Genomic DNA, 50,964 nt, shown 5'->3' with positions numbered 1-50,964 from the left:
CCCGCGGCCGGCGGCAGCGCGCCTGCCGCGCCGGATGCAGGCAGCGATAGCCGGTCGCGCGAGTTGTTGCGCAACCGTGACCGCGATTCGCGCTGAGGAGCCCCGACATGAACCGAATGATTTCCATGGTAATCGGCCTCTTCATCGTGCTGGCGATCGGCTCGTCGATGGTGTTCGTGGTGGACCAGCGGCAGTACGCCGTGGTGTTCGCCTTTGGCCAGATCAAGCAGGTGGTGAACGAGCCCGGGCTGCACTTCAAGTTGCCGCCGCCGCTGCAGAACGTGATCTTCATGGACCGCCGCCTGCTGACCATCGATGTGGCCGCTTCGGAGCGTTTCCTGACCGCCGAGAAGAAGAGCATGGTGGTGGACTGGTTTGTCAAATGGCGCATCACCGATCCGCGCAAGTTCTTCGTTGCGTTCAACGGCAATATCCGTGGCGCGCAAGACCGCATGACCCAGCGTATCGACTCTGTCGCCCGCGAGGAATTCGGCAAGCGCACGGTAGCCGATGTCGTGGCGGGTGAGCGGGAGAAGGTCATGCAGAACATCCGCGCCGCCATGGCCGACTACGCCCATTCCGTGGGCGTGGAGATCATCGACGTGCGCCTGAAGCGCGTCGACCTGCTGCCCGCGATCAGCGAATCGGTGTACCGCCGCATGGAGGCCGAGCGCAAGCGCGTGGCCAACGAACTGCGCTCCACCGGCGCGGCCGAAGGCGAGAAGATCCGCGCCGATGCCGATCGCCAGCGCGAAGTCGTGCTGGCCGAGGCCTACCGCGATGCGCAGAAGATCAAGGGCGAGGGCGATGCCCGTGCCTCGCAGATCTACGCGGAATCCTTTGGCCGCGATCCGCAATTTGCCCAGTTCTGGCGCAGTATGGAGGCCTACCGCAATACGTTCCGCGACAAGCGCGACGTCCTGGTGCTGGAGCCCAATTCCGACTTCTTCCGCTATATGCGCTCGTCGGGCGGCGCAGCGGCGCCGGCGGCGGCGCCTCCGGCGAACCGTCGCTAAGCTGGGCCGCCACGGCTGCCAGGCGCTACGACAAAACCCCGGCTTGCCGGGGTTTTGTCCGGCTGGAGGGGTGGCGGATGATGCCTTGGGTGGGCGTCGCAGCGGTCTCATTGGCGACGCCAGGTGACTCGCGCCCGGCTTGGCCGGGCTGCCGCCGCGAGGCGGGAACGTAATTCAATGGGTGGTCCCGGGCCGCCCTGCAACTGTGTGAAGTGAAGAGATTTACCATGTCCAATCACTGGCTCCTGCCTGAAAACATTGCCGACGTGCTGCCGTCGGAGGCCCGCAAGATCGAGGAACTGCGCCGCCGCATGCTGGACCTGTTCCGCACCTACGGGTACGAGCTGGTCATGCCGCCGATGCTGGAATACCTGGAATCGCTGCTCACCGGCACCGGGCACGACCTGGACCTGCGCACGCTCAAGCTGGTCGACCAGCTCTCCGGCCGCACCATGGGACTGCGCGCCGACATCACGCCGCAGGTGGCCCGCATCGATGCCCACCTGCTGAATCGCTCCGGCGTGACCCGGCTGTGCTATGCCGGTAACGTGCTGCATGCCCGCCCGGCCGGTTTTCGCGCGACCCGCGAACCGATCCAGGTTGGCGCGGAAATCTACGGCCACGCCGGCCTCGAAGCCGACGTGGAGATCCAGGCCCTGATGCTGGCTGCCCTGCAGGTGGCCGGCCTGACCGAAATCCGCCTCGACCTGTGCCATGCGGGCATCCTGGAAGCGCTGCTGGACGGCCTGCCGTCGAGCCGCAAGATCGAGGATGCGCTGTTTGCCGCCCTGGAGACCAAGGATGTCCCGGCGCTGCGCGAACTGACCGAAGGCATGCCGCAGGCCGAGCGCGACGCGCTGCTGGCCTTGCCGACGCTGTACGGTGGCGTCGAGGTGATCGAACGCGCCCGCGCCACGCTGCCGGCGAGCCCGGCGATCGGCCGTGCGCTGGATGAACTGGCCGCGCTGGCCGCGGAAGTGCGCGGGGCAAGCGTCAATATCGATTTGTCCGACCTGCGCGGCTATCACTATCACAGCGGCGTGATGTTTACTGCCTATGTGGCCGGACTGCCCAACTACGTGGCGCGAGGCGGCCGCTACGACCGGGTGGGCGAAGCGTTTGGCCGCGCCCGGCCTGCAACCGGCTTCTCGCTGGATTTGCGCGAGGTTGCCTCGCTGTCGCCGCTGGAAGTGCGCGCCTTCGCCATCTTTGCCCCGTGGGATGCGGATCCCGCCCTGCGCGCGGCAATCACCGCGCTGCGCGAGGCTGGCGAGATCGTGATCCAGTCCCTGCCGGGCCATACGCACCAGCTCGACGAGTTCAACTGCGACCGCCAACTGGTACGCCAGGACGGCGGCTGGACGGTAATCCCGCGCATCGCCGGGGCCTGAGCGCTGGCGCCAGGCCGCGGAATTCCCCCGCGTTGCAGGCCGATCTCCCCAAAATCGGGGAGTTGACCTGCAACGAGAGTAAAATACGTTTTTAACCCACAGACCAAAATCAACATGTCCGCTTCAGTAGTAAGCCAGGGACGCAATGTCGTCGTGATCGGCACCCAATGGGGTGACGAAGGCAAAGGGAAAATCGTCGATTGGCTTACCGATCATGCAAAGGGCGTGGTSCGGTTCCAGGGCGGCCACAACGCTGGCCATACGCTCATCATCGGCGGCAAGAAGACCATCCTGCGCCTGATCCCCTCGGGCATCATGCGGGCCGGCACGATCTGCTACATCGGCAACGGCGTGGTGCTGTCGCCGGAGGCGCTCTTCCGTGAGATCGAGGAACTGGAAACGGCCGGCCTGCAGGTGCAGAACCGCCTGCGCATTTCCGAAGCGGCCACGCTGATCCTGCCGTACCACGTTGCCATCGACAAGGCCCGCGAAGTGCGCCGCGGCGCCGACAGGATCGGCACCACCGGCCGTGGCATCGGCCCGGCGTATGAAGACAAGGTGGCCCGCCGCGCGCTGCGCGTGCAGGACCTGTTCGATCCCAAGTGCTTCGCCGAGAAGCTGCGCGAGAACCTCGACCTGCATAACTTCATGCTGACCCAGTACCTGGGCGCGGAAGCGGTCGACTACCAGCAGACCCTGGACGACATGCTGGCCTACGCGCCGCGCCTGGCCCCGATGGTGGCCGACGTGTCGGCCGAGCTGTACGCGGTCAACGCCGCCGGCGGCAACCTGATGTTCGAAGGCGCGCAAGGCACGCTGCTCGACGTCGACCACGGCACCTATCCGTTCGTCACCTCCAGCAACTGCGTGGCCGGTGCCGCCGCCGCGGGTGCCGGCGTTGGCCCGGGCCGCCTGAACTACATCCTGGGTATCACCAAGGCCTATTGCACCCGCGTGGGCGCAGGCCCGTTCCCCAGCGAACTGTACGACAACGACAACCCCAAGCGCCAGGACCCGGTGGGCGTGCGCCTGGCCAATGTCGGCAAGGAATTCGGCTCGGTGACCGGCCGTCCGCGCCGCACCGGCTGGCTCGATGCCGCCGCGCTCAAGCGCTCGGTGCAGATCAACGGCGTGTCGGGCCTGTGCATGACCAAGCTCGACGTGCTGGATGGCCTCGAAACCCTGAACCTGTGCGTGGGCTACGAGCTCGACGGCAAGACCGTCGACATCCTGCCGCGTGGTTCCGACGCCGTGGCACGTTGCGTGCCGGTGTACGAGGAATTCCCGGGCTGGAACGAATCGACGTTCGGCGTGAAGAGCTGGGATGCGCTGCCGGAACAGGCACGCACCTACCTCAAGCGTGTCGAGGAAGTGGTTGGCATCCCGATCGACATGATCTCGACCGGTCCGGACCGCGACGAAACCATCCTGCTGCGTCACCCGTACGTGGCCTGACGCCGTTCGCGCCCGAAAGGGTGCCGGGCGGCTGAAAGGCCGCCGGTACAGTACCGCAGCAGCACAAGAGCAAATCGGCCCGCGCAAGCGGGCCGAATCTTTATCGGTCGACAGACCTCAAGCCGAAGAGCCAGGAATAAATCATGCCCCTGCCATCGAATGACGAAGAGAACCTGTGGGTCTCCTGGGACGAATACCACAGCCTGATCGCGCGCCTTGCGCTGAACGTCCATGAGTCGGGCTGGAAGTTCGACAAGATCCTGTGCCTGGCCCGTGGCGGCCTGCGCGTGGGCGACCAGATGTCACGCATTTTCGACGTGCCCCTCGCCATCCTGTCCACCAGCAGCTACCGCGAAGCCGCCGGCACCCAGCAGGGCGATCTCGATATCGCGCAGTACATCACCATGACCCGGGGCGACCTCTCCGGCAAGATCCTGCTGGTCGACGACCTGGTGGATTCCGGCGTCACGCTGGAGCGCGTGGGCCGCCATCTGCAAGAGCGCTATCCCGCCGTCACGGAAGTCCGTTCGTCGGTGCTGTGGTACAAGGCCTGCTCGAAGGTCAAGCCGGATTACCACGTCACCTACCTGCCAACGAATCCCTGGATTCACCAGCCGTTCGAAGAGTACGACACACTGCGTCCGCATAACCTGGCGGCCTGGCTCAAGCGCGGCAAGCATGGCGCCGGCGGCGGCAGCACCCAGGGCTGATCCGCGCACGGGAGCGAAGCAGGGCGGCGATCATCCGCCCTGATTCTTTTCGCCGCTCAGTAAGCGACCGTGTAGCGCTGGCGCGAGTGCGCCGGCTTTTCCACTTCGTCCAGCAGGGCGATGGCGTAGTCCTCCATCGAGATCCCGCTCTTGCCGTTAGCGTCGGACAGCAGCGTTTCCTCGCCCACGCGGTAGCTGCCGGTGCGGGTGCCCGGCTCAAAGAGCGCGGCGGGGGAGAGGAAGGTCCAGTCCAGGTCGGTTTCGGCGCGCAAGGCGTTCAGGAATGCACGTCCTGCCAGCGCCTCTGCCTTGTATGCCTCGGGGAACTGCGGTGTATCGACCAGTTGCAGGCCGGGGGCCACATAGAGGCTGCCGGCACCGCCCACCACCAGCAGGCGCGGTACGCGCGCCGCCTTCACCGCACCAACAATCTGCTCGGTGCTGGCTTGCAGGAAGCGCACGGCGCTGATTGCTACGTCATGGCCGGCGAGGGCGCTGGCCAGGGCCTGGGTGTCGGCCACGTCGGCGTTGCGGGTGCTCAGTCCCTCCCGCGCGGACAGTTTTTCGGCCTGACGCGCGATGGCGGTGACGGTATGGCCACGGCGCAGCGCTTCGTCGATAAGGCGGGTACCGACGCGCCCGGTGGCGCCGATGATTGCGATCTTCATGCTCAACTCCTTGCGTGGTTGCTTGGGTCAGGCTGCTTCACCGAAGGGTGACGACAGCATTGTCAACCTGATCGTCAGGTGACGACTGGATTGCCATGCCGGGCCGATCAGGCGCGCGCCTGCAATATCCCTGTGATTTGCGCCGGAAACGTCAAAAAACACGACATTCCGGCTCCGTGCAGGCGGAAGTATGCCGGGATCGCCACTGAAACTGATACACTCACCCGCAGCGCAGCAGTCGGCGCCGTCCGGGTCGCGCCCTGGCAGTTCATGTGAGCGCCAGGCCGCGTGAGTGAATCCGCCGCAGTGAATCCGCCTCAGCAGGCGAGAGCGGGTTCCAGGCCCGGAGCGGCCTGTGTTGCCGCTATTTATTTATTTAGTCGCGCAGTCGCGCCAATATCGAATCGGGAGTGCAAGTTGTCAGTTCAGACGCCGGAAAACAAAAAACCCGCAGGGCTCGAAAGCGCTGCGGGTTTCCCGTTTGATCTGGTGCCCAGGAGAGGACTCGAACCTCCACAGTGTTGCCACCGCTAGGACCTGAACCTAGTGCGTCTACCAATTTCGCCACCTGGGCGGGCGTCGAAACAACCGAAGCGCTCATTATAGCGACCGCAAATCGTTTGTCAAATTATTTCTAGAAAAAATTGAATCAGAATAACTATCCGATCCCTAGTCGGGAAGAAATCCTCGGCGTCCTGAGGACGTCCGGGTCGCCGTTGTCGGCTGGCGATATCGCCAAGTCACTCGCCGTCACGCGCAAGGAACACGACGGCTTCCAGAAGCGCCTCGCGGCCATGGAGCGCGACGGGCAGATCGAACTTAACCGCAAGGGCCGCTACGAGCTCGCCAACCAGCCCAATTTCGTGGTCGGCCGTGTGCAAGGCCACCGCGACGGTTTCGGCTTCCTGATCCGCGACGATGGCGATGACGACATCTTCCTGCCGGAGCGCGAGCTGCAGAAGGCCATGCACAACGACCGTGCCCAGGTGCGCGTGATCGGCTACGACCGGCGCGGCCGGCCGGAAGGCCAGATCGTCGAGATCATCGAGCGCGCCAACCGCTACGTGATCGGCCGCCTGCTGAGCGAAGGCGGCGTGCTGGTGGTGGCGCCGGAAGACAAGCGCATCAGCCAGGACATCCTGATTCCGCCCAAGGCCCAGGGCAAGGCGCAGGTCGGCCAGGTGGTCAGCGTGGAGATCATCGACTACCCCGATCGCTACGTGCAGCCGGTAGGCCGCGTGGTGGAAGTGCTGGGCGACTTCGACGATCCCGGCATGGAAATCGAGATCGCCGTGCGCAAGTACGGCGTGCCGCATGCCTTCTCGGATGCCTGCGCCAGGGAAGCGTCCGCGCTGCCTGACGAAGTGCGCGAATCCGACCTGGAACACCGCATCGACCTGCGCGACGTGCCGCTGGTGACGATCGACGGCGAAGACGCGCGCGACTTCGACGACGCGGTCTACTGCGAACCCGTCAAGATCGGCCGCGCCAAGGGCTGGCGCCTGGTGGTGGCGATTGCCGATGTGTCGCACTACGTGCGCCCGGGCACGCCGCTGGATGCCGATGCGCTGGACCGCGCCACCTCGGTGTACTTCCCGCGCCGCGTGATCCCGATGCTGCCGGAGAAAATCTCCAACGGGCTGTGCTCGCTGAACCCGCAGGTCGACCGCCTGTGCATGGTCTGCGACGCGGTGATCACCGCCAAGGGCGAGCTCAAGGGCTACCAGTTCTATCCCGCCGTGATGCATTCGTCGGCGCGCCTGACCTATAACGAGGTCTGGTCGGTGCTGTCCAACACCAAGGGTCCGGAGGCGCACAAGCGTGCCGACCTGGTGCCGCACCTGCAGAACCTGTACGAGCTGTACCAGGTCCTGCTGAAGGCACGGCGCGAGCGTGGCGCGATCGACTTCGATACCACCGAGACCTATATCGTCTGCAATGCGCAGGGCAAGATCGAGCAGATCCTGCCGCGCACCCGCAACGATGCCCACCGCCTGATCGAGGAATGCATGCTGACCGCCAACGTGTGCGCGGCCGACTTCCTCGAACGCTTCAAGCATCCCGCGCTGTACCGGATCCACGCCGGCCCGAGCGAGGAAAAGCTGAAGAACCTGCGCGAGTTCCTGCGCTCGGCCGGACTCTCGCTGGCGGGCGGCGACAAGCCGCAGGCGGCCGATTACGCCGAAGTGATGGACAAGATCAAGAGCCGTCCCGATGCGCCGATGCTGCAGACCATGCTGCTGCGCTCGATGCAGCAGGCGGTCTACAGCCCGGACAATATCGGCCACTTCGGCCTGTCCTACGAGGCCTACGCCCACTTCACCAGCCCGATCCGCCGCTACCCGGACTTGCTGGTGCACCGCGCGATCAAGGCCGTGCTGGCGCACACCAAGTACGTGCCGGCTTTTGCGCCGGGCACCGCGCTGAACACCGCGATTGCACCCAAGGCGCGCCGCCTGCAGGCCAAGGATGCCGCGGCCAAGGCGGAGCAGACCGCCGCGCGCGCCAAGCGCAACGAAGCCATCTGGGACGAGCTCGGCCTGCACTGCTCGGCCAACGAACGCCGCGCCGACGAGGCCTCGCGCGATGTGGAAGCCTGGCTCAAGTGCTATTTCATGCGCGACAAGCTCGGCAGCGAGTATTCCGGTACCGTCAGCTCGGTCACCTCGTTCGGCATCTTCGTGCAGCTCGATGAGCTGTATGTGGAAGGCCTGGTCCATGTCACCGAGCTGGGCAGCGATTACTTCCAGTACGACGAGGCGCGCAATGAACTGCGCGGCGAGCGTACCGGCATCCGCTACCGCCTGACCGACCGCGTCCGCGTGCAGGTCTCGCGCGTGGATCTCGATGCCCGCAAGATCGATTTCCGCCTGGTGCAGGAGCCGTCGGCCAAGACCCTGCGCGGCCGCGTCCCGAGCACCGAGGCAGCGCCCCGAGTGCCTGCCGCGCATGCCGTGCCGGCACGCAAGAAGGGCCGCCAGCTGGCAGCCCTGCTGGGCGGCAGTTCCAAGCCGGAGGAATCGTTCGACGAGACGCTGGATCGCGTGATCGAAGAGCAATCGGTGTTCGAGGCCGTCATGACGCCGGTCAAGACGCATGTGGGGCAGGGCGCCAAGGCAAGCGGCAAGCCGGCCAAGCGCGCCGCCAAGCCCAAGCCGCAGCACCTCGGCCCGGCGCACAAGGCCGGCGCAAAGCCGGCCGGCAAGAGCGGCCGCGCCGCGCGCAAGCGCTGATGGTCGGCCAGGTGCCGGGGCGGCAATGGCCGGCCCGGCACCGGCATCCGAGCCGGGCAAGCCCCGGCGGGAATGTACAATCCCGCCATGGCTAAACAAAAACTCCTGATCGGCTTTCACGCCGTCACCGCGCGCCTGCGCCAGGACGCCGCCGGCGTCACCGATGTCTACGTAGAATCCGCGCGGCGTGACCGCCGCATGCAGGACTTCATCCGCCTTGCCGAAAGCCTTAAGGTCCGCCTGCACCCGGTGGACGCCGAGCGCCTGCGCGGCATGGCCGGCACCGACCGCCACCAGGGCGTGGTCGCCCGCGCCGAAGACGTGGCGCTGGCCCTCAATCTCGACGAACTGCTGGACGGCATCGAGGGCACGCCCTTGCTGCTGGTGCTGGACGGCGTGACCGATCCGCACAACCTGGGCGCTTGCCTGCGCGTGGCCGATGGCGCCGGCGCGCATGCCGTGATCGCCCCCAAGGACCGCAGCGTGGGCCTGAACACCACGGTGGCCAAAGTGGCCAGCGGCGCGGCGGAAACCGTGCCCTACATCACCGTCACCAACCTGGCGCGCACGCTGCGCGAGTTGCAGGAACGTGGCATCTGGGTGATCGGCACCGCCGACGGCACCGAAAAGACCCTCTATGACGTCGACCTCAAAGGTCCGATGGCACTCGTGATGGGCGCCGAAGGCGAAGGCATGCGCCGTCTTACGCGCGAAACCTGCGACGAACTGGTCGGCATTCCGATGGCCGGCGGCGTGGAAAGCCTGAATGTCTCCGTGGCCAGCGGCGTGTGCCTGTATGAAGCGGTGCGCCAGCGCCGCCTGCCGCGCTGACGGCATGACGGCGGACATCGACGCGCAGGCACTGTCGGCCTCGCGGCGCCTGATCGCCGCGGCCGGCAACATCATGGTGCTGACCGGGGCTGGCGTTTCCGCCGAATCCGGCGTGCCCACCTTCCGCGATGCCATGACTGGCCTGTGGTCGCGCTTCAATCCCGAGGAGCTGGCGCAGGAAGACGCCTACCGGCGCCAGCCGGCGCTGGTATGGGAGTGGTACCTGCACCGGCGCCAGCTGGTGGCGGCAACGCATCCGAACCCGGCGCATATTGCCCTCGTTGCACTGGCGGCGCAAAAGGCCGTCACATTGGTCACCCAAAACGTGGACGGCCTGCACCAGCGCGCCGGCAGCGTCGACGTGATCGAGTTGCACGGCAACCTGTTCGCCGACAAATGGCTGGACGGCTGCGGCCGTTGCGATCCGGCGACCGCCGTTCCCGGGATGCCGCCGCGGTGTTCCCTCTGCGGCGCCATGATGCGCCCCGGCGTGGTGTGGTTTGGCGAGGAACTCCCGCGCGTGGCGCGCTATCGCGCCGAGCATGCGGCAGAGAACTGCGACCTCTGCCTGGTGGTGGGCACTTCCGGCCTGGTCTATCCGGCTGCCGGCATGCCTGGCGCGGCCAAGGATAACGGCGCGCAAGTCATCGTGGTCAATCCCGAGCCGTCGGCGCTGGACCAGACCGCTGACATCGTGCTGCGCGGGCCGGCAGGGGTGGTCTTGCCCTTGCTGTGGGATGGCGCCGGGGCGGCGTCGGCCTGAGCCGGCCAGTCCCCCAGCGCGCTGAGCCAGCCCGGCGCCCGCCCCCTCAAGCCGTAATCAACGCCTCCAGCTTCACCGCATCCGCGGCAAACGCGCGGATTCCCTCGGCCAGTTTCTCCGTCGCCATCGCATCCTCGTTGAGCTGCCAGCGGAAGGCCGCCTCATCGCATGCGATGCGGGCGATATTGCCAGCCTGGGCCTGGTCGACCGACAGCTTGCGTTCCACCGTGCCTTCGCTGACGGCAAGCTGTTCCAGCAGGTCCGGGCTGATCGTCAGCAAATCGCAGCCGGCCAGCGCCAGGATCTGTTCCGTGCTGCGGAAGCTRGCGCCCATCACTTCGGTGTGGTAGCCGAACTTCTTGTAGTAGTCGTAGATCTGGCGTACCGAACGCACGCCGGGGTCGTTGTCGCCGGCGTTGGCGGCGGCGTCCCACTTGTCGCCGGCCTGCTTCTTGTGCCAGTCCAGAATGCGGCCGACAAAGGGCGAGATCAACTGCGCGCCGGCTTCGGCACAGGCGACGGCCTGTGCCAGCGAGAACAACAGCGTCATATTGCAGCGGATGCCTTCGCGCTGCAGCACCTCAGCGGCACGGATGCCTTCCCAGGTGGAGGCGATCTTGATCAGCACCCGCTCGCGCGCGACGCCGCGCTGCTCGTACAGCGAGATCAGGTGGCGCGCCTTGGCCACAGTCGCTTCGGTGTTGAAGGACAGGCGGGCGTCGACTTCGGTCGAGACGCGGCCCGGCACGATGGCCAGGATCTCGCAGCCGAAGGCAATCAGCAGGGCGTCCATGACGGTGTCGGTGCCTTCATGGCTGCGCACGGCTTTTTCGAGCAGCGGACGGTACTCGGCCTTCTGGACGGCTTTGAGAATCAGGGAAGGATTGGTGGTGGCGTCCTGAGGCGTGTACTGCTTCATCACCTGGAAGTCGCCTGTGTCCGCCACCACGGTGGTGAACTGCTTGAGCTGATCGAGCTGGTTCATGGTCAGTGAGTTGCCAATAGAGGTTGGTGATGGCGCTGGGCCGGCATGCCAGGCCCAGGGGCGCCGCTGTGATGGTCGTTTCGCGTCATTGTACCGGCGGCAGGTGGCGGCGCCGTGATGCCACGGCAATCCGGTACACTATGCGGTTTCCCCCAAAAGCAGACGGGCTGTTGTCATGACACAGGATGAACTCAAGGCGCTGGTGGCGCAAGCCGCGGCCGACTATGTCAAGGAGGTAGTGCCGGAGGGTGCGGTGCTGGGCGTGGGCACGGGCTCCACGGCCAACCTCTTTATCGATGCGGTGGCGACGTTCAAGGAACGCTTCGCTGGCGCGGTTTCCAGCTCGGAGGCTTCCACGCGCCGCTTGCAGCAGCACGGTTTCAAGGTGTTGGACCTGAACGAGGTCGACGAGATCCCGGTATATGTGGACGGCGCCGACGAGATCGACGCCAGCGGCGCCATGATCAAGGGCGGTGGCGGCGCGCTGACGCGCGAGAAGATCGTGGCCTCGGTGGCGAAGCGCTTTGTCTGCATCGCCGACGGCAGCAAGCTGGTCGATGTGATGGGCGCGTTCCCGCTGCCGGTGGAAGTGATTCCGATGGCACGCGCCGCGGTCGCCCGCAAGCTGGCGGCATTCGGCGGCCAGCCGCGCCTGCGCATGACCAGGGAAGGCGGCATCTACAAGACCGATAACGGCAATGTGATCCTGGACGTCACGGGCCTGAAGATCACCGATCCGAAGGCGCTGGAAGAGGCCATCGATCACATCCCCGGCGTGGTGACGGTGGGGTTGTTTGCCTTGCGCGGTGCCGATGTGCTGCTACTGGGCACGCCGGATGGCGTGAAGCGCAGCGATTTTTGAGCCTGCGCAGGCCCGGCCAGGGGCCGCCAATGCATGAAAAAGGGTGCCCCCAAAGAGGCACCCTTTTTACTTTTCTCCCGGCGGCGCCGGGTCGCAGGCGGCTCAAATCACGCTTGCGGCGGCGGCACGTAGCCCTGTGCCTGATCTGCGCCTTCGCCGAAGAAGTACTTCTCGGTCTGCTTGAGCAGGTACTGGCGGGCGCGGGTGTCGGCCATGTTGAGGCGGTTTTCGTTGATCAGCATGGTCTGGTGCTTGAGCCAGCCAGCCCAGGCTTCCTTCGACACGCTTTGCCAGATCTTCTTGCCGAGTTCGCCCGGCAGCGGCGGCAGGTCGAGCCCTTCCGCTTCTTTATTGAGCTTGACGCATTGAACCATGCGGGCCATGGGGGAACTCCTTGTTGTCGTGTGATGTAGCCGGCGCGGCGAAGGGGCCGGCCGTCGTGGTGCCGCTATTGTAGCGAAGCGGGGGCCGGCCTTCAGGCTACCCCCACCGCCGTCACAGTTTCTTCATCAGCACCATTGACTTGCGCTGCCAGTTATAGAGCTTGCGCTTGTCTTCCGGCAGGTCGTCCACGGTGGCGTGGACAAAGCCGCGCTTGAGGAACCAGTGCTCCGTGCGCGTGGTGAGCACGAACAGGCGGTCCAGGCCGAGACTGCGCGCGCGGCGCTCGATGCGCTTGAGCAGGCGCTCGCCGTCGCCGGTGCCCTGGGCTTCGGAAGACACCGTCAGGCAGGCCATCTCGGCCATGCCTTCGCGCGGGTAGGGGTAGAGCGCGGCGCAGCCGAACAGCACGCCGTCGTGCTCGATCACCGAGAAGTTGGCGATGTCGCGTTCGATCAGGTGGCGCCCGCGTGGCACGAGCGTGCCGTCCTGCTCCAGCGGCGCGATCAGCTGCAGGATGCCCCCGACGTCGTCCAGAGTGGCTTCGCGCAGGCTTTCCAGGTCAGTGTCGGAAATCATGGTGCCGACGCCGTCGTGCAGGAACAGTTCCAGCAGCACCGAGCCGTCCAGGTCGAATGGAATCAGGTGGGCGCGCGGGACGCCGCCCTTGAGTGCCTTGACCAGGTGTTTGAGATAGACGGCGACCTCGGCCGGCAAGTGGTTGTTCTGCAGCCGCTCGATGGCGGTGCGCAGCGACATTTCCGGCATCAGCTTGCCGACCGCGTCCTGCACGCCGGGCACCTCGGTGATAAAGACCAGCTTGTCGGCCTTCAGGTCGATGGCGGTGGCGCTGGCCACGTCTTCCATCGACAGGTTGAAGGCCTGGCCAGTGGGCGAGAAGCCGAGCGGCGAGAGCAGCACGATCTTGCCGTGCGACAGCGACATGCGAACCGATTCGCCGTCGATCTTGCGCACCAGGCCGGTGTGCTGATAGTCCACGCCATCGACAATGCCCAGCGGGCGCGCGGTGACAAAGTTGCCGGAGATCACCGACAGCTGGGCGCCTGCCATGGGGGTATTGGGCAGGCCCTGGCTGAAGGCGGCCTCGATATCCAGGCGCAGTTCGCCGGCAGCTTCCTTGGCGCACTCGAGCGCGGCGTTGTCGGTGATGCGCACGCCGTCGGCGAATTGCGATTCGACGTGGCGCAGCGCGAGCTGTTCCTCCACCTGCGGGCGCGAGCCGTGCACCAGCACGATCTGCATGCCCATGGCGTGCAGCAGGGCCACGTCATTGACCAGCGCGTTGAGCGTGTTGGCCTTGACCAGTTCGCCGCCAAAGGCGATCACGAAGGTCTTGCCACGGAAGGCGTGGATATAGGGTGCGACCGCTCGCAGCCAGTCGACGAACTGCTGGTGGTCGGGGCCGCCGCGCTCGAACGGGTCGGCGCTGACGGCAGGCGCCAGGGGCGCGGAAGGGTCCGTGACGGGCAGGGGCTCGTCCTTTTCGGACGGCGCGGGCGCGTCGGCTAGCGTGTCGGTTCTTGCATTCATGCCGCGGATTATAATCCCGGCCAATGTCAGCACAACGCCCCGCCAAACCTTTGTCGCCGGATCGGAAAACCGATGCCGGCCAGCCCGCGCCCAAGGTCGCGCCGTCTTCCGCCCAGCCCGCCGTCCAGCACCCGCCGGGACGGCAGGACGGGCGCCGTCCGCCCGCGCCGGCAGGCGGCTCCCCGGCCAAGCCTGGCGGAGCCGCTGGGCGTCAGCCGGGCCAGGCCCGGCCAGCCCGTCCGCAGCCCGCGAACGGTACCGCAACGCCGCCGCGCCAGCCAAGGGATGGCCGCGAGGCCGGTCCGCGCCGTACCGCGCCGCAGGTGGCGCCCGGCAGCCAGGACCGCCAGGACAGGGCAGAGCGCCAGGACCGTCCGCCCCGCGAGGCGAGGCGTCCGGTTCGCCAGGCCAATCCGCTGCCGCCCATCACCTTCCCCGAAGCACTGCCGGTATCGGCCCGCCGCGACGAAATCGCTCAGACGCTGCTGGCCAACCAGGTGGTGATCGTCTCCGGCGAGACCGGCTCCGGCAAGACCACCCAGCTGCCCAAGATCTGCCTGTCGATCGGGCGCGGCCCGGGCGCGGACGGCAGCGCAGGCCTGATCGGCCACACCCAGCCGCGCCGGATCGCTGCCACCTCCACCGCCAAGCGGATCGCGCAGGAGATCGGCACGCCACTGGGCGAGCACGTGGGCTACCAGGTGCGTTTCAACGACACCATGTCGCCCGGCGCCTCGGTCAAGCTGATGACCGACGGCATCCTGCTGGCCGAGACGCAGACCGATCCGCTGCTGCGGGCCTATGACACCATCATCATCGACGAGGCGCACGAACGCAGCCTCAATATCGATTTCCTGATCGGCTACCTGAAGGAGATCCTGCCCAAGCGGCCGGACCTCAAGCTGATCATTACGTCGGCCACGATCGACGCCAACCGCTTTGCCGAGCATTTCGCGCAGGGCGGCAAGCCCGCGCCGGTCATTGAGGTCAGCGGGCGCCTGTATCCGGTGGAGATCCGCTACCGTCCGATCGAGAAGGACAAAGTCGCGCCGGGCGAGGCTGCACCCAAGTCGGCGCAAACCAGGGATCGCGACCTGTTCGACGGCATCGTCGAGGCCGTGGACGAGCTGTGCCGGCTCGGCCCCGGCGACGTACTGGTGTTCCTGCCCGGCGAGCGCGAGATCCGCGAGGCCGCCGAGGCGCTGCGCAAGCACCATCCGCCGCATACCGAGATCCTGCCGCTGTTCGCGCGCTTGTCGGTGCAGGAGCAGGAACGTGTGTTCCGGCCTTCCAATGCGCGCCGCATCGTGCTGGCCACCAACGTGGCCGAGACCTCGCTGACCGTGCCGGGCATCCGCTATGTGGTGGATACCGGCATGGCGCGGGTCAAGCGCTACTCCTATCGCAACAAGGTCGAGCAGTTGCAGATCGAGGCGATCTCGCAGGCCGCCGCCAACCAGCGCGCCGGGCGTTGCGGCCGGGTGGCCGACGGCGTGTGCATCCGGCTGTACGAGGAAGCGGATTTCATCGCGCGCCCGCGCTTCACGGATCCGGAAATCCTGCGTTCCTCGCTGGCCGCGGTCATCCTGCGCATGAAGGCGCTCAAGCTGACCGCGATCGAGGCCTTCCCCTTTATCGAGCCGCCGCTGGGCCGCGCCATTGCCGATGGCTACCAGTTGCTGCAGGAACTGGGCGCCGTGGAGAGCGTGGGCGACGACGCCAACGCATTGACCCAGACCGGCCGACAGCTGGCGCGCTTGCCGCTGGACCCACGCGTGGCCCGCATGACCCTGGCCGCGCGCGAGCACCATTGCCTGCGCGAAGTGCTGATCATCGCGAGCGCGCTGTCGGTGCAGGACCCGCGCGACCGCCCGCAGGAGGCGCAGGAAGCCGCCGACCAGGCCCACCGCAAGTTCATGGACGAGAAGTCCGAGTTCCTGGGCTGGGTCAAGCTGTGGAAATGGTTCGAGGAGGCGGTGGCGCACAAGAAGACCAACCGCCAGCTGCAGGACCAGTGCCGCGCCAATTTCCTCTCGCATGTGCGCCTGCGCGAATGGCGCGACGTGCATTCGCAACTGCTGACCACCGTGACGGAGCAGGGCTGGCGCCTCAACGAGAGCGAGCCCACCTATGAGCAGGTGCACAAGGCGCTGCTTACGGGTTTGCTGGGCAACGTGGGCTGCAAGATCGAGGATGCCGACGGCCGTGGCCGCGAGTACCTCGGCGCGCGCGGCATCAAGTTCCACCTGTGGCCCGGCTCGCTGATCGCGCGCAAGGTCGGCCGCTGGGTGATTGGCGCCGAGCTGATCGAGACCAGCCGGCTGTTCGCGCGCACGCTGGCCAGGATCGAGCCGGAATGGCTCGAACAGGTGGGCCGCCATTTGCTGCGCGTGAGCTGGAGCGATCCCCACTGGGAGAAGAAATCCGGCCAGGTGATGGCCATGGAGCGCGCCACGCTGTACGGGCTGGTGGTCTACCAGCACCGCCGCGTGCACTACGGCCCGATGAACCCGGCCGAGGCGCGCGAGCTGTTTATCCGCCGCGGCCTGGTGGAGGGCGAGTTCGATACCAGGCTGCCGTTCTTCGCGCATAACCAGCGGCTGACGCGCGAGATCGAGAACCTGGAGCACAAGTCGCGCCGCCAGGACGTGCTGGTCGACGACGAGCTGATCTTTGCTTTCTACGACCGCCTGATCCCTGCCGAAATCCATCAGCAGGCCACGCTCGAGCAGTGGTACCAGACCGAAAGCGCGCGCGATCGCAAGCTGCTTTACCTGAACCGCGAAGAGCTGATGCGCCACGAGGCGGCCGGTATCACCACGGACCTGTTCCCCAAGGTGATGCCGGTGGCGGGCGTGGATATGTCGCTGACCTATCACTTCGAGCCCGGCAGCCATCGCGACGGCGTGACGCTGACGGTGCCGCTGTACGCGCTCAACCAGGTGCGCCCGGAGCGGGCCGACTGGCTGGTGCCGGGCATGGTCAAGGAGAAGGTCCACCTGCTGCTCAAGTCGCTGCCGCAGAAGCTGCGCCGCCATTGCGTGCCGCTGCCGGATTACGCGGCCGGCTTCGTCGATCGCCATCCGTTCGGCGAAGGCGAACTGCTGGATGTGCTGATCGCGGATATCCGCGAGCAGACCGGCACCATGGTCAAGCGCGCGGATTTCAAGCTGGAGACCTTGCCCGCCCATCATTCCATGAACTTCAAGGTGGTGGACGAGCATGGCCGGCAACTGGACATGGGCCGCAACCTGGCGCAGTTGCGCGCCGAGTTTGGCGGGCAGGCGCAGCAGTCGTTCCAGAACATCGCCGCACGCGACGTGCCGGCGGCTGAGGCGGGCCAGTACGAAAACCTGACCAGCTGGTCGTTCGGCGAGCTGCCGGAGCTGCTGGAGATCCGCAAGGGCAACCAGACGCTCTACGGCTATCCGGCGCTGGTGGATCACACCGCGCATTGCGAGGTGGAGGTATTCGACGATCCGCAGGAAGCCGTGCGCATCCACCACGCCGGCTTGCGCCGCCTGTTCGCGCTGCAATTGCGCGAGCAGGTGAAGTTCCTGGAGAAGAATATTCCCGGCCTGCAGCAGATGGCGATGCAGTACATGACGCTGGGCACGCAGGAGATGCTGCGCGACCAGATTGTGATGCTTGCCCTGGAGCGGGCCTGCCTGCAGGCGCCGCTGCCGCGCAACGAGGCCGAATTCGCCGCGCGCAAGGAAGAAGGGCGCTCGCGCCTGAACCTGCTGGCGCAGGAGATCGCCAGGCTGGTGGGCGCGGTGCTGGCCGAGTTCGCGACGCTGCCGCGCAAGCTGATCCAGGCCAAGCCGTTCGCGGCGGCGCATGCCGATATGCAGGCGCAGCTGACGCGGCTGATGGGCAAGAATTTCGTGGCGGACACGCCTTACCAGCAGCTGGTGCATTTTCCGCGCTACCTGAAGGGCATCGCCATGCGCATCGACAAGATCAAGGGCGATCCGGCGCGCGACACCCAGCGGCTGCAGGAAATCACGCCGCTGCTGCAGCAATGGCAGCGCGCCGAGACGCAGTTGCGGCAGCAGGGCAGGGGCGCCGAAGACGCGCGCCTGGACGAATTCCGCTGGATGCTGGAAGAACTGCGGATCGCCCTGTTCGCGCAGGAATTGCGTACGCCGGTGCCGATGTCGGTGAAGCGGCTGCAAAAGGTGTGGGAGGCCATGCAGCGCTGACCGGGTCCGCTCGCTCCGCGGGGGGCATGCCAGCCCGGGTGGAGACAGCAGATTGTGACCAAATGTTAGTTTGTTGAGCTACGTCATCGGATCAGAGTCCGAAAACGTTAGAATGATCGATTAAGTCATTGTTTAACGGTCTTATGTTCGCATTGCGTCGTGTAGTTTCCGGGTTTGCCGCCATCGGCACCCTGGCCCTGGGGATGGTAGCGGCGCCGGCGTCGGCGGAAGTGGTGGTGGTGCTCAATTCGGGTGACGCCACGGTCACCTTGATCGACAAGGACACCCAGAAGGTGCTGGAAACCTTTCCGGTCGGGAAGGAGCCGCACCACCTGATCGCCACGCCCGACGACAAATCGCTGATTGTTGCCAATGCGGTGGGCAACGACCTGGTCTTCCTCGATCCGGTCACCGGCAAGGTCCAGCAGCGGGTACCCAATATCGACGATCCCTACCAGATCGGCTTCTCGCCCGACCAGAAGTGGTTCCTGACCACGGGCAACCGTCTCGACCGGGTCGATATCTACCGTTGGGACGGCAGGGCGCTCAAGATCGCCAGGCAGTTGCCGCTGGCCAAGACGCCCAGCCATATCGCCTTCACCAACGACAGCCGCGTCGCTTTCGTCACGCTGCAGGATTCCAACGAGGTGGTCGCCATCGACCTGCCCACGCAGACCGTGATGTGGCGCATGAACGCCGGTTCGGCACCGGCGGGCGTGTGGGTCACGCCCGACCAGAGGTACCTGTTGGTGGGCATGACCGGCGCCGACTACGTGGCCGTGATCGACTGGCACACCCGCACCGTGGTCAAGCAGATCCAGACCGGCAAGGGCGCGCACAATTTCCGCGCGGTAGGCGACAAGCGCCACCTGTTCCTGTCCAACCGGGTCTCCGGCACCATCAGCATCATCGACCAGCAGACCCTGACCAAGGTCGGCGACATCACCGGCCTGCCGGCCGGCCCCGACGACATGGAACTGACCGCCGACGGCAAGACGCTGTGGGTGAGCTTCCGCTGGGCGCGCTCGGTGGGCCTGATCGACGTGGCCAGCCGCAAGCTGGTCAAGACCATCCGCGTGGGCCGTTCGCCCCACGGTATTTATTTCCGTACCCGGGCGCCGCTCTATTAAGGCAGCGGGGGCCGCGCCACCGGCGGGAACGCCTTGGCCGGCAAGGTATCGAAACTAGTACGGCCGCTGCCACTCCAATGCAGTCACAGGAAACCAGGACAGGCATCATGAGCAAGATTTCGCAGTCCTGGCTGCCCCGCGCGCTGGTCCGCGCGGCGGCAGCCGGGCTTGCTGCCACCGGGCTGGCGCTGGCCGCAGCGCCGGCTGGCTCGGCCGAACCCGGACGCGCCGCCGCACCGCAGGCCTGTCGCGCCGGCACGCTCTACCTGACCTTCGATACCGGCAGCATGAGCCAGGCGGCGCTGATCGCCGACACGCTGCGCCGCCACCATATCAAGGCCACCTTCTTCCTCGCCAACGAGCCCACGGTCAACAAGGACAGCTCGCTCGATCCGGGCTGGGCCCAGTACTGGAAGACGCTCGCCGCCGATGGCCATGTCTTCGGCAGCCATACCTTCGATCACGTCTACCTGCGCAACGTGCGCGACGGCAAGGTAACCATGCGCCCGCAGTTCGGCGCCCATGCCGGGCAGGACGTGGTCATGGACCAGCAAGGCTTCTGCAGCGAACTCAACCGTAGCGCGCAGGCGCTGCGCAGCCTGGCCGGCACCGCCATGTCGCCGCTGTGGCGGGCGCCGGGCGGCCATACCTCGCCGCAGACGCTGCAATGGGCCGAGCAGTGCGGATACAAGCATGTGGGGTGGGCGCCGGCCGGCTTCCTTGGCGACGAACTGTCCTCCGAGCGCTTTTCCAACCAGGCCCTGCTGGCGCGCGCGCTGCGCGACCTGCGCGATGGCGACATCGCCATGGCCCACCTTGGCATCTGGTCGCGCAAGGAACCGTGGGCGCCTGGCGTGCTGGAGCCGCTGATCAGCGGCCTGGAACAGAAGGGCTTCTGCTTCGCCACGCTGCGCGAGCATCCGGCCTATCGCGACTGGATGGGCGGCCAGGCCCCCGCCATGGCCGGGGGACGCTGATGCTCGACGCGCTCAACGCCTGGGTCGGCCAGGTCGAAGCCACCGTGTTCCAGGATGTCATCCTGCCCGTGGTGTACCAGGCCGGCCTGGGCGGTTATGCCGAGGATGCGTTTACCGGCACCGAATGGCTGCTGGTGGGGCTGGTGCAGATCGTGGTCATGGTGCTGATCCTCGGGCCGCTGGAAAAGCTTCGTCCGGTCGAGGCAGTGACCGACCGCGCCAGCATCCGCACCGACATCCTCTATACGTTGATTCACCGGCTTGGCCTGTTCCGGCTCGCCATGTTCTTCCTGCTCGATCCACTGATGGATGGGCTGGAAGGGCATCTGCGCCTGCTCGGCTGGCAGCGGATCAATGTGGAAGACTGGTGGCCGGGGGTAACGTCGATTCCGTTGATCAGCTTCCTCGTCTACCTGCTTTTGTTTGACTTGCTCGACTACTGGTACCACCGACTCTCGCATACCTATCGCTGGTGGTGGAGCCTGCATTCCCTTCATCACAGCCAGCGCCAGATGACGCTGTGGAGCGACAACCGCAACCACCTGCTGGACGATATGCTGCGCGACGCGGTCTTTGCGGCGGTGGCGCTGGCGGTGGGCGTGGAGCCTTCCCAATACGTGCTGCTGGTGGCGCTCTCGCAGTTGCTGCAGAGCCTGCAGCATGCCAACCTGCGCCTGCATTTCGGCGCCCTTGGCGAGCGCTTGCTGGTCTCGCCGCGCTTTCACCGCACCCATCATGCGATAGGGGTGGGGCACGAGGCGATCGGCCGGCCAGGCAAACTGGGCGGCTGCAACTATGGTGTGATCTTCCCGTGGTGGGACATGCTGTTCCGTACCGCGGTGTTCACCGATAACTATTACCCCACTGGCGTGCGCGACCAGATGCCGCCACCGGCAGGCAAGGGGCGCAACTATGGCGCCGGCTTCGTGTCCCAGCAGTGGTACGGCATCAAGCGCCTGTTGCGGCGCGGCTGACGCAGCGGACCATTTCCCCGCACGCCGCCTCGCCAACGCCGGACCGGCAACCGCCGGTCATGCACGCGGCTTCCGCGACACTTGAGACGTGTGCTAGTCTAGTTGTCCCCCCTTCCTGGAAACCCAGATTACTGCATGAACGATATTTTTCGCGCGCTTGGCCGTGCCCTGGTCAGCCAGTTGCATCCGCGCATGTTGATGCTCACCGTCATTCCTTTCCTGCTCGCCACCGGGCTGTGGGGCGGCCTGTTGCTGTGGGGATGGGAGCCGATCATGACGACCGCGCGCGGCATGCTGGAAGCCTCGGCGCTGACCAGCTGGATCTACGGCGCGCTCGACTGGTTTGGCATGCAATCCCTGCGGACGGTGGTGGCGCCGCTGTTCGTGATCGCGCTGATGATTCCGCTGGTGATCGCTTCCATGCTCGTGTTCATCAGCCTGTTCTCGGTGCCTGCGGCGGTGCGGCACCTGGAGCGCAGCTATCCTGACCTGGCCAAGGCCAGGGGCGGCAGCATGGTCGGCAGCGTGTTCCAGGCGCTGGGCAGTACCATGGTGTTCCTGCTGCTGGCGCTGGTGACGCTGCCGCTGTGGCTGATTCCGCCGTTCTTCGCGTTGATCCCGCCTTTGCTCTGGGGCTGGCTGACCTACCGCGTGATGACCTACGATGCGCTGGCCCAGCACGCCACCGCGGAGGAGCGCAAGACGCTGATGAAGCGCCACCGCGTGCCCTTGCTCATCATCGGCGTGGCGGTGGGCCTGCTGGGCTCGGCGCCGACGCTGATCTGGGTGTTTTCGGCGGCGCTGATTTTCCTCTTTCCGTTTGTGCTGGCCGGCACGCTGTGGCTCTATGTGCTGATCTTTATTTTCTCGGCGCTGTGGTTCGGCCACTTCTGCCTGCGCGCGCTGGAGCAGTTGCGCGCCGAACGCGCTGCCGCGGCGGCCGCGGCAGCGCCGGTGGTGGACGTTATCGATCTCGCGCCGTCCGATGTGCGGCGCATTGAACAATCCTGAAGCGAGGGCATCATGGGTTTCGGCCTGATCGTCATTGGTGACGAGATTCTGTCGGGGCGGCGCGAAGACAAGCATATGCGCCGCGCCATCGAGCTGCTGGCGGCGCGCGGGCTGGCGCTGGACTGGGCGGAGTACGTGGGCGACGAGCGCGCGCGCATTACCGCCACGCTGCGACGTACCTTCGCCGGCGACGACGTGGTGTTCTGCACCGGCGGCATCGGCGCAACGCCGGACGATCACACCCGGCAGTGTGCCGCGGCCGCGCTGGGCGTGTCGCTGGAACTGCATCCCGAAGCGCGCGAACTGATCGCGCAGCGCATCGCCGAGACCGCGGCGGGCGATCCGGTCAAGGCCGACCTGAACCTGCCGGAAAACCAGCATCGCTTCAAGATGGGCGAATTCCCCGCGGGGGCGCGCATCATCCCGAACAGCTACAACCGCATCCCGGGATTCTCGGTGGCCAAGCATCATTTCATGCCGGGCTTTCCGGTGATGGCCTGGCCGATGATGGAATGGGTGCTGGACCACTACTATTCGCACCTGTTCCACTTGGCGGTGCAGGTGGAGCGCTCCTTCCTGGTGTTCGAGGCGCCGGAGTCCACGCTGACGCCGCTGATGGAGCGGGTCGAAGCCGCCTTCGACGGCATCCGCGTGTTCAGCCTGCCTTCAGTGGGCAACGCCAAGCGCGGCGAGCTCTATGCGCGCCGTCATATCGACCTGGGCGTGAAGGGCCCCGCCGAGCAGGTCGAGCCGGCCTACGCCATGCTGCGCGAAGGCGTGCAGGCGATGGGCTTCGAACTGGTGGAAGTGGCGGCGCGGCGCCCGGGAGATCCGGCGGGGGACTGAGTCGTCCTATGGCGTCCTATGGCGTCACATGGCGGCGAAATGAAAACGGGACAGCCTGACTGTCCCGTTCTGCTTGTGGCGCAGGCCTTTCCCTGCTTCAGGCGCCGTGCCAGGGCAGGCCCCGGAAACACCAGCCTTCCACCGTCTTGCGGTGATGCTGTTCATCGCGGTTGCCTTCGAAGCCTTCCAGCACATCCATCGCGTACCGGTAGCCGGCTTCCGTGGCGACACGGGCGGCGTGCTTGGAGCGTGCCGCGCTGCGGCACAGGAACAGCACCGGCACGTCGGCGGGCACGCGGGCCTTGAGTTGAGCGACGAACGCGGCGTTCTGCGCGCCGCCCGGATAGCTGCTCCATTCCACATGCGCCGATTGCGCTTCCGGCAGGTCCGGCGTGCCGATCCAGTCCAGTTCGGCCTGGGTGCGCACATCGACCATCACGGCAGTGGCATCGCTCTGCAGCAGGGCGAAGGCTTCCTGCGGGGAGAGGGCGCCGAAGTAGGGTAGCTGGTTTTGCTGCTGGCGCTGGCGCGCTGCTTGGAGGAGTTCGTCTCGGGTGGTCATCGGAGTGACAAAATCGGTAGGTGGAATGGCGTCTCGGGGAGCCAGGCAACCATTCTAGCGCGCCCGGAGGGGCAGCCGGTGCGTTTGGCCGGGAACGGTAAAAACTTGCGCCGGGACACAGGCAGCAGCGAGGCAGCAGCGCATCCGCATCCGGATTTCTGCACCGCAAGCAGGCAAGCCCCGCCGGGCGCACGCCAGAATGATCCATTCAGGTGCATTGGCACATAAGTGGTGCAGATTGATGATCAAGTGCACCGTTTAGGTGTTTTTGCGTGCGGTGCCGGATGCGCCCCGTCGCGATCCGCGTGGTGCGCGAGGCGACCGGATTGCGCTGTATGCCATATGCGGCACCCGGAAGGCGCCGCAGTCCCTTGAACACGCCGCCCAGCTGCACTTTTTTCGGGAACGCAGGGATAACAAGGGGGTTGCCTTGGCACGCTTTCTGCTAACATTCCTCGTCCCTTTCGTGGCCGATCTTTATGCTGCCCCCGACGCCGTCCAGGCGCGACGCCATAGAGATCGACGCAAGAATGGCTTTATAGATTTCAGCCGAATTTCCAGGAGATAGGCATGGCCCACAGCGTTGCAGATGTGATGAAGCTTGTGAAGGAAAACGACGTCAAGTTCGTCGATTTTCGTTTCACCGATACCAAAGGCAAGGAGCAACACGTGTCGGTACCCGTGTCGCACTTCGATGAAGACAAGTTCGAAAGCGGCCACGCGTTCGACGGTTCGTCGATCGCCGGCTGGAAGGGTATCGAGGCTTCGGACATGCTGCTGATGCCGGATCCGAATACCGCCAACGTCGATCCGTTTTATGAAGAACCGACCCTGATCCTGACCTGCGACGTGGTTGAGCCGTCGGACGGCAAGGGCTACGACCGCGACCCGCGTTCCATCGCCAAGCGCGCCGAGGCTTACCTGAAGAGCACCGGCCTGGGCGACACCGCCTTCTTCGGTCCGGAACCCGAGTTCTTCATCTTCGACGGCGTGACCTGGAACATCGACATGCAGGGTTGCTCGGTCAAGATCAACTCGGAAGAAGCACCGTGGTCGTCGGGCAAGGAATTCGAGCACGGCAACAGCGGCCACCGTCCGGGCAAGAAGGGCGGCTACTTCCCGGTTGCCCCGATCGACACCTTCCAGGACATCCGTTCGGAAATGTGCCTGATCCTGGAGTCGCTGGGCATCCCCGTGGAAGTCCATCACCACGAAGTGGCTGGCCAGGGCCAGAACGAAATCGGCACCAGGTTCAGCACGCTGGTACAGCGCGCCGACTGGACGCAGCTGCAAAAGTACGTCATCCAGAACGTGGCCCACACCTACGGCAAGACGGCTACCTTCATGCCGAAGCCGGTGGTTGGCGACAACGGCTCGGGCATGCACGTGCACCAGTCCGTGTGGAAGGACGGCCAGAACCTGTTCGCGGGCAACGGCTACGCCGGCCTGTCGGAATTCGCCCTGTACTACATCGGCGGCATCATCAAGCACGCACGCGCGCTGAACGCCCTGACCAACCCGGGCACGAACTCGTACAAGCGTCTGGTGCCGGGCTTCGAGGCACCGGTCAAGCTGGCCTACTCGGCACGCAACCGTTCGGCTTCGATCCGTATTCCGTACGTGGCCAACCCGAAGGGCCGCCGTATCGAGACCCGCTTCCCGGATCCCCTGATGAACCCGTACCTGGGCTTCTCGGCGCTGCTGATGGCCGGCCTGGACGGCGTGCAGAACAAGATCCACCCGGGCGAAGCTGCCGACAAGAACCTGTACGACCTGCCGCCGGAAGAGGATGCAAAGATCCCGACCGTGTGCTCCAGCCTCGACCAGGCCCTGGAATACCTCGACAACGACCGTGAGTTCCTGACGCGCGGCGGTGTGTTCTCCAACTCCATGATCGATGCCTACATCGAGCTGAAGATGGAAGAAGTCACCCGCTTCCGCATGACGACCCACCCGATCGAGTTCGACATGTATTACTCGCTGTAAGGCGAGGCGTTGCCAGGTTGTGACCGGGCAACAGTTGCACCAGGAAGGGGCGGCTTCGGCTGTCCCTTTTTGTTTTGATCGCTGCTTTGATCGCTAGAATGGGGCTCCTCTCCCACCTTCCCTGCTGATGTCCATGGACGCGCTCGAATACCTGCCCCCCTCACGCCACCGGATGCACCGCTTCAGTGCCAGCATGCACGTATCGGCAGCCGCCTGCGCCATGCTGGCGCTGGCCTTGCTGTGCTGGAGCCGCCCGGCCCCGGCCCAGTCCGATATCTATGTCTGCGCCGGCCCCAACGGGGTGCCGGAGTATCGCAACGGTAACGGCGGCAAGGGCTGCAAGCGGCTGAGCCTGCCCGATGCGATCACGGTGYCGGGCGGGCGTGTGAGCACGCCGCCGGCAGGCAACGGGGCGGGGCCCGCGGTGGCGCCCGCGGCATTTCCGCGCGTGGACAGCGCGACCCAGAAGAGCCGCGATGGCGAGCGCCGGGCCGTGCTGGAGCAGGAGCTGCAAAGCGAGGAGGCCAAGCTGGCCGCGCTGCGTGCCGAGTACAACAACGGCCAGCCCGAGCGCCAGGGCAACGAACGTAACTACCAGCGATATCTCGACCGCACTGCCGCGCTGCGCGACGACATTACGCGCAGCGAGGCCAATGCCGCTGCGCTGCGGCGCGAACTCTCCAACTTGAGGGACTAATTCATGCATCGCCTGATTCGCAGCGTCACGCGCAAGGTAGCCTCGGCCGGGGCAGGGACCCCACCCGAGGGTGGGGCCGCGGTGCTGCCCCTGGGCGACGTGTCCTACCACCAGGGGCTGGACGTGGTAGCCAACCCCGTGTTGCTGGTGCGCCAGCCCGGCCTGCGCATCGTCTATGCCAATCCCGCCGCCGAGGCCAGCTTCGCGGTATCGCGCAAGGCCATGGTGGAACTGTCGCTGGCGGACTTGTTCGGCGCTTCGGAGGAGCTTGCCAGCATGATCGAGACCGTGCTTTCGCGGCAGTTCGACGCCCGCCGGCAGGATGTGGTGCTGCGCCCGCCGTTGCAGGAGCCGATGCACGCGCACGTGGTGATCGGCGCGCTGGACGCGAACGTCGACACCAGCACCGTGGTGGTGGAGGTGCTGCCCAACGAGCAAAAGGTGCGCAGCGAACGCGAGGAGCGCATCCTCGACCTCACCTCGGCCAACAAGGAACTGATCCGCAATCTCGCCCACGAGATCAAGAACCCGCTGGGCGGTATCCGCGGCGCGGCGCAACTGCTTGAGTTCGAGTTGCCCGATCGTGCGCTGCGCGAGTACACCCAGGTCATCATCAAGGAGTCGGACCGCCTGCAGACGCTGGTGGACCGCCTGCTGGAGCCGCACCGGCATCCGCATATCGTGTCCGACCTCAATATCCATGAAGTGCTGGAGCGCGTGCGCTCGGTGGTGCTGGCCGAGTTCCCATCCGGGCTGGACATCGTGCGCGACTACGACGCGAGCCTGCCCGACCTGCGCGGCGACATGGAGCAGTTGATCCAGGCCGTGCTCAACATCGTCCACAACGCTGCCCAGGCGCTCGCCGAGCGTATCGCGCGCGGCGATGCGCAGATCGTCCTGCGTACCCGGGTGGCCCGCCAGGTCACAATTGCCAAGCGTTTGTTCAAGCTGGCATTGGACTTGCATGTCATCGATAACGGTCCGGGCATCCCCGAGGATATTCGCGAACGCATCTTCTACCCGCTGGTGTCGGGCAGGGATGGCGGCAGCGGCCTCGGTCTCACACTCGCTCAAACCTTCGTGCAACAGCACGAGGGCTTGATCGAATGCGAGAGCCGGCCTGGCTGTACCGACTTCCGTATCCTGCTGCCACTGCATTGAGCGCATCGGCCACAGCAATTGGAACTGCACCAATGATTGCTGCCGACCGGCTTGCCAGCGGTGTGCGGCCAGGTTTACGGAAGACCAAATGACACCGAGCAGACAAGCGACGCACATGAAGCCGATCTGGATAGTCGACGACGATCAATCAATCCGCTGGGTCCTGGAAAAGGCCCTCGCCCGTGAAAGCCTGCTTTCGCGCAGCTTCACCAACGTGCGCGACGTACTGGCCGCGCTGGAAGATGACGAGCCGCAAGTCCTGATCTCCGACATCCGCATGCCGGGAGGCTCGGGCCTGGACTTGCTGCAGGCGCTCAAGGCCCGGCACCCGGGGCTGCCCGTCATCGTGATGACGGCCTACTCCGACCTGGATAGCGCGGTAGCCGCCTTCCAGGGCGGGGCCTTCGAATACCTGGCCAAACCCTTCGACGTCGACAAGGCAGTCGAACTGATCCGTCGCGCGCTGCAGGAAAGCCTGCGCGAGGAGGAACTGGAAGACCGCCTGGTCGACGCGCCCGAGATCCTCGGCCAGGCGCCGGCCATGCAGGATGTGTTCCGTGCCATCGGCCGCCTTTCCCAGTCCAACGTGACGGTGCTGATCACCGGCGAGTCCGGCACCGGCAAGGAGCTGGTCGCGCAGGCGCTGCACAAGCACAGCCCGCGCGCCAACGGCCCCTTTATCGCGCTCAACACGGCGGCCATCCCGAAGGATCTGCTCGAATCGGAACTGTTCGGACATGAGCGCGGGGCCTTCACCGGCGCGCAGACCATGCGCCGCGGCCGCTTCGAGCAGGCCGAGGGCGGCACGCTGTTCCTCGATGAAATCGGCGATATGCCGTTCGATCTGCAGACGCGCCTGCTGCGGGTGCTGTCCGACGGCAACTTTTACCGCGTCGGCGGCCACAATCCGCTGCGCGCCAATGTGCGGGTCATTGCCGCCACCCACCAGAACCTGGAAACGCGCGTCAAGGAAGGGTTGTTCCGCGAGGACCTGTTCCACCGCCTCAACGTGATCCGCCTGCGCCTGCCGCCGCTGCGCGAGCGGCCGGAAGACATTACGCTGCTGGCCCGTCATTTCCTGCAGAAGAGTGCCAAGGAACTGGGCGTGGAGCCCAAGCGCATGTCGGACGAGGCCCTGGCCTATGTTTGCACGCTGCCGTTCCCCGGCAACGTCCGCCAGCTGGAGAACCTGTGCAACTGGCTGACCGTGATGGCGCCGGCCCAGACCATCGAAGTCAAGGACATGCCGCGCGAGATGACCGGCACCGGCACGCAGCAGGGTAGCCCCGGCGCCCCGCGCCTGCCGGAGCCACGCGCCGAGGGCAGGGGCGAGGACGGAGATGGCCATGACGCCGTCGACTACGGCGCCGCGCCCCCCGCCCTGGGCGGGGAGGCTGACCCCGCGCTAGCCTATGCTGGCCGCGTGGCCGCCGCGGGCGGGATCGCCCGCTGGGAAAACCTGCTGGCAGGCGAGGCACGCGCCATGCTGGAATCCGGCCAGCCCGAGGTGATGGATGCGCTCACGCGCCGTTTCGAGAAGGCAGTGCTGGAGGCGGCCCTGGGCGTGACCCGTGGCCGGCGTGTGGAAGCTGCGACCCGCCTGGGTATCGGCCGCAATACCATCACACGCAAGCTCCAGGAGTTGGGCTTCGATTGAAGCAGCGTTGCTGCACGACACAAGAAACAGCCGGGCTCAATCCCGGCTGTTTTTCATTCCCGGTCCTGTCACCCGCGCGGATCAGCCGCGCGCGGCCAGCAGCAACGCCGCCATCTCGGCAAAGCCCTCGCCGCAAGCCGCCTCGGTAATGTACGCGGGCGTGGCGGGCAATTGCGGCAGGATGTCGCGGATATTGGCCACCCCGACCGACAAGGGGAAATGGGCAAACATGCTCGCGTCGTTGGCCGAGTCGCCGATAAACAGCCACGCTTCCCGTTCGGCATCCAGGTCGGCGCCCAGCAATTCCGCGGCGCACAACCGGCTCATGCTCAGCTTGTCGTGCTCCCCGAACCAGCCGTTGACATGGATCGAGCTGACCGTAGCGGTCATGCCGGCTTCGCGCATCAGGCTGACAATGCGGTCTACCGCTGCCGGGGGCAACGGCGCCACGTCCTCGGCATGGTCGATGGCGAGGTCGGCGGCATGCCAGGCCTGGTCCGAGGCCAGCGCGCAGCCTGGCACCTCTAGTACGATGCGCTCGCCCAGGGCATGGATGCGCGCGAGGTTATCCGCCCGGGTGGCCGCGTCGTCCAGGTAGCGCGTCACCAGCTTGCCCGCGCGCAAGTGAGAGTAAAAGGCACCGTTTTCACCAATGATGGCGTCCACCGGCCAGAGCCGGGTCAGGATCTCGGCCCAGGCGATGCAGCGGCCGGTCACCGGGATCACGTGCAGGCCGGCTGCCTTGAGCCGGTCCAGCGCCAGGTAGGTGGTCGCCGGCAGCCTGCCGTCGGTGGTGATGGTGCCATCGATATCGGTCAGCACACCGCGAACGCGGCGCAGCGCCGGCGCGGGAAGGGTCTGGATGGCTTGCATGGCCCAAGATTCTACCCTGTCAAGCTGCCGACAAATCGCTGTCATATTATTGTCATTTAGTGGAAAAGCCCGGTTTTCCTATCCAACCAGGCGGAGTAACATCCGGACGTCACAAAAGCTGCATACAGTCGGACGATTTTTGTCCCATGTCGCGATATAAAAACAGGAGAGCTTCCAATGACCGTCAAACGTACCGTGTCGACCCTCGCCGCCTTCGCCATGCTGATTGGCGCAGGATCGGCCAATGCCGCCGTCGAGATCCAGTGGTGGCATTCGATGGAAGGTGCACTCAACGACAAGGTGAACGCAATCGCCACGCAGTTCAACGGCAGCCAGTCCGAGTACAAGATCGTGCCGATCTACAAGGGTCAGTATGACGAATCGCTGGCGGCAGGCATTGCTGCCTTCCGTTCGGGCAACGCGCCGGCAATCCTGCAGGTATTCGAAGTCGGTACGGCCACCATGATGAGCGCCAAGGGCGCCATCAAGCCGGTGGCCACGGTCATGAAGGACGCTGGCGAGAAGTTTGACGCCAAGATGTACATCCCGGCGGTGGCTGGCTATTACACCTCGAACAAGGGCGAGATGCTGTCGTTCCCGTTCAACAGCTCGACCACGGTGATGTACTACAACAAGGATGCCTTCAAGAAGGCCGGGCTGGATCCGAACAAGCCGCCCCTGACCTGGCAGGAAGTGGCAGCCGATTCCGCCAAGCTCAAGGCTGCCGGCATCTCTTGCGGTTACACCACCGACTGGCAGTCGTGGGTGCAGCTGGAAAGCTTCTCGGCCTGGCATAACGTCCTGTTTGCCACCGAGAACAATGGCTTCGGCGGCACGGGCGCGCGCCTGGTGTTCAATTCGCCGCTGCACGTCAAGCATATCGCCAACCTGCTCGACATGCTGCAGAAGGGCTACTTTGTCTATGGCGGCCGCAAGGACGAGCCGAAGGCGAAGTTCATCGCCGGCCAGTGCGCCATGCTGACCGGTTCGTCGGCGGCGCTGGCGAATATCCGCAAGAACGCCAAGTTCGATTTCACCGTGGCGCAACTGCCCTACGAGCAAGGCGTGCCGGGCGCACCGCAGAACACCATCATCGGCGGCGCTTCGCTGTGGGTGATGGGCGGCAAGAAGCCGGAAGAGTACAAGGGCGTGGCCAGGTTCTTCTCCTACCTGTCGCGCCCCGAGGTGCAGGCTGACTGGCACCAGTCGACCGGCTACCTGCCGGTGACCATGGCAGCCTACGAACTGACCAGGAATTCGGGCTTCTATGACAAGAACCCCGGCGCCGATGTCGCGGTCAAGCAGATGATCGTCAAGACCACCGACAAGTCGCGAGGCATCCGCCTGGGCAATTTCCCGCAGATCCGTACCGTGATCGACGAGGAACTCGAAGCGGTGTGGACCGGCAAGAAGCAGCCCAAGGACGCGCTGGATTCGGCGGTGGCGCGCGGCAATGAATTGCTGGAGCGATTCCAGAAGACCGTCCGCGAGTAAGCGCCTGGTGTCGTGAGTGTGCAGAGGGCGGAGGCTTTGCCTCCGTCTTTGGTTTGAGCGGGCGCATGGCCGCGCTGTCCCCGATAGTTGATGCCCCGCGCTTGGCGGTGCTCAGGATGCGTGATGGAAAAACGGGTCGTATTCCAATCTTCATGGCTGCCCTATCTGCTGGTGTTGCCGCAGATGGCGGTCACGCTGATCTTCTTTTTCTGGCCGGCCGGGCAGGCGCTGTACCAGTCCGTGCTGAGGCAGGATGCCTTCGGCATCGACCTGCAGTTCGTCGGCCTGGAAAACTTCAGCGATCTGTTCAACGATGCGCAGTACCTGCACGCGTTCCGCGTGACGGCGGTGTTCGCCGTCGGGGTGACACTGGTCGGACTGTCGGTCTCGCTGCTGCTTGCCTACTTCGCCGATCGCGTGGTGCGCGGCGCCAGTGGCTACAAGTTGCTGTTGATCTGGCCGTACGCCGTGGCTCCCGCGGTGGCGGGCGTGTTGTGGATGTTCTTGTTCAACCCCACGCTGGGCGTGGTGTCCTATGCGCTGCATCAGTTCGGCGTGGACTGGAACTTCCTGCTCAATAGCAACCAGGCCATGTTGCTCGTGGTGTTGATCGCCGCGTGGAAGCAGATCAGCTACAACTTCCTGTTCTTCCTGGCCGGCCTGCAGAGCATTCCGAAGTCGTTGATCGAGGCTGCCGCCATCGATGGCGCAGGGCCGTGGCGGCGTTTCTGGTCGATCATCTTCCCGTTGCTGTCGCCGACCACCTTCTTCCTGATGGTGATCAACGTGGTGTACGCATTCTTCGATACCTTTGCCATTATCGACGCGGTGACCCACGGCGGACCCGTCAACGCCACCAATACGCTGGTCTACAAGGTGTACCAGGATGGCTTCCGCGGGCTCGATATCGGTGGCTCGGCCGCGCAGTCGGTGGTGCTGATGGGGATCGTGATTGTTCTCACGGTGGTGCAGTTCCGTTACGTGGAACGCAAGGTGCAGTACTGAAGGATTGGCAAAATGATAGAACGACGACCCCTTCTGGATTTTCTTTCGCATCTGCTGCTGCTGCTGGGCGTGGCGGTGGTGGCCTTCCCCGTCTATGTCACCTTTGTTGCCTCGACGCTGACCGCCGACGAGGTGCTGCAGGCACCGATGACGCTTGTGCCCGGCAGCCATTTCCTTGAGAACTATCGCACTGTGCTGGCAGCCGGCGTGGGCAATGCGGCCTCGCCGGTCTCCACCATGATGCTGAACAGCCTGATCATGGCCTTGGGCATCTCGCTGGGCAAGATCGCGATCTCGATCATCTCGGCCTTCGCGGTGGTGTACTTCAGGTTCCCGCTGCGCAAGACCTTCTTCTGGATGATCTTCATCACGCTGATGCTGCCGGTGGAAGTGCGGATCCTGCCGACCTACAAGGTGGTGTCGGACCTGGGAATGCTGGACAGCTACTTCGGGCTGACCATCCCGATCATCGCTTCGGCCACCGCGACCTTCCTGTTCCGCCAGTTCTTCCTGACCATTCCGGACGAGCTGGCCGAGGCCGCGCGCATCGACGGTGCCGGGCCGCTGCGCTTCTTCAAGGATGTGGTGCTGCCGCTGTCCAGGACCAGCATCGCGGCATTGTTCGTGATCCAGTTCATCTACGGCTGGAACCAGTACCTGTGGCCGCTGCTGATCACCACGCAGAAATCGATGACGCCGGTGGTGGTGGGTGTCACGCAGATGATCTCCCGTTCCGGGGACGCAGCGACCGACTGGAACCTGGTGATGGCTACCGTGATGCTGGCCATGGTGCCGCCCGCGATCGTGGTGCTGCTGATGCAGAAGTGGTTCGTCAAGGGCCTGGTCGAAACCGAGAAATAGGCGGGCGGGGCGCGCCAATGTGATGGTGTGCCCGCCACGCTTGCACCGCGAGAAAGAATAGCAATGGCAAAACTGTCGCTTCGCAATGTACAGAAGACCTACGCCGGCAACGTCAAGGTTGTGCACGGCATCGATATGGAGATCAACGATGGCGAGTTCATCGTCATCGTCGGCCCGTCGGGCTGCGGCAAATCCACGCTGCTGCGCATGGTGGCCGGGCTAGAGTCCATCAGCGGCGGCGAGGTCCATATTGGCGGGAAGATGGTCAACAACCTCGAGCCCGCCGAGCGGGACATCGCCATGGTGTTCCAGAACTACGCGCTCTATCCGCATATGAGCGTGTACGACAATATGGCCTACGGGCTGAAGATCCGCGGCATGGCCAGGAGCGAGATCGAACAGCGTGTGAACCACGCCGCCGGCATTCTCGAGCTGGCGCCGCTGCTGGAGCGCAAGCCGCGCGCGCTGTCCGGCGGCCAGCGCCAGCGCGTGGCCATGGGCCGCGCCATCGTGCGCGAGCCTGCGGTGTTCCTGTTCGATGAACCGCTGTCCAACCTGGATGCCAAGCTGCGCGTGCAGATGCGCCTGGAACTGAAGGAGCTGCATCGCCGCCTGCGCACCACCAGCATGTACGTGACGCATGACCAGGTCGAGGCCATGACGCTGGCTGACCGCATGATGGTGCTTAACGGCGGGCGCGTGGAGCAGATCGGCACGCCGCTGGAAGTCTATGCGCGTCCCGCCAGCACCTTCGTGGCCAGCTTTATCGGCTCGCCGCCGATGAACCTCGTGCCGGTCGCGCGCACCAATGGCGGCCAGGGCGAAGCGCAGATGCGCGTGGAGCAGAAGGAGGGCGCCCAAGGACAAGCCGCCACCCTTGGCCATCTGCCGATGGGTTTGCACCTGCCCGAGCGCGCGCTGCTTGGCCTGCGTCCCGAGCATATCGAGCCGTGCGCGGAGCACGAAGCCATTGCCCGGATCGACGTGCGGCTGGTCGAAGCGCTCGGCGCCGATTCCTTCGCCTATGGGACGCTGGGTGGCCAGCCGGTCGTGGTGCGGCTGGACAGCAATATGCCGGTGCGCGGCGGCGACCGTCTGCCGATCACCGCGTCGGCCGAGCACCTGCACTTCTTCGACGCCGATTCCGGCAAACGCATCGAGGCCTGACATGACCCGAGCCGCCTGGCCGTATCCGCGCCACATCGCCCACCGGGGCGCCGGCAAGCTGGCGCCCGAGAACACCCTGGCGGCCTTCCGCCACGGTGCGTCGTTCGGCTACCGCATGTTCGAGTTCGACGTGAAGCTGTCCGGCGACGGGCGTCCGGTGTTGCTGCACGACGCCACGCTCGATCGCACCACCAACGGCCAGGGCCGCGCCGATGCGCTGACGCTGGGCGAGATCGCCATGCTGGACGCGGGCAGCTGGCATAGCCCGGCCTATGCCGGCGAGCCGGTGCCCACGCTGGCGGCGATCGCGCGCTACACCCGGGCCAACGGATACATGGCCAACATCGAGATCAAGCCGGTGCCGGGCGCTGAATGGCGCACCGGCGCCGCAGTGGCCCTCGACGCCCAGGCACTGTGGGCCGGCAGCGATGTGCTGCCGCTGTTGTCGTCGTTCTCGGAAGACGCGCTGGAGGCGGCGCGCAAGGCCGCACCGGGCCTGCCGCGCGCGCTGCTGCTGGACAAGCTGCCCACCGACTGGCTGGAGCGGCTACGCCGGCTGGATTGCGTGGCGCTCGATGCCAATCACCGCGAACTCAGCGCCGCGGTCATCCAGGCCGCCCATGCGGCCGGTTTCCGGGTGGCCTGCTATACCGTCAACGACCCGGCGCGCGCGGCGGAGCTGCTGGGATGGGGGCTGGATGCACTGATTACCGACGCGGTCGACCTGATCGCGCCGCGCCAGGGCTAGTCCGCCCGGCACGGCACGCATGGCCGGTTCATGCAGGCTGGGCCAGCGCGTCGCGCACCGCGTCATCCACGCTCCAGCCGCGCCACATTTCCTCGGTCAGGGCCGGGTTGCGCGCCTGCGCCAGCAGGTCGCGCACCTCGTCCTTCACCCGCGCCAGCCGTAGCGGCACGCCGTGCGCTTTCGCGAATTCCGCCAGGTCGTCCAGGGCTTCAAGGGCGGTGCCGTCGAGGTCGGGCGACTCTTCGAGGCTCAGTACCAGGCCGTATCGGGGATGCTGGCGCGCCAGCGCCTCGCGCACGGTGCTCAGTATGGTATCGGCGTTGCCGAAGTACAGCGGCACCTCCGGGCGCGCGATCAGCAGCCCCTTGGGCGCGGTGGCCTCGGGGTGGCGCGCCATGTCGACAAAGTCGTGGCTATCCGCCCAGCGGCCCAGCCAGCTCACGTGCGGGCGCGACAGGCGGTGCAGCAGCATCGCCACGCTGACCCCGATCGCCAGCAGCAGCCCATGCAGCACGCCCAGCAGCAGCACGCCGGCAAAGGCGGTCAGCGCGACCAGGCGGTCGCGCCGCCATGCGAAATAAGGCCTGAGGCTGCCCGGGTTGAGGCTGTGTCCGACCGCGCGGATCACGATGGCCGCGAGCACCGGCTCGGGAGTGTGGGCGATCCAGGGCAGCAGGGTGCATACCGCGGCGAATACCACCACCCCGGCAACCAGTCCGGCGAGACGGCTTTGCGCGCCCGCCGATTCGTTGGCCGAGGTAGCGGAAAAGCCCGCCCCCACCGGCATGCCCTGGAACAGGCCTGCGGCGAGGTTGGCCAGTCCCAGCGCCGCCAGGTCCCGGTTGGGCGAGACGATGTCACCATGGCGCATGGCAAAGGTGCGGATCGAACCGTAGCTTTCGGCATACAGGATCAGCGCCAGTGCCGCGGCCAGTTCGCTGACCCGCATCCAGTCGGCTGTGGTCAGGTCCGGCAAGCGTGGCATCGAGAACTGCAGGGCGATATTGCCGACTGCCGCCACCCCATGCGACTGGGTCCAGCCGCTGACGTCGAGTGCAATGCCGGCGGCGATCACCAGCAGTGCGCCTGGCATGGCCCGCCAGCGCGCGAACAGGTGCAGCAGCGCCAGGGCGCCCAGGGCCAGCGCCGCGCCCGCCAGGTTCCAGTGGCGCCAGTTGGAAAGCAGGTCCCAGGCCAGGCGCAGGAAGTCACCGTGCGCCGGATGCTGGTCGAGGATCTTGGGGCACTGCTTGAGGACGATGGTCAGGGCCAGGCCCAGGGTAAAGCCACGCAGCACGGGTTTGGCGATCAGGTTGGAAATTGCCCCCAGGCGCGCCGCCGCGGCCAGCAGGAACAGGGCCCCGGCCATCAGGATGACCGCGGCGCCGAAAGCGGCGCGCAGCCCGGCATCGCTCTCGGAAGCGGCCGTGGTGGCTGCCAGCAGCACCGCGGCGGACGACGAGGTGGCCGAGACAATGGCAAAGCGGCTGCTGCCAAGCAGGCCGTAGACCAGCAGGCCTGCGAAGAGCGCGATCACGCCGGCTTGCGGCGGCAGTCCGGCAATGCCGGAATAGGCCACGGCTTCGGGCAGCAACAGGCCGGCGATAGCCAGTCCGGCAACCAGGTCCATCCGCCATGTGGCGAAAGGGGCGCCCGTCGCGGCGGTGTTGGTGGTGGGGGCGGGTATCATTGGCGGTCGTCCGTGCCGGTTGACGTGCAGGTTGGGAGAAGTACGCCGATCGGGCGGGCTGGCAAAATTCCCCTCGGCTAATGTGTCAAACGTGCTATTCTTACGCGAGTGAAGACTTAGGTCCTTCCACGCACAACTGACCCTTTCAGGGCAACTGAACATTAGGGCAACTGAACAGATCGGCACCCGCTGTGGTGCCGTTTGCATAATGATGCATGAATATGTTTCGGTTGCTACTCCTGAAAGAGTTGTTTGCGATCCGCTAACCGGTCAAGCCGTGTCGCGGAAGGTTGATAAACCCGCTTTATTCCGGCATTCCCGGATAATAGTGAGCGCCCCATGATGCAACAGTATCAGAGCAATTCGTACCTCTTCGGCGGCAATGCCCCCTATGTAGAAGAGCTGTACGAGGCCTACCTCCAGAATCCCACCTCGGTTCCCGACAACTGGCGCGCGTATTTCGACGCGATGCAGAACGTGCCGGCCGTCGACGGCTCCAACGCCCGCGATATCCCCCACGCTCCCATCGTCGCCTCGTTCGCCGAGCGCGCCAAGGCGGGCCCGATCAAGACCATCGTTGCCTCGGCCGACTCCGATATGGGGCGCAAGCGCGTCGCTGCCACGCAGCTGATCGCCGCTTACCGCAACATCGGTTCGCACTGGGCCGACCTCGATCCGCTCAAGCGCCAGGAGCGTCCGCCCCTGCCGGATCTCGACCCGGCCTTCTACGGCTTCTCGGAAAGCGATCTCGATATCGTCTTCAATGCCAGCAATACGTATTTCGGCAAGGAGTCGATGAGCCTGCGCGACCTGCTCAACAACCTGCGCGAAACGTACTGCAGCAGCATTGGCGCCGAGTTCATGTACATCAGCGACCAGGCGCAAAAGCGCTGGTGGCAGGAGCGCCTGGAAACCACGCGCTCCAAGCCGGTGTTCACGCTGGAGAAGAAGAAGCACATCCTCGACCGCCTGACCGCGGCCGAAGGCCTGGAACGCTTCCTCCACACCAAGTACGTCGGCCAGAAACGCTTTTCGCTCGAAGGTGGTGAAAGCTTCATCGCCGCCATGGACGAACTGATCCAGCACAGCGGCAGCAAGGGCGTGCAGGAAATCGTCATCGGCATGGCCCACCGCGGCCGCCTGAATGTGCTGGTTAATACGCTGGGCAAGATGCCGGCGGACCTGTTCGCCGAGTTCGAAGGCAAGCACGTCGACGACCTGCCGGCCGGCGACGTGAAGTACCACAAGGGCTTCTCCAGCGACGTCTCCACCGACGGCGGCCCGATCCACCTGTCGCTCGCCTTCAACCCGTCCCATCTGGAGATCGTCAACCCGGTCGTGGAAGGCTCGGTCAAGGCCCGCCAGGAACGCCGCGGCGAGCCCGCGGGCCATGCGGAAGTGCTGCCGGTGCAAGTGCACGGCGACGCGGCCTTCGCAGGCCAGGGTGTGGTGATGGAAACGCTGAACCTGGCACAGACCCGCGGCTACGGCACGGGCGGCACGATGCACATCGTGATCAACAACCAGATCGGCTTTACCACTTCGGACCCGCGCGACTCGCGCTCCACGCTGTATTGCACCGACGTCGTCAAGATGATCGAGGCACCGGTGCTGCACGTGAACGGCGACGATCCCGAAGCCGTGGTGTTCGCCATGCAGCTGGCCGTGGACTTCCGCATGGAATTCAAGAAGGATGTCGTGGTCGACATCATCTGTTTCCGCAAGCTGGGCCACAACGAGCAGGACACCCCAGCCGTTACCCAGCCGCTGATGTACAAGAAGATCGCCCAGCACCCGGGCACGCGCAAGCTGTACGCCGACAGGCTGACCACGCAGAACGTGGTGCCGGCCGACTTCGGCGACCAGCTGGTCAAGGAATACCGCGCCGCCATGGACGCGGGCAAGCACACGGTCGACCCCGTCCTGTCGAACTTCAAGAACAAGTTCGCCGTGGACTGGATGCCGTTCCTGAACCGCAAGTGGACCGACGCCGCCGACACCGCCGTGCCGGTGACCGAGCTCAAGCGCCTGGCCGAACGCATCACCACCACCCCGGAAACCCTCAAGCTGCACCCGCTGGTCGAGAAGGTCGTCAAGGACCGCGCCAACATGGGCCGTGGTGACCAGCCGCTGGACTGGGGCATGGGCGAGCATCTGGCCTTCGCCTCGCTGGTGGCTTCGGGCTACCCGGTGCGCATCACGGGCCAGGATGCCGGCCGCGGTACCTTCACGCACCGTCATGCCGTGCTGCATGACCAGAACCGCGAGCGCTGGGATGCCGGCAGCTACGTGCCGCTGCAGAACGTGTCGGAAAACCAGGCGCCGTTCACCGTGATCGACTCGGTGCTGTCGGAAGAGGCCGTGCTCGGCTTCGAATACGGCTTCTCCACCGCCGAGCCGAACGCACTCGTGATCTGGGAAGCCCAGTTTGGCGACTTCGTCAACGGCGCCCAGGTGGTGATCGACCAGTTCATCTCCTCCGGCGAAGTGAAGTGGGGCCGCGCCTCGGGCCTGACCCTGATGCTGCCGCACGGCTACGAAGGCCAGGGTCCGGAGCACAGCTCGGCGCGTATCGAGCGCTTCCTGCAGCTGTGCGCGGACCACAATATGCAGGTTTGCCAGCCGACCACGCCGGCCCAGATCTTCCACCTGCTGCGCCGCCAGATGATCCGTCTGTTCCGCAAGCCGCTGGTGATCATGACGCCGAAGTCGCTGCTGCGCAACAAGGAAGCGGTCTCGCCGCTGTCCGACCTGGCCAAGGGTCACTTCGAGACGGTCATCCCCGATCACGAAGAACTGAACGCCAGCAAGGTCAAGCGCGTGATCATGTGCTCGGGCAAGGTCTACTACGACCTGATCAGCACCCGCAAGGAACGTGGTGCCGGCGATGCCGCCATCATTCGCCTGGAACAGCTGTATCCGTTCCCGCACAAGGCAGTGGCAGCCGAGCTGAAGAAGTACCCCAACGCCAACGAAATCGTGTGGTGCCAGGACGAACCGCAGAACCAGGGCGCCTGGTTCTTCGTCCAGCACTACATCATGGAAAACATGGGCGAAGGCCAGAAGCTCGGTTACTCCGGTCGTCCCGCCTCGGCATCGCCGGCGGTGGGCTACTACGCCAAGCACAATGAGCAACAGAAGGCACTGCTGGATGCGGCCTTTTCCAAGCTCAAGGGCTTTGTCCTGACCAAATGATCGTGGCCGACATGGCGGCGCGCGCGAAGAGCGCGCACCGCCATGTTTTTTGCCGCTGCCCGAAGCACATACGAATACATCGAGGAAATACCTAGCCATGGCTATTGTTGACGTCAAGGTTCCGCAACTCTCTGAATCGGTTGCAGAAGCAACCATGCTGAACTGGAAGAAGAAGCCGGGCGAAGCCGTTGCCCAAGACGAAATCCTGATTGAAATCGAGACCGACAAAGTCGTGCTCGAAGTGCCCGCCCCGTCGGCTGGCGTGCTCTCGCAGATCATCCGCAACGATGGCGACACCGTGGTCGCCGACGAAGTGATCGCCAAGATCGACACCGCAGCCACCGCTGGCGCCGCCGCTCCGGCCGCTGCCGCACCGGCGCCCGCCGCTGCAGCACCTGCCCCGGCTGCCTCCGCGCCGGCCGCTGCCGCCAATCCCGGCGCCGTGGCCATGCCCTCGGCTGCCAAGCTGATGGCCGAAGGCGGCCTGTCGGCCAGCCAGGTTGCAGGTACCGGCCGCGACGGCCGCATCACCAAGGGCGACGTGCTGGGCGCAGCCACTGCTCCGGCCGCCGCGCCTGCCGCCAAGGCAGCACCGGCCCCGGCGCCCGCCAAGCCGGCGTTGCAGCAGGTTTCCGCCCCGGTGGACTTCGCCGTGATGGGCGACCGCCCGGAAGAGCGCGTGCCGATGAGCCGCCTGCGCGCCCGTATCGCCGAGCGCCTGCTGCAGTCGCAAGCCACCAACGCCATCCTCACCACCTTCAATGAAGTGAACATGAAGCCGGTGATGGACCTGCGCAACAAGTACAAGGACCGCTTCGAGAAGGAACACGGCGTCAAGCTGGGCTTCATGTCCTTCTTCGTCAAGGCCGCGGTGCACGCGCTGAAGAAGTACCCGCTGATCAACGCGTCGATCGACGGCAACGACATCGTCTACCACGGCTACTTCGACATCGGTATCGCTGTCGGTTCGCCGCGCGGCCTGGTGGTGCCCATCCTGCGCAATGCAGACCAGATGACCCTGGCCGACATCGAGAAGAAGATCGCCGAATTCGGCACCAAGGCCCGTGACGGCAAGCTCTCGCTGGAAGAACTGACCGGTGGCACCTTCTCCATCTCCAACGGTGGCGTGTTCGGCTCGATGCTGTCGACCCCGATCATCAACCCGCCGCAATCCGCGATCCTGGGCGTGCACGCCACCAAGGACCGCCCGGTGGTGGAAGACGGCCAGATCGTGATCCGTCCGATGAACTATCTCGCCATGTCCTACGACCACCGCATCATCGACGGCCGCGAAGCCGTGCTGGGCCTGGTCGCCATGAAGGACGCGCTGGAAGATCCGGCACGCCTGCTGCTGGACCTGTGATCGTCTGGTAATCATCTGTATTGACTGAGGTCTTGCCCGCCGTGCCCGCGGAGTTGCGCGGCGCGGGCGGGCATGACGGACCGAAAAGTTGAAGGCGGCCTGGCGGGCGATGTTGCCCCGGTCCAGGGCTGCAAAAGGAATCTCCATGAGCAAACAATTCGACGTGCTGGTGATCGGTGCCGGCCCCGGCGGCTATATCGCCGCCATCCGTGCCGGCCAGCTCGGCCTGAACGTGGCGTGCTGCGAAGGCAATGCCTACGACGATCCCAAGGACGAGCCGCGCCTGGGCGGCACCTGCCTGAACGTGGGTTGCATCCCCTCCAAGGCACTGCTGGCCTCCTCGGAAGAAGTCGAGAACGTGCAGCATCACCTGGGCGATCACGGTATCACCGTGGGTGACGTCAAGGTCGACGTGGCCAAGATGCTCAAGCGCAAGGACGAAATCGTCGGCAAGATGACCAAGGGCATCGAGTTCCTGTTCCGCAAGAACAAGGTCACGCTGCTCAAGGGCTACGGCAGGTTCGTCGGCAAGAGCGCCGATGGCTTCCAGGTCGAAGTCGCTGGCAAGGCCGGTACCGAAGTCGTGACGGCCAGGCAGGTCATCATCGCCACCGGCTCCAAGGCGCGTCACCTGCCGGGCGTTCCCGTCGACAACGTGCTGGTCAGCGATAACGAAGGCGCGCTCAAGTTCTCCGGCGTGCCGAAGAAGCTGGGCGTGATCGGCGCCGGCGTGATCGGCCTCGAGCTGGGCTCCGTGTGGCGCCGCCTGGGTGCCGAAGTGACCGTGCTGGAAGCGCTGCCCGCGTTCCTGGGCRCCGCCGACGAAGGCGTGGCCAAGGAAGCGCAGAAGCTGCTGACCAAGCAAGGCCTGAAGTTCAGCCTGGGCGTGACGGTCAATGAAGTCAAGACCGGCAAGGACAACGTCACGGTCAGCTACACCGACAAGGACGGCGCTGCCCAGACCCTGGAAGTGGATCGCCTGATCGTGTCGGTTGGCCGCGTGCCCAACACCGACAACCTCGGCCTCGACGCCATCGGCCTGGCTGCCGACCAGCGCGGCTTTATCGAGGTGGACGAGCACTGCGCCACCAAGGTGCCGGGCCTGTGGGCCATCGGCGACGTGGTGCGCGGCCCGATGCTCGCGCACAAGGCCGAGGACGAAGGCGTGGCGGTTGCCGAGCGCATCGTCGGCCAGAAGCCGCACATCGACTACAACTGCATTCCCTGGGTGATCTACACCTTCCCGGAAATCGCATGGGTGGGCAAGACCGAACAGCAACTCAAGGCCGAAGGCCGCGAGTACAAGTCCGGCCAGTTCCCCTTCATGGCCAACGGCCGCGCGCTGGGCATGGGTCATTCGGACGGCTTCGTCAAGATGCTGGCCGATGCGAAGACCGACGAGATCCTGGGCGTGCACGTGGTTGCAGCAAACGCGTCGGACCTGATCGCCGAAGCCGTGGTGGCGATGGAGTTCAAGGCCGCCAGCGAAGACATCGGCCGCACCTGCCACCCGCATCCGTCGATGTCGGAAGTCATGCGCGAAGCCGCACTCGCTGTCGACAAGCGCCAGCTCAATATGTAAGGCATTCGCCTTCGTATTGTTGAGTACCGGCGCGCCGCTCCAGCGGCGCGCCGTTTTCGCTTTCGGGGCGACAGGGGCAGATTGCCCCGCCGTGTGTCCCCGATCCTCATCCAGGCCGGAGCCTGCCGGCATCCGGCGCGAGCAGTCAGCATGAACGTCCGTGAGTACTACGAGCAGGAACTGAAGCAACGCGGCTACACGTCCGATGAGGCGCAACTGCGCGCCGTCGAGCGGCTGCAGCAATGCTATGACGAGTGGGTCGCATACAAGAGCCGGCGCAACAGCACGCTGAAGAAGCTGCTGGTGCATCCGGATGTGCCCAAGGGCGTCTACCTGTGGGGTGGGGTGGGGCGGGGCAAGTCCTTCCTGATGGACAGCTTCTATACCTGCGTGCCGCTGGTGCGCAAGACGCGCCTGCACTTCCATGAATTCATGCGCGAAGTCCATCGCCAGCTGGAAGAGCTGCGCGGCCGCCCGGACCCGCTGGACGAACTGGCCAAGCGCATCGCGCGGCGTTTCCGCCTGATCTGCTTCGATGAATTCCACGTCAGCGATGTGGCCGATGCGATGATCCTGCACCGCCTGCTGCAGCAACTGTTCGACAACGGCGTGCAGTTCGTGATGACGTCCAACTACCGGCCGGACCTGCTGTATCCGGATGGACTGCATCGTGACCGCGTGCTGCCGGCGATCTCGCTGTTGCAGCAGAAGCTCGACGTGCTCAATGTGGACGCCGGCATCGACTACCGCAAGCGAGCGCTCGAACAGGTCGATGCGTATCACACGCCGCTGGGCCCCGAGGCCAGCTCGGCGCTGCGCCACGCCTTTACCAGCATCGCCGGCGTGGCCGATGAATCGCCCATCCTGCATATCGAACACCGCGAACTGCGCGCGCTGCGCAAGGCGGGTGGAGCGGTCTGGTTCGATTTCAATACGCTGTGCGGCGGCCCGCGCTCGCAGAACGATTATCTGGAGCTGGCCACCCAGTTCCACACGGTGATTCTTTCCGATGTGCCCAGGATGACGCCGCGCATGTCCTCCGAAGCGCGGCGCTTCACCTGGTTGATCGACGTCTTCTACGATCACAAGGTCAAGCTGCTGATCTCGGCGGAAGTGCCTGCCGATGAACTTTATACCGAAGGCCAGATGTCCAACGAGTTCAGCCGCACGGTCTCGCGCATCATCGAGATGCAATCGCGCGAATACCTCGAAGCGCCGCGCCGTACGGTCGATACCTCGCTGACCTGAGGCGGCCATCCCGCCGCACGCTTGATCTGTATCAAGGCGGCTTGCAGCCGGGGCTCTTACCATGCAGTTGGTAAAAATGAGTCCCGATGCCGCCTTCTCCTGCCTGTTCCTTGTCCAATCCGCCACCTGCCAGCGCAGGCGGCGCGTCGGCGGCCGTCGCGCATGAAGGCTGTTTTCACTGCGGCCAGCCGTTGCCGGCCGCCGAGCCGGCCCTGCACGCCAGCATCGACGGCAAGGACCGATCCTTCTGCTGCGGCGGTTGCCAGGCCCTGGCGCAGACCCTGCACGCGGCCGGGTTCGGGCACTTGTATGGCGATCAGGCCCGCTTCGCCCGACCCATCGACGACGCGGCGCGGCGCGAGGCCGAGCCCGTGTGGTCCGCCTATGACACTGAAGAGTTGCGGGCCCAGTTCGTGCGCCCGCTCGATGAGCGCCGTGCCGAAATCACGCTGGCGCCGGAGAATATCCGTTGCGCGGCCTGTGCCTGGCTGATCGAGCAGCACCTGGGCAGCCTGCCGGGCGTGGAATCGGTGATCGCCAATGTGGCGACCCGCCGCGTGGTGGTGCGCTGGCGCGCGGCTGAACAGCCTGTTTCCGCCTTGCTCGCCGCGCTGGCCGGCATTGGTTACCTGGCGTGGCCGTTCGAGCTATCGCGCTCGGACCAGCATGACCGCCACGCGCGCCGTGGCCTGCTGATGCGCATGGCGGTAGCCATGCTGGGCATGATGCAGGTGATGATGTACGCCTGGCCCATCTACACCCATGAAGCCACCATCGATCCCGGCCAGCTGCAGTTGATGCGCTGGGCCAGCCTGGTGCTGACGCTGCCGGTGGTGCTGTACTCGGCTTCGCCGATCTTCGCCGGGGCGTGGCGCAGCCTCAGGCAGCGCCACCTTGGCATGGACGTGCCAGTGGCGATCGGCGTCGGTGCGGGCTTTCTCGCCAGCAGCGTGGCCACGCTGCGGGGCACCGGCGAGGTGTACTTCGATTCGGTCACCATGTTCGTGGCGTTCCTGCTACTGGCGCGTTACCTGGAATTGCGCGTGCGCCAGGCATCGCGCAGCGGCGCGGAGATGCTGGCACGGCAGCTGCCGGCCACCTGCGAGCGCCTGCCGGCCAAGGGCGGGGCGGGCGAGCGGGTGCCGGTGGCCCGCCTGCGCGCGGGCGACCTGATTCGTGTCAAGGCCGGTGAGGTGGTGCCCGCCGATGCCACCGTTGTCGCCGGCGCCAGCGAACTGGACGAGTCCATGCTGACGGGCGAGAGCCGCCCGGTGCCGCGTGGCATCGGCGATCCGGTGCTGGCCGGCTGCTTCAATACCGCTAGTCCGCTTGAGTTGCGCGTGGCGCAGGCAGGCGCGGCGACCCGGCTGGCCGAAATCGTCGCCGTGCTGGACCGCGCGCTGGCCGAGAAGCCGCGCCTGGCCACCCTGGCCGACCGTGTGGCGGGCTGGTTCGTCGGCATCCTGCTGGTGCTGGCCGCGCTGGCCGGCACCGTATGGTGGGCCTGGATCGACCCGTCGCGCGCGCTGCTGGTGACGGTGGCGGTGCTGGTGGTGAGCTGCCCGTGCGCGCTCTCGCTGGCTACGCCTGCCGCGCTGGCCGCCGCGGGCGCCGCGCTTTCGCGCCGGGGCTTGTTGTTGACGCGTGGCCATGCGCTGGAGACGCTGGCCAGCGTGACGGACGTGGTGCTCGACAAGACCGGTACGCTCACGCAAGGACGTTTCGCGCTGGTGCGGACGCATCCCGTGGGGGATGCGGATCCTGCCGCCAGCCTGAGCCTGGCCGCGGCCATCGAACGCTCCGGCGAGCACCCGGTCGCGCGCGGCATCGTGGAGGCAGCGCAGGCGCAGGGGCTGATACGCGAGTCCCACGTTATCGGCGCCGTGCGCAATGTCCCGGGACAGGGTCTTGAAGCCGAGGTGGATGGCGAGTTGCTGCGCCTCGGCCGGCGTGAGTTCGTGGCCGCCCTGGCCAGCGGCGCGATGGGTAACGCCGGCGCGGATGCCACCCCGGCCGCTGGCGAACGTTGCGGTGCAACCCTGGTGTGGCAGGGCACTGCCGCCGGTGCGCAAGCCGTATACGAACTGGCCGACGTCGAACGCGCACAGTCGGCGCGATTGCTCGCGCAACTGCGCGTGCTCGGCGTGACCTGCCACCTAGTGTCGGGCGATACGCCGGCCACGGTCGGCTGGTGGGCCGATCATTTCATGATGCCGCGCCGCGAAGGCGGCGTGACGCCCGAAGGCAAGCGCGACTACGTGGCGAACCTGCAGCGCGGTGGTGCGGTAGTGCTGGCCGTGGGCGATGGCATCAACGATGCGCCGGTGCTGGCGCAGGCGCAGGTGTCGATCGCCATCGGCAGCGGCGCCCCGCTGGCGCAGGCCGGCGCCGACGCCGTGTTGACCCATGGCCGCATTGCCGAGATCGCAAACGCGCTGCAGCTGGCCCGGCGCACCCGCCGCGTGGTGCGCCAGAACCTTGGCTGGGCCTTTGCCTATAACGTGATCGCCATCCCGCTGGCGGCGACCGGCTATGTCACCGCCTGGATGGCGGGCATCGGCATGTCGGTGTCGTCGCTGCTGGTGGTGGCCAACGCCTGGCGCCTGCTGCGCGCGGGCAAGCCCGGAGACTGATGCATGGACATGCTCTACGTGCTGGTGCCGATGAGCCTGGTGCTGGTGGCCGTGATCGCCGGCGCGCTCTGGTGGGCGCTGCATGCCGGCCAATACGATGACCTCGACCGGCCCGGCGAGGCCATCCTGCTCGACAACGACAAGCCCTGATCCATCGCGGCCGCGCTTTGGCCGAAGCCGGCAGGATGCGCCAAAGCCGATTGCAGTGCCCGGCGGTGTTCACCACCCGCTCTCCTCATGTGCCCTTGATACAGATCAAGACGTCCGGAGCGTGTTTTTCCTACAGTCACTACATCAATTCATGTTTATCCAATCTGGGGGTCTGAATGGCTGTCACCGCCGCGTATTCTCGCGCCGACACCTTCAATTACGGCGTTGTGCGGCAATTTGCCGTCATGACGGTAGTGTGGGGGATTGTCGGTATGGCCGTCGGCGTTTTGCTCGCGGCGCAGTTGATCTGGCCGGAGCTTAACTTCAACACGCCATGGCTGTCCTTCGGGCGCCTGCGGCCGCTGCATACCAATGCGGTCATCTTCGCCTTCGGCGGCAGCGCGTTGTTCGCCACCTCGTACTACATCGTGCAGCGTACCTGCCAGGCGCGGCTGTTCTGCGGCCCGCTGGCGGCGTTCACGTTCTGGGGCTGGCAACTGGTGATCGTCGGCGCGGCCATCACGCTGCCGATGGGCTTCACCAGCTCGAAGGAATACGCCGAACTCGAATGGCCGATCGACATCCTGATCACGCTGGTCTGGATCGCCTACGCCATCGTGTTCTTCGGCACCATCATGAAGCGCAAGACCCGCCATATCTACGTGGCCAACTGGTTCTTCGGCGCCTACATCCTGACCATCGCCATCCTGCATATCGTCAACAACGTCGAGATGCCGGTGACGATGTGGAAGTCCTACTCGGCTTACGCCGGCGTGCAGGACGCCATGGTGCAGTGGTGGTACGGCCATAACGCGGTGGGCTTCTTCCTGACCACCAGCTTCCTGGGCATGATGTATTACTTCATCCCCAAGCAGGCCGGCCGCCCGATCTACTCCTACCGGCTGTCGATCGTTCACTTCTGGGCGCTCAACTTCACCTATATGTGGGCGGGCCCCCACCACCTGCAGTACACCTCGCTGCCGGACTGGGCGCAATCCCTTGGCATGGTGTTCTCGCTGATCCTGCTGGCGCCTTCGTGGGGCGGCATGATCAACGGCATCATGACCTTGTCGGGTGCCTGGCACAAGCTGCGCACCGATCCCATCCTCAAGTTCCTGGTGGTGGCGCTGTCCTTCTACGGCATGGCGACCTTCGAAGGCTCGATGATGTCGATCAAGACCGTCAACGCGCTGTCGCATTACACGGACTGGACCATCGGCCACGTGCACTCCGGCGCGCTGGGCTGGGTCGCGATGATCTCCATCGGCTCGCTCTACTACCTGATCCCGCGGCTGTTCGGCGAGAAGGAGATGTACAGCGTGCGCCTGATCGAGTTGCACTTCTGGATCGCCACCCTCGGCGTGGTGCTGTACATCGCCTCGATGTGGATCGCCGGCGTGATGGAAGGCCTGATGTGGCGCGCCACCCAGCCCGACGGCACGCTGACCTACGCCTTCGTGGAAGCGGTCAAGGCCAAGTACCCGTTCTATCTGATCCGCTTGCTCGGCGGCCTGTGCTTCCTTTCCGGCATGCTGCTGATGGCCTACAACGTGGCCCGGACCATCATCGGCAGGTCCGCCGTGGATGCGTCGATCCCGACCAGCGTTACCGCCTCCGCCCATTGATCATTCCAGGATGGAAACGATGTCCGAAAAAAGAAGCTTTTTTACGCACGAGACCCTGGAGAAGAACATCGGCTGGCTGATCCTCTGCACCATCCTGGTGGTCAGCATCGCCGGGCTGGTCCAGATCGTACCGCTGTTCTTCCAGCATTCCACCACGGAGCCTGATGCGGGGATCAAGCCATATTCGCCGCTGCGCCTGATGGGCCGCGATATCTATATCCGCGAGGGCTGCGTGGGCTGCCATTCGCAGCAGGTGCGCACGCTGCAGGGCGATGTCGAACGCTATGGCCACTATTCGACGGCCGGCGAGTCGGTCTACGACCATCCCTTCCTCTGGGGCTCCAAGCGTACCGGTCCCGACCTGGCGCGCGTGGGCGGTCGCTACTCGGACGACTGGCAGCGTATCCACCTGCGCAATCCGCGCGACGTGGTGCCGGAATCGGTGATGCCGTCCTATCCGTGGCTCGAGAAGGCGCGGCTGCAGACCAGCGATATCCGCGGCCGCATGCGTGCGCTCAGGCGGCTGGGCGTGCCCTATACCGACGCCGAGATCGAGCAGGCGCCCGCCACGCTGGCAGGCAAGACCGAAGAAGACGCGATGGTCGCCTACCTGCAGGAACTTGGCATCACCAAGCGCAACGTACGCGTGGATACCGCGGCGGCCCAGCCCGCGGCCGCGCCGGCCAGGGAGTAAGCCATGGCAATGATCACTGCGTTTTCCACCGTGGTCTCGCTGCTGGCGTTTCTCGCGATCTGCTGGTGGGCCTGGTCGTCCGGCCGCAAGGCCGCCAACCAGGAGTCGGCCATGCTGCCTTTCGCCTTGCCCGACGAGCCCCTGGCCGCGAGCCACGACGGCCGGCATCGTGCCGGCGGCGCAAACAATTCCAGGCAGGAACACTGAGTCATGAGCGACTTCTTCACGGATTTCTGGGGTTATTACATCGCCGCCATCGCGCTGGTCGGCATCGTCTGGTGCATGTGGCTGCTGTTCTCCCAGCGCAAGGTGGCCAAGGTGGTCGGTGCCACCGAAGACACCGGCCACGTGTGGGACGGCGACCTGCGCGAGCTGAACAATCCGCTGCCGCGCTGGTGGATGTGGATGTTCCTGCTGGCGTGCCTCTTTGGCCTGGCCTACCTGGTGCTTTTCCCCGGTTTGGGTTCCTACCCCGGCGTGCTCAAGACATCCAGCCGGGTCGAACTGGAGGCGCACCGCAAGGCGGCCGAGCAGCTGCAGCGCGAGGTCTATGGCAAGTACATGCAGATGGAAATCAGGCAGGTGGCGGCTGAACCGGCCGCGCGCGAGATCGGGCAGCGCCTGTTCCTCAACTACTGCGCGCAGTGCCACGGCTCCGACGCGCGCGGCAGCCGCGGCTTTCCCAACCTGACCGATAACGACTGGCTGTACGGCGGCGACCCCGCCACCATCGCCCAGACCATCACCAAGGGCCGCAACGGCGTGATGCCGTCCTTCGCCTCGACCATCGACGCCAGGCTGGCCGGCGACGTGGCGCAATACGTGCGCTCGCTGTCGGGCCTGGCGTCCGACCCGATCCGCGCCTCGCGCGGCGAGAGCACGTTCAAGTCCACCTGCGCGGCCTGCCATGGATCCACCGGCAAGGGCAACCAGGCGCTTGGCGCGCCCAACCTGTCGGACAAGACCTGGCTGTATGGCAGTTCGGAGGCGACCATTGTCGACGCCATCCTGAAGGGCCATGACAACCATATGCCGGCACAGGAGGAAATCCTGACGCCAGAGCGCATCCGCATGCTGACTGCCTACGTTTGGGGGCTGTCGAACAACGCGGCAGGCGCGGAGGGCGGGCAATGAACCGCGACGCCTGCCCTTGGAGCCGGTATGCCGGTGGGGATGATCGCCCATGAACGCCCGGGAACCGGAACCGCCGGGAAAGAGCGGGGCCACATGGGCGCCGCTTCGGGAGCCCGCATCGGCCACGGCGGATGCGGAAACCTCGGACGCAACGCTCTACGAAGTCCGCCGCAAGATCTATCCGCGCTCGGTCAAGGGTGCGTTTTCGCGCTGGCGGGTCTGGATGGTGGTCCTGACCCAGCTGTTTTTCTACGGCATGCCCTGGCTGCAATGGAACGGCCGCCAGGCCATGCTGTTCGATCTCGGCGCGCGCAAGTTCTACATCCTGGGCCTGGTGCTGTGGCCGCAGGATGTGATCTACCTGTCCGTGCTGCTGGTGATCTCCGCGCTATCGCTGTTCCTGTTCACGGCGATCGCGGGGCGCCTGTTCTGCGGCTACGCCTGTCCGCA

Annotated in this window: 41 protein-coding genes and 1 tRNA gene (1 of these 42 cut by a window edge); 34 read left to right on the top strand and 8 right to left on the bottom strand. The window is 65.6% G+C overall.

The window, feature by feature from the left end; translation table 11 throughout:
* Window positions 1-107: 107 nt before the first annotated feature.
* The 4 genes from hflC to AC1DQ3_RS21230 all read left to right on the top strand — a co-directional run bounded on the left by hflC (window position 108) and on the right by AC1DQ3_RS21230 (window position 4,572).
* Window positions 108-1,016: a protease modulator HflC gene (gene hflC / locus AC1DQ3_RS21245; RefSeq protein ID WP_477122124.1), complete on the top strand. Its 909-nt coding sequence runs from the start codon at window positions 108-110 to the stop codon at window positions 1,014-1,016.
* 227 nt (window positions 1,017-1,243) lie between these two features.
* The gene (locus AC1DQ3_RS21240) at window positions 1,244-2,407 is read left to right on the top strand and encodes an ATP phosphoribosyltransferase regulatory subunit (protein WP_477122123.1); all 1,164 of its coding nucleotides are present in this window, start codon (window positions 1,244-1,246) and stop codon (window positions 2,405-2,407) included.
* Between the two features lie 114 nt (window positions 2,408-2,521).
* Window positions 2,522-3,862, top strand: coding sequence for an adenylosuccinate synthase (locus AC1DQ3_RS21235; protein WP_477122122.1), 1,341 nt, complete (start codon window positions 2,522-2,524; stop codon window positions 3,860-3,862).
* Between the two features lie 143 nt (window positions 3,863-4,005).
* Complete coding sequence (locus AC1DQ3_RS21230) at window positions 4,006-4,572, top strand: phosphoribosyltransferase (RefSeq protein ID WP_477122121.1); 567 nt, start codon at window positions 4,006-4,008, stop codon at window positions 4,570-4,572.
* A gap of 56 nt (window positions 4,573-4,628) precedes the next feature.
* Here AC1DQ3_RS21230 and AC1DQ3_RS21225 read toward each other — a convergent pair whose 3' ends face one another.
* Together AC1DQ3_RS21225 and AC1DQ3_RS21220 are read right to left on the bottom strand one after the other, a co-directional pair.
* Window positions 4,629-5,240, bottom strand: a complete 612-nt coding sequence (locus tag AC1DQ3_RS21225; RefSeq protein WP_477122120.1) for an NAD(P)-dependent oxidoreductase — start codon at window positions 5,238-5,240, stop codon at window positions 4,629-4,631.
* Between the two features lie 487 nt (window positions 5,241-5,727).
* Window positions 5,728-5,814: transfer RNA gene (locus AC1DQ3_RS21220), tRNA-Leu, on the bottom strand.
* A gap of 70 nt (window positions 5,815-5,884) precedes the next feature.
* On the opposite strand from AC1DQ3_RS21220, the gene rnr reads away from it, so the two are divergent.
* From rnr to AC1DQ3_RS21205, 3 genes are all read left to right on the top strand, one after another.
* On the top strand, window positions 5,885-8,473 hold the full coding sequence (gene rnr, locus AC1DQ3_RS21215) for a ribonuclease R (RefSeq protein ID WP_477122119.1): 2,589 nt from the start codon (window positions 5,885-5,887) through the stop codon (window positions 8,471-8,473).
* An 87-nt stretch (window positions 8,474-8,560) separates the two neighbouring features.
* Window positions 8,561-9,304, top strand: a complete 744-nt coding sequence (gene rlmB, locus AC1DQ3_RS21210; protein ID WP_017228174.1) for a 23S rRNA (guanosine(2251)-2'-O)-methyltransferase RlmB — start codon at window positions 8,561-8,563, stop codon at window positions 9,302-9,304.
* 4 nt (window positions 9,305-9,308) lie between these two features.
* A complete protein-coding gene (locus AC1DQ3_RS21205) occupies window positions 9,309-10,067 on the top strand; it encodes an SIR2 family NAD-dependent protein deacylase (RefSeq protein ID WP_477122118.1) in 759 nt (252 codons plus the stop codon).
* Window positions 10,068-10,113: 46 nt separating this feature from the next.
* Here the strand turns inward: AC1DQ3_RS21205 and tal are convergent, their stop codons facing one another.
* Window positions 10,114-11,052, bottom strand: a complete 939-nt coding sequence (tal, locus tag AC1DQ3_RS21200) for a transaldolase (RefSeq protein WP_477122117.1) — start codon at window positions 11,050-11,052, stop codon at window positions 10,114-10,116.
* Between the two features lie 175 nt (window positions 11,053-11,227).
* On the opposite strand from tal, the gene rpiA reads away from it, so the two are divergent.
* Window positions 11,228-11,914: a ribose-5-phosphate isomerase RpiA gene (gene rpiA, locus AC1DQ3_RS21195; RefSeq protein ID WP_477122116.1), complete on the top strand. Its 687-nt coding sequence runs from the start codon at window positions 11,228-11,230 to the stop codon at window positions 11,912-11,914.
* A 107-nt stretch (window positions 11,915-12,021) separates the two neighbouring features.
* On the opposite strand, the gene AC1DQ3_RS21190 is transcribed toward rpiA, so the two are convergent.
* Together AC1DQ3_RS21190 and argA are read right to left on the bottom strand one after the other, a co-directional pair.
* Window positions 12,022-12,297 carry an oxidative damage protection protein gene (locus AC1DQ3_RS21190; protein ID WP_477122115.1) on the bottom strand — a complete coding sequence of 92 codons (276 nt, stop codon included), beginning with the start codon at window positions 12,295-12,297 and terminating at the stop codon, window positions 12,022-12,024.
* Window positions 12,298-12,409: 112 nt separating this feature from the next.
* Window positions 12,410-13,846 carry an amino-acid N-acetyltransferase gene (gene argA / locus AC1DQ3_RS21185; RefSeq protein ID WP_477122114.1) on the bottom strand — a complete coding sequence of 479 codons (1,437 nt, stop codon included), beginning with the start codon at window positions 13,844-13,846 and terminating at the stop codon, window positions 12,410-12,412.
* Window positions 13,847-13,869: 23 nt separating this feature from the next.
* Here argA and hrpA point away from each other — a divergent pair, with 23 nt between their 5' ends.
* The 6 genes from hrpA (at window position 13,870) to AC1DQ3_RS21155 (ending at window position 22,989) form a co-directional block, all read left to right on the top strand.
* Window positions 13,870-18,051 (top strand): ATP-dependent RNA helicase HrpA, encoded by a 4,182-nt coding sequence (gene hrpA, locus AC1DQ3_RS21180; RefSeq protein WP_477122113.1) that lies wholly within the window; start codon window positions 13,870-13,872, stop codon window positions 18,049-18,051.
* 143 nt (window positions 18,052-18,194) lie between these two features.
* Window positions 18,195-19,181 (top strand): YVTN family beta-propeller repeat protein, encoded by a 987-nt coding sequence (locus AC1DQ3_RS21175; RefSeq protein WP_477122128.1) that lies wholly within the window; start codon window positions 18,195-18,197, stop codon window positions 19,179-19,181.
* A 107-nt stretch (window positions 19,182-19,288) separates the two neighbouring features.
* Complete coding sequence (locus tag AC1DQ3_RS21170; RefSeq protein ID WP_477122112.1) at window positions 19,289-20,158, top strand: polysaccharide deacetylase family protein; 870 nt, start codon at window positions 19,289-19,291, stop codon at window positions 20,156-20,158.
* A complete protein-coding gene (locus tag AC1DQ3_RS21165) occupies window positions 20,158-21,132 on the top strand; it encodes a sterol desaturase family protein (RefSeq protein WP_477122111.1) in 975 nt (324 codons plus the stop codon). Before AC1DQ3_RS21170 ends, AC1DQ3_RS21165 begins: the two co-directional genes overlap by 1 nt.
* 135 nt (window positions 21,133-21,267) lie before the next feature.
* Window positions 21,268-22,143, top strand: coding sequence for an EI24 domain-containing protein (locus AC1DQ3_RS21160; RefSeq protein WP_477122110.1), 876 nt, complete (start codon window positions 21,268-21,270; stop codon window positions 22,141-22,143).
* A 12-nt stretch (window positions 22,144-22,155) separates the two neighbouring features.
* Window positions 22,156-22,989 carry a competence/damage-inducible protein A gene (locus AC1DQ3_RS21155; RefSeq protein WP_477122109.1) on the top strand — a complete coding sequence of 278 codons (834 nt, stop codon included), beginning with the start codon at window positions 22,156-22,158 and terminating at the stop codon, window positions 22,987-22,989.
* 97 nt (window positions 22,990-23,086) lie between these two features.
* Here the strand turns inward: AC1DQ3_RS21155 and AC1DQ3_RS21150 are convergent, their stop codons facing one another.
* The gene (locus AC1DQ3_RS21150; protein WP_477122108.1) at window positions 23,087-23,551 is read right to left on the bottom strand and encodes a rhodanese-like domain-containing protein; all 465 of its coding nucleotides are present in this window, start codon (window positions 23,549-23,551) and stop codon (window positions 23,087-23,089) included.
* Window positions 23,552-24,121: 570 nt separating this feature from the next.
* Between AC1DQ3_RS21150 and AC1DQ3_RS21145 the strand changes: the two genes are divergently transcribed.
* The 4 genes from AC1DQ3_RS21145 (at window position 24,122) to ntrC (ending at window position 29,052) form a co-directional block, all read left to right on the top strand.
* Window positions 24,122-25,537: a 3-hydroxylaminophenol mutase gene (locus tag AC1DQ3_RS21145; RefSeq protein WP_477122107.1), complete on the top strand. Its 1,416-nt coding sequence runs from the start codon at window positions 24,122-24,124 to the stop codon at window positions 25,535-25,537.
* 133 nt (window positions 25,538-25,670) lie between these two features.
* Window positions 25,671-26,234 (top strand): DUF4124 domain-containing protein, encoded by a 564-nt coding sequence (locus AC1DQ3_RS21140; RefSeq protein ID WP_477122106.1) that lies wholly within the window; start codon window positions 25,671-25,673, stop codon window positions 26,232-26,234.
* A 3-nt stretch (window positions 26,235-26,237) separates the two neighbouring features.
* On the top strand, window positions 26,238-27,395 hold the full coding sequence (gene glnL / locus AC1DQ3_RS21135) for a nitrogen regulation protein NR(II) (RefSeq protein WP_477122105.1): 1,158 nt from the start codon (window positions 26,238-26,240) through the stop codon (window positions 27,393-27,395).
* A 115-nt stretch (window positions 27,396-27,510) separates the two neighbouring features.
* Window positions 27,511-29,052 (top strand): nitrogen regulation protein NR(I), encoded by a 1,542-nt coding sequence (gene ntrC, locus AC1DQ3_RS21130; RefSeq protein WP_477122104.1) that lies wholly within the window; start codon window positions 27,511-27,513, stop codon window positions 29,050-29,052.
* Between the two features lie 81 nt (window positions 29,053-29,133).
* On the opposite strand, the gene AC1DQ3_RS21125 is transcribed toward ntrC, so the two are convergent.
* Window positions 29,134-29,925 (bottom strand): HAD-IIB family hydrolase, encoded by a 792-nt coding sequence (locus AC1DQ3_RS21125; protein WP_477122103.1) that lies wholly within the window; start codon window positions 29,923-29,925, stop codon window positions 29,134-29,136.
* 219 nt (window positions 29,926-30,144) lie between these two features.
* On the opposite strand from AC1DQ3_RS21125, the gene ugpB reads away from it, so the two are divergent.
* The 5 genes from ugpB to ugpQ all read left to right on the top strand — a co-directional run bounded on the left by ugpB (window position 30,145) and on the right by ugpQ (window position 35,200).
* Window positions 30,145-31,419 carry a sn-glycerol-3-phosphate ABC transporter substrate-binding protein UgpB gene (gene ugpB, locus AC1DQ3_RS21120; protein WP_477122127.1) on the top strand — a complete coding sequence of 425 codons (1,275 nt, stop codon included), beginning with the start codon at window positions 30,145-30,147 and terminating at the stop codon, window positions 31,417-31,419.
* A gap of 123 nt (window positions 31,420-31,542) precedes the next feature.
* Window positions 31,543-32,424 carry a sn-glycerol-3-phosphate ABC transporter permease UgpA gene (gene ugpA, locus AC1DQ3_RS21115; protein WP_477122102.1) on the top strand — a complete coding sequence of 294 codons (882 nt, stop codon included), beginning with the start codon at window positions 31,543-31,545 and terminating at the stop codon, window positions 32,422-32,424.
* A 12-nt stretch (window positions 32,425-32,436) separates the two neighbouring features.
* Window positions 32,437-33,285 carry a sn-glycerol-3-phosphate ABC transporter permease UgpE gene (gene ugpE / locus AC1DQ3_RS21110; RefSeq protein WP_477122101.1) on the top strand — a complete coding sequence of 283 codons (849 nt, stop codon included), beginning with the start codon at window positions 32,437-32,439 and terminating at the stop codon, window positions 33,283-33,285.
* A gap of 63 nt (window positions 33,286-33,348) precedes the next feature.
* A complete protein-coding gene (locus AC1DQ3_RS21105) occupies window positions 33,349-34,452 on the top strand; it encodes a sn-glycerol-3-phosphate import ATP-binding protein UgpC (protein WP_477122100.1) in 1,104 nt (367 codons plus the stop codon).
* Between the two features lies 1 nt (window position 34,453).
* Entirely contained in the window at window positions 34,454-35,200 is a 747-nt protein-coding gene (gene ugpQ, locus AC1DQ3_RS21100) for a glycerophosphodiester phosphodiesterase (RefSeq protein ID WP_477122099.1), read from the top strand.
* 28 nt (window positions 35,201-35,228) lie between these two features.
* Here the strand turns inward: ugpQ and AC1DQ3_RS21095 are convergent, their stop codons facing one another.
* On the bottom strand, window positions 35,229-36,890 hold the full coding sequence (locus AC1DQ3_RS21095) for a SulP family inorganic anion transporter (RefSeq protein ID WP_477122098.1): 1,662 nt from the start codon (window positions 36,888-36,890) through the stop codon (window positions 35,229-35,231).
* Between the two features lie 339 nt (window positions 36,891-37,229).
* Here AC1DQ3_RS21095 and AC1DQ3_RS21090 point away from each other — a divergent pair, with 339 nt between their 5' ends.
* From AC1DQ3_RS21090 to ccoG, 11 genes are all read left to right on the top strand, one after another.
* The gene (locus AC1DQ3_RS21090; RefSeq protein WP_477122097.1) at window positions 37,230-40,085 is read left to right on the top strand and encodes a 2-oxoglutarate dehydrogenase E1 component; all 2,856 of its coding nucleotides are present in this window, start codon (window positions 37,230-37,232) and stop codon (window positions 40,083-40,085) included.
* A 97-nt stretch (window positions 40,086-40,182) separates the two neighbouring features.
* The gene (gene odhB, locus AC1DQ3_RS21085) at window positions 40,183-41,448 is read left to right on the top strand and encodes a 2-oxoglutarate dehydrogenase complex dihydrolipoyllysine-residue succinyltransferase (protein WP_477122096.1); all 1,266 of its coding nucleotides are present in this window, start codon (window positions 40,183-40,185) and stop codon (window positions 41,446-41,448) included.
* A gap of 145 nt (window positions 41,449-41,593) precedes the next feature.
* On the top strand, window positions 41,594-43,030 hold the full coding sequence (lpdA, locus tag AC1DQ3_RS21080) for a dihydrolipoyl dehydrogenase (protein WP_477122095.1): 1,437 nt from the start codon (window positions 41,594-41,596) through the stop codon (window positions 43,028-43,030).
* A gap of 150 nt (window positions 43,031-43,180) precedes the next feature.
* Window positions 43,181-44,278 (top strand): cell division protein ZapE, encoded by a 1,098-nt coding sequence (gene zapE / locus AC1DQ3_RS21075; protein WP_477122094.1) that lies wholly within the window; start codon window positions 43,181-43,183, stop codon window positions 44,276-44,278.
* 86 nt (window positions 44,279-44,364) lie between these two features.
* Window positions 44,365-46,911, top strand: a complete 2,547-nt coding sequence (locus AC1DQ3_RS21070) for a heavy metal translocating P-type ATPase (protein ID WP_477122093.1) — start codon at window positions 44,365-44,367, stop codon at window positions 46,909-46,911.
* A gap of 3 nt (window positions 46,912-46,914) precedes the next feature.
* Complete coding sequence (gene ccoS / locus AC1DQ3_RS21065; RefSeq protein WP_477122092.1) at window positions 46,915-47,061, top strand: cbb3-type cytochrome oxidase assembly protein CcoS; 147 nt, start codon at window positions 46,915-46,917, stop codon at window positions 47,059-47,061.
* Between the two features lie 176 nt (window positions 47,062-47,237).
* Window positions 47,238-48,686: a cytochrome-c oxidase, cbb3-type subunit I gene (gene ccoN, locus AC1DQ3_RS21060; protein ID WP_477122091.1), complete on the top strand. Its 1,449-nt coding sequence runs from the start codon at window positions 47,238-47,240 to the stop codon at window positions 48,684-48,686.
* Window positions 48,687-48,705: 19 nt separating this feature from the next.
* On the top strand, window positions 48,706-49,380 hold the full coding sequence (gene ccoO, locus AC1DQ3_RS21055; protein WP_477122090.1) for a cytochrome-c oxidase, cbb3-type subunit II: 675 nt from the start codon (window positions 48,706-48,708) through the stop codon (window positions 49,378-49,380).
* 3 nt (window positions 49,381-49,383) lie between these two features.
* Window positions 49,384-49,587 (top strand): cbb3-type cytochrome oxidase subunit 3, encoded by a 204-nt coding sequence (locus AC1DQ3_RS21050; protein WP_477122089.1) that lies wholly within the window; start codon window positions 49,384-49,386, stop codon window positions 49,585-49,587.
* A gap of 3 nt (window positions 49,588-49,590) precedes the next feature.
* Window positions 49,591-50,514 carry a cytochrome-c oxidase, cbb3-type subunit III gene (ccoP, locus tag AC1DQ3_RS21045; protein WP_477122088.1) on the top strand — a complete coding sequence of 308 codons (924 nt, stop codon included), beginning with the start codon at window positions 49,591-49,593 and terminating at the stop codon, window positions 50,512-50,514.
* A 49-nt stretch (window positions 50,515-50,563) separates the two neighbouring features.
* Window positions 50,564-50,964 carry the 5' portion of a cytochrome c oxidase accessory protein CcoG gene (gene ccoG / locus AC1DQ3_RS21040; protein ID WP_477122087.1) on the top strand. Its footprint extends 1,093 nt past the window's final position, so the window shows 401 of its 1,494 coding nt (coding positions 1-401); it begins with the start codon at window positions 50,564-50,566; the stop codon falls past the right edge of the window.

This window comes from Cupriavidus sp. 01T418, assembly GCF_056398885.1.
Note: the sequence above shows the minus strand (reverse complement) of the source record. Positions and strands in the feature narration are given on the sequence as shown.

Excerpts from the sequence above, each read along its gene's own strand:
- AC1DQ3_RS21170 (WP_477122112.1), top strand. The coding sequence starts at position 19,289 with ATGAGCAAGATTTCGCAGTCCTGGCTGCCCCGCGCGCTGGTCCGCGCG.
- ugpA (WP_477122102.1), top strand. The coding sequence starts at position 31,543 with ATGGAAAAACGGGTCGTATTCCAATCTTCATGGCTGCCCTATCTGCTG.
- hflC (WP_477122124.1), top strand. The coding sequence starts at position 108 with ATGAACCGAATGATTTCCATGGTAATCGGCCTCTTCATCGTGCTGGCG.
- zapE (WP_477122094.1), top strand. The coding sequence starts at position 43,181 with ATGAACGTCCGTGAGTACTACGAGCAGGAACTGAAGCAACGCGGCTAC.
- AC1DQ3_RS21160 (WP_477122110.1), top strand. The coding sequence starts at position 21,268 with ATGAACGATATTTTTCGCGCGCTTGGCCGTGCCCTGGTCAGCCAGTTG.
- AC1DQ3_RS21155 (WP_477122109.1), top strand. The coding sequence starts at position 22,156 with ATGGGTTTCGGCCTGATCGTCATTGGTGACGAGATTCTGTCGGGGCGG.
- ntrC (WP_477122104.1), top strand. The coding sequence starts at position 27,511 with ATGAAGCCGATCTGGATAGTCGACGACGATCAATCAATCCGCTGGGTC.
- glnL (WP_477122105.1), top strand. The coding sequence starts at position 26,238 with ATGCATCGCCTGATTCGCAGCGTCACGCGCAAGGTAGCCTCGGCCGGG.
- argA (WP_477122114.1), bottom strand. The coding sequence starts at position 13,846 with ATGAATGCAAGAACCGACACGCTAGCCGACGCGCCCGCGCCGTCCGAA.
- ccoN (WP_477122091.1), top strand. The coding sequence starts at position 47,238 with ATGGCTGTCACCGCCGCGTATTCTCGCGCCGACACCTTCAATTACGGC.
- AC1DQ3_RS21145 (WP_477122107.1), top strand. The coding sequence starts at position 24,122 with ATGGCCCACAGCGTTGCAGATGTGATGAAGCTTGTGAAGGAAAACGAC.
- AC1DQ3_RS21190 (WP_477122115.1), bottom strand. The coding sequence starts at position 12,297 with ATGGCCCGCATGGTTCAATGCGTCAAGCTCAATAAAGAAGCGGAAGGG.
- ugpB (WP_477122127.1), top strand. The coding sequence starts at position 30,145 with ATGCTGATTGGCGCAGGATCGGCCAATGCCGCCGTCGAGATCCAGTGG.
- AC1DQ3_RS21225 (WP_477122120.1), bottom strand. The coding sequence starts at position 5,240 with ATGAAGATCGCAATCATCGGCGCCACCGGGCGCGTCGGTACCCGCCTT.
- rlmB (WP_017228174.1), top strand. The coding sequence starts at position 8,561 with ATGGCTAAACAAAAACTCCTGATCGGCTTTCACGCCGTCACCGCGCGC.
- AC1DQ3_RS21205 (WP_477122118.1), top strand. The coding sequence starts at position 9,309 with ATGACGGCGGACATCGACGCGCAGGCACTGTCGGCCTCGCGGCGCCTG.
- odhB (WP_477122096.1), top strand. The coding sequence starts at position 40,183 with ATGGCTATTGTTGACGTCAAGGTTCCGCAACTCTCTGAATCGGTTGCA.
- ugpQ (WP_477122099.1), top strand. The coding sequence starts at position 34,454 with ATGACCCGAGCCGCCTGGCCGTATCCGCGCCACATCGCCCACCGGGGC.
- AC1DQ3_RS21125 (WP_477122103.1), bottom strand. The coding sequence starts at position 29,925 with ATGCAAGCCATCCAGACCCTTCCCGCGCCGGCGCTGCGCCGCGTTCGC.
- hrpA (WP_477122113.1), top strand. The coding sequence starts at position 13,870 with ATGTCAGCACAACGCCCCGCCAAACCTTTGTCGCCGGATCGGAAAACC.
- AC1DQ3_RS21105 (WP_477122100.1), top strand. The coding sequence starts at position 33,349 with ATGGCAAAACTGTCGCTTCGCAATGTACAGAAGACCTACGCCGGCAAC.
- ccoP (WP_477122088.1), top strand. The coding sequence starts at position 49,591 with ATGAGCGACTTCTTCACGGATTTCTGGGGTTATTACATCGCCGCCATC.
- AC1DQ3_RS21175 (WP_477122128.1), top strand. The coding sequence starts at position 18,195 with ATGTTCGCATTGCGTCGTGTAGTTTCCGGGTTTGCCGCCATCGGCACC.
- ugpE (WP_477122101.1), top strand. The coding sequence starts at position 32,437 with ATGATAGAACGACGACCCCTTCTGGATTTTCTTTCGCATCTGCTGCTG.
- ccoS (WP_477122092.1), top strand. The coding sequence starts at position 46,915 with ATGGACATGCTCTACGTGCTGGTGCCGATGAGCCTGGTGCTGGTGGCC.
- ccoO (WP_477122090.1), top strand. The coding sequence starts at position 48,706 with ATGTCCGAAAAAAGAAGCTTTTTTACGCACGAGACCCTGGAGAAGAAC.
- rpiA (WP_477122116.1), top strand. The coding sequence starts at position 11,228 with ATGACACAGGATGAACTCAAGGCGCTGGTGGCGCAAGCCGCGGCCGAC.
- AC1DQ3_RS21240 (WP_477122123.1), top strand. The coding sequence starts at position 1,244 with ATGTCCAATCACTGGCTCCTGCCTGAAAACATTGCCGACGTGCTGCCG.
- AC1DQ3_RS21090 (WP_477122097.1), top strand. The coding sequence starts at position 37,230 with ATGATGCAACAGTATCAGAGCAATTCGTACCTCTTCGGCGGCAATGCC.
- AC1DQ3_RS21050 (WP_477122089.1), top strand. The coding sequence starts at position 49,384 with ATGGCAATGATCACTGCGTTTTCCACCGTGGTCTCGCTGCTGGCGTTT.
- AC1DQ3_RS21165 (WP_477122111.1), top strand. The coding sequence starts at position 20,158 with ATGCTCGACGCGCTCAACGCCTGGGTCGGCCAGGTCGAAGCCACCGTG.
- AC1DQ3_RS21070 (WP_477122093.1), top strand. The coding sequence starts at position 44,365 with ATGCCGCCTTCTCCTGCCTGTTCCTTGTCCAATCCGCCACCTGCCAGC.
- AC1DQ3_RS21095 (WP_477122098.1), bottom strand. The coding sequence starts at position 36,890 with ATGATACCCGCCCCCACCACCAACACCGCCGCGACGGGCGCCCCTTTC.
- AC1DQ3_RS21230 (WP_477122121.1), top strand. The coding sequence starts at position 4,006 with ATGCCCCTGCCATCGAATGACGAAGAGAACCTGTGGGTCTCCTGGGAC.
- AC1DQ3_RS21150 (WP_477122108.1), bottom strand. The coding sequence starts at position 23,551 with ATGACCACCCGAGACGAACTCCTCCAAGCAGCGCGCCAGCGCCAGCAG.